This window comes from Achromobacter sp. CF-sbj1-Ac2-l (assembly GCF_052698165.1).
The window spans coordinates 3781060-3838730 of sequence record NZ_CP199855.1 but is presented as its reverse complement, the minus strand read 5'-3'; the positions used below and the strand labels follow the sequence as shown (position 1 = coordinate 3838730).

The window sequence follows — 57671 nt, the reverse complement described above, 5'->3', positions numbered from 1 at the left end:
GAAGGCTGGCGAAAGCAAGGTCTTCCCGCTCAAGTTCCCCGATGACTACCAAGGCAAGGAAGTCGCCGGCAAGACCGCCGAATTCACCATCACCGTCAAGGAAGTGGCCGAAGGCGTGCTGCCCGAACTGAATGCCGAATTCGCCAAGTCGCTCGGCCAGGCCGAAGGCGACATCGAAAAGCTCAAGGCCGACATCCGCAGCAACATCGAACGCGAAGTCAAGGTTCGCGCGCAAGGCCGCACCAAGTCCAGCGTGATGGACGCCCTGGTCGAAGCCGGCAAGTTCGACGTGCCGAAGGCGCTGGTCGACAACGACGTGCAAAGCCGCATCGCCGCCGCTCGCGAAGAGCTCAAGCAGCGTGGCGTGCCCAACGCCGAGTCCGTGCCGATCCCGGCCGAAGCGTTCTCCACCGAATCCGAGCGCCGCGTGCGCCTGGGCCTGCTGGTGTCCGAACTGGTCAAGCAAGCCCAGCTTCAGGCCAAGCCGGAACAGGTCCGCGCCCGCATCGAAGAGTTCGCGGAAAACTACGAACAACCCGCCCAGGTTGTCAGCTATTACCTGGCCGACCGCCAGCGTCGTGCTGAAATCGAGGCTATCGTGCTCGAAGACAACGTCGTCGCGCATGTTCTGGAAAAGGCCAAGGTCACCGACGAAAAGGTGCCTTTTGATCAGTTGATGGGGATGGCGTAACACTATGCAGAGATTCACCGATTTCTATGCGGCAATGAATGGCGGGTCGTCGGTGACCCCCACCGGCCTGGGCTACATTCCCATGGTGATCGAGCAGTCGGGGCGCGGCGAACGCGCCTACGACATCTATTCGCGTCTGCTCCGCGAGCGGCTCATCTTCCTGGTGGGCCCGGTCAACGACGCGACGGCCAACCTGGTCGTGGCGCAGTTGCTGTTCCTGGAATCGGAGAATCCTGACAAGGACATTTCCCTGTACATCAACTCGCCCGGCGGGTCGGTGTACGCGGGCATGGCCATCTACGACACCATGCAGTTCATCAAGCCGGACGTGTCGACCCTGTGCACGGGCCTGGCGGCCAGCATGGGCGCCTTCCTGCTGGCGGCTGGCAAGAAGGGCAAGCGCTTCACCCTGCCCAACTCGCGCATCATGATCCACCAGCCCTCGGGCGGCGCCCAGGGGCAGGCCTCCGACATCCAGATCCAGGCTCGCGAGATCCTGGACCTGCGCGAGCGTCTCAACCGCATCCTGGCCGACAACACCGGCCAGTCGATCGACCGCATCGCCCTGGACACGGAACGTGACAACTTCATGTCCGCCGAAGATGCGGTATCGTATGGACTGGTGGACAAGGTGATGACCTCCCGTTCGGAAGGCTGACTTCCCGGTTGAGTCCCATCCGCTGCCGCCATGTTTGAGTAAGCGCAGGCGCCGGGCCCTTTACCCGGTCCGGCGCTTCTTTACCTGAGATACGACTACATATGCCTGAAAAAAAGGGATCGGCAGACGCAAAAGTGCTGCATTGCTCGTTTTGCAATAAAAGCCAGCACGAAGTCCGCAAGCTGATCGCGGGTCCGTCGGTATTCATCTGCGATGAATGCATAGACTTGTGCAACGACATCATCCGCGAGGAAGCGCAGGCTACCGCGCGCGCGGCGATTCGTTCCGAACTGCCCACTCCGGCTGAAATCAAGACGTTCCTGGACCAGTACGTGATCGGGCAGACCTCGCCCAAGCGCATGCTGGCGGTGGCCGTCTACAACCACTACAAGCGCATCCGCCACGGCGAGATCAAGGGCGACGAAGTCGAGCTGTCCAAGAGCAACATCATGCTGATCGGCCCCACCGGGTCGGGCAAGACACTGCTGGCGCAGACCCTCGCGCGCATGCTGAACGTGCCGTTCGTCATGGCAGACGCCACCACGCTGACCGAAGCCGGTTACGTCGGTGAAGACGTCGAGAACATCATTCAGAAGTTGCTGCAGAACTGCAACTACGAAGTCGAGAAGGCGCAGCGCGCCATCATCTACATCGATGAAATCGACAAGATCTCCCGTAAGTCCGACAACCCGTCCATCACCCGCGACGTGTCGGGCGAGGGCGTGCAGCAGGCCCTGCTCAAGCTGATCGAAGGCACCGTGGCCTCGGTGCCGCCGCAGGGCGGGCGCAAGCACCCCAACCAGGACTTCGTCCAGGTCGACACGACCAACATCCTGTTCATCGTCGGCGGCGCCTTCGACGGCCTGGAAAAGGTCATCCGCGACCGCACGGAAAAGTCCGGTATCGGTTTCTCCGCCTCCGTGCGCGCCAAGTCCGAGCGCGGCGTCGGCGAGCTGTTCTCCGAAGTCGAGCCCGAAGACCTGATCAAGTTCGGCCTGATCCCCGAGCTGGTCGGCCGCCTGCCCGTGGTCGCCACGCTGGACGAACTCGATGAAGCTGCCCTGGTGCAGATCCTCACCGAGCCCAAGAACGCCCTGCTCAAGCAATTCCAGAAGCTGTTCGCCATGGAAGGCGCCGAGCTGGACGTGCGTCCCGCCGCCCTCAAGGCCATCGCCCGCAAGGCGCTCAAGCGCAAGACCGGCGCCCGTGGCCTGCGTTCCATCATCGAGCAGGCCCTGCTCGACACCATGTATGACCTGCCGTCGCAAGGCAACGTCAAGCGCGTGGTGCTCGACGAAGGCGCGATCGAAGGCGAGGGCAAGCCCTTGCTGATCTACGCCGACGAAGAGGGGACGACCGAAAAGCCCGAGCGCGGGGAAGTCCGCGACGCCGCGGCCTGACGGATATTTCAAGAAAACCCGTTTCCGTAACGGGTTTTTTTGTCTCAGGGCCCCGATTGAACGCACACTCCCTGGGTGTGTGCAATAAAACTGGATACCGGCCGCCGTTTTTTTTGCGGTTTTGTTTATCCGGCCGCCGGGATCTTGAATTTTCGGCTATTGTTCCCATAACAGACGTAACTGACGGGGCTGTCCGGGTATACCCGGTCATCCTGTCCCCGATACGCCGAGTCATACCGAGGAACCTCCTATGTCTGCCAGCCAGACCCTGCCTTCCGACCCGATCGACCTTCCCCTGCTGCCGCTGCGCGACGTCGTGGTGTTCCCGCACATGGTCATCCCGCTGTTCGTCGGCCGTCCGCGCTCTATCCGCGCGCTCGAGGTTGCGATGGAAGCGGGCAAGAGCATCATGCTGGTGGCCCAAAAGTCCGCCGGCAAGGATGATCCCACCCCTGAAGACGTCTACGAGATCGGCTGCGTCGCCGGCATCCTGCAGATGCTCAAGCTGCCCGACGGCACCGTCAAGGTGCTGGTCGAAGGCACCCAGCGCGCCCGCATCAACAGCATCGAAGACGCCGACTCGCACTTCACCTGCCAGGTCACCCCGATCGAGCCGGACGCCGTCCAGGGCTCCGAGACCGAGGCCCTGCGCCGTGCGATCGTCGCCCAGTTCGAGCAATACGTAAAACTCAACAAGAAGATCCCCCCGGAGATCCTGACCTCGCTCGCCGGCATCGATGACGCCGGCCGCCTGGCCGACACGATCGCCGCGCATCTTCCGCTGAAACTCGAGCAGAAGCAAAAGATGCTCGAGATCGTCGGCACCTCCGAGCGCCTCGAAGGCCTGCTCACGCAGTTGGAAACCGAAATCGACATCCTTCAGGTCGAAAAGCGGATCCGCGGCCGCGTGAAGAAGCAGATGGAAAAGAGCCAGCGCGACTACTACCTGAATGAGCAGGTCAAGGCCATTCAGAAGGAGTTGGGCGAGGGCGAAGAGGGCGCCGACATCGAGGAGCTCGAAAAGAAGATCATCGCCGCGCACATGCCCAAGGAGGCGCGCAAGAAGGCCGATGCCGAGCTCAAGAAGCTCAAGCTCATGTCGCCCATGTCGGCCGAAGCCACCGTGGTGCGCAACTACATCGATACGCTCATCAACCTCCCCTGGAGGAAAAAGAGCAAGATCAACAACTCCATCGCCAACGCCGAAACGGTGCTCGACAACGACCACTACGGCCTGGAGAAGGTGAAGGAACGCATCCTCGAATATCTCGCCGTGCAGCAGCGCGTGGACAAGGTCAAGGCGCCGATCCTGTGCCTGGTCGGTCCTCCCGGGGTCGGCAAGACCTCGCTGGGCCAGTCCATCGCCAAGGCCACGAACCGCAAGTTCGTGCGCATGGCCCTGGGCGGCGTGCGCGACGAGGCCGAGATCCGTGGCCACCGCCGTACGTACATCGGCTCGATGCCCGGCAAGATCGTCCAGAACATGTCGAAGGTCGGCGTGCGCAATCCCCTGTTCCTGCTCGATGAAATCGACAAGCTGGGCATGGATTTCCGCGGCGATCCCTCGTCGGCGCTGCTCGAAGTGCTGGACCCGGAACAGAACCACACGTTCCAGGACCACTACATCGAAGTGGACTTCGACCTGTCGGACGTCATGTTCGTGGCCACCAGCAACACGCTGAACATTCCGCCGGCCCTGCTGGACCGGATGGAAGTGATCCGCCTGTCGGGCTACACCGAGGAAGAAAAGATCCACATCGCCCGCGACCATCTGCTGCCCAAGCTGATGAAGAACAACGGCGTCAAGGATACCGAGCTGACCGTCGATGACAGCGCGCTGCGCGACATCGTGCGCTACTACACCCGCGAAGCCGGCGTGCGCGCGCTCGAGCGCGAAGTGGGCAAGATCTGCCGCAAGGTGATCAAGCAGTTGCTCACCCAGAGCGACCGCGCCAAGGCCGAAGGCAAGACCTTCGAACTCAAGCCGGTCAACGTCACGGGCGAGAACCTCAGCGACTACCTCGGCGTGCGCCGCTACACCTTCGGCATGGCCGAAAAGGAAAACCAGATCGGTCAGGTGACCGGCCTGGCCTGGACGGAAGTCGGTGGCGACCTGCTCACGATCGAAGTGGCGGACATGCCTGGCAAGGGCGTGATCCAACGCACCGGTTCGCTGGGCGACGTGATGAAGGAATCGGTCGAGGCGGCCCGCACGGTGGTGCGCTCGCGGGCGCGTCGCCTGGGCTTTGCCGACAGCGTGTTCGAGAAGCACGACATGCACGTGCACGTGCCGGAAGGCGCGACGCCCAAGGACGGTCCGTCCGCCGGTATCGCGATCACCACGGCCATGGTGTCGGCCCTGTCGCGCATCCCGGTGCGCGCCGACGTCGCCATGACCGGCGAGATCACGCTGCGTGGCGAAGTCCTGCCGATCGGCGGCCTGAAGGAAAAGCTGCTGGCCGCCCATCGCGGTGGTATCAAGACGGTCTTGATCCCGGAAGAAAACGTCAAGGATTTGGCGGAGATCCCGGACAACGTCAAGAACCATCTCGAGATCGTGCCGGTCCGCTGGATCGACAAGGTGCTGGAACTGGCCCTGGAACGCCTGCCGGAGCCGCTGGCTGAAGACGAAGCGGTCAAGGAGCCGCTGGTCGCCAAGCCGGCCGAGCCGGGTTCGACGGATCCGGTGCTCAAGCACTGATGCCTGGCCCGAGGCGCCCCGCGAGGGGTGCTCGCAAAAAGAAACCCCGCGCAAGCGGGGTTTCTTTTTTGGCGCGTCCGTGGCGCCGGATCGGAAGCAGTGGGTCAGTGCAGCGTGTGCGGGCGGATCAACCCGACCGCGATGCCTTCCAGCGCGAATTCCTGGTCGGCCTCGACCACGATGACGCTGAAGTCCGGATTCTCGGGCAGCAGTTCGATGCGGCCGTTCTGGCGTTGCAGGCGCTTGACGGTGACGTCGTCGCCGAGCCGCGCGACCACGATCTGGCCATTGCGAGCCTCGGAAGCCTTCTTGACGGCCAGCAGGTCGCCTTCGAGGATGCCGGCGTCGCGCATGCTCATGCCGCGCACCTTGAGCAGGTAATCGGGCGTCTGCGCGAACAGGCTGGTATCGACGCCGATCTCGCGCTCGACATGTTCCGCGGCCAGGATCGGGCTGCCTGCCGCCACGCGCCCCACCAGCGGCAGCAGTAGCTGCGCCAGGCCGGGCAGGGGCAAGGGCGCCTGCGACGGTGTCGGCGAGTTGTCCTTCAGGCGGATGCCGCGGGAGGCGCCGGCGGTGAGCTCGATGGCGCCCTTGCGGGCCAGGGCCTTCAGATGGTCTTCGGCCGCATTGGGCGAGCGGAAACCCAGGGCCTGGGCGATCTCGGCGCGGGTGGGCGGAAAGCCGGTACGCGCGACGGTCTGCCGGATGAGGTCCAGGATTTGCTGTTGACGATCAGTGAGTTTGCTGGCCATGGCGGTGATCCGTTTGTGAGTCGGACTGTACATATATACAGCGGCATTCTGGGGGACATAACGCAAAAATGCAAGCGTTGATCCAACGCGGTTTTGTGACAGGCAATAAAAACGGGACCCGCAGGTCCCGTTTGGAGGTGCCGCTGTCGGCGCGTCTTACAGTACCGCGGCGATGCCCTTGGCCACCTGGTCGATGTTGCCGCTGTTGAGCGCGGCAACGCAGATGCGGCCGCTGGAGACGGCGTAGACGCCGTGCTCTTCGCGCAGGCGGTCGACCTGGGCCGAGGTCAGGCCCGAGTACGAGAACATGCCGCGCTGCTGCAGCACGAAGCTGAAGTCCTGCTTGCCGCCGTGTTCCTTGATCTTCTCGACCAACTGCTTGCGCATCAGGCGGATGCGGTCGCGCATGGCGCCGAGTTCCTCTTCCCACATGGCGAACAGCTCGGGCGAGTTCAGCACGGTGGAGACGATCGTGCCGCCGTGGGTGGGCGGATTGGAGTAATTGGTGCGGATGACGCGCTTGAGCTGGCTCAGCACGCGGGTGGCTTCGTCCTTGCTGCCGGCCACGACCGTCAGGGCGCCGACGCGCTCGCCGTACAGCGAGAACGACTTCGAGAACGACGAGCTGATGAACATGGTCAGGTCGAGGTCGGCGAACAGGCGCACGACCGCGGCGTCTTCACGCAGGCCTTCGCCGAAGCCCTGGTAGGCGATGTCCAGGAACGGCACCAGCTTGTTTTCCTTGACGACCGCGGCGATCTGCTTCCATTGGTCGAAGGTCGGGTCGACGCCGGTGGGGTTGTGGCAGCAGGCGTGCAGCACGACCACGGTGTTGGCCGGCGCGGCCTTCAGGGCGGCCAGCATGCCGTCGAAGTTCAGGCCGCGGGTGGCGGCATCGTAGTAGGCGTAGGTGCCGACTTCGAAACCGGCGCGTTCGAACAGCGCGCGGTGGTTTTCCCAGCTCGGATCGCTGATCAGGACCTTGGAGGTCGGCAGCAACTGGCGCAGGAAGTCGGCGCCGATCTTGAGCGCGCCGGTGCCGCCCAGGGCCTGGGTGGTCAGGACGCGGCCGGCAGCGGCCAGCGGGGAATCCTTGCCGATCAGCAGGGCTTGCGCGCCCTGGTTGTAGCCGGCGATGCCTTCGATCGGCAGGTAGCCGCGGGCGGCGGCGGCCTCGATGCGGGCGATTTCCGCCTTGCGCACGGCGCCCAGCAGGGGAATGCGACCCTGGTCGTCGTAGTACACGCCCACGCCCAGATTGACTTTACCGGGGCGGGTGTCCGCGTTGTATTGTTCGTTCAGACCAAGAATGGGGTCGCGCGGCGCGAGTTCGACGGAATCGAAAAGGGTGCTCATGGGACTCTGCTGAGGGTGAGTGGACGCAGTCGGAAGTGCTGTGGATAATGGGGGGTTTACCCTGGGAACAGTCTAGCATGCCTAAGAGCGCAATAGACCCGAGCGCGGCGGGTGCCGCAGCCGTTGGCTCCGTCACTGACGGGGCGGCCGATGTGGCCCCTGGCGCTGTCGCGGCGGCCCCTGGCCCGGGGTACGTCGATTACCCCGGCAGCCCGTTCCACCTCTACCAACCCTATCCGCCCGCCGGCGACCAGCCGGGCGCCATCGAAGGATTGGTCCAGGGCGTGCAGGACGGCCTGATGTACCAGACCCTGCTGGGCGTGACCGGCTCGGGCAAGACCTACACCATGGCCAACGTCATCGCCCAGTTGGGGCGGCCGGCGCTGGTGCTGGCGCCCAACAAGACGCTGGCCGCGCAGTTGTACGCGGAAATGCGCGAGTTCTTTCCCAAGAACGCGGTGGAGTACTTCGTCTCGTACTACGACTACTACCAGCCCGAGGCCTATGTGCCGACGCGCGACCTGTTCATCGAAAAGGACTCGTCGATCAACGAGCACATCGAGCAGATGCGCCTGTCGGCCACCAAGAGCCTGCTGGAACGGCGCGACACCATCATCGTTGGCACCGTGTCGTGCATCTACGGTATCGGCAACCCCGGCGACTACCACGCGATGGTGCTGATCCTGCGCGCCGGCGACCAGATCTCGAGGCGCGAGATCCTGGCGCGGCTGGTGGCCATGCAGTACACCCGCAACGACGCCGAATTCACGCGCGGCGTGTTCCGCGTGCGCGGCGAGACCATCGACATCTTCCCGGCGGAAAGCGCCGAGCTGGCGCTGCGCCTGACACTGTTCGACGACGAAATCGAAAGCCTCGAGCTGTTCGATCCGCTGACCGGCCGCATCCGCCAGAAGCTGCCGCGCTTCACCGTCTACCCCGGCTCGCACTACGTCACGCCGCGGGATACGGTGCTGCGCGCCATCGAGACTATCAAGGAGGAGTTGCGCGAACGCACCAAGCGCTTCGTCGACGACGGCCACCTGGTCGAGGCCCAGCGGCTTGAGCAACGCACCCGCTTCGACCTGGAAATGCTGCAGGAACTGGGTTTCTGCAAGGGCATCGAGAACTACTCGCGCCACTTGTCCGGCGCCGCGCCGGGGGAGCCGCCGCCCACGCTGATCGACTATCTGCCCGCCGATGCGCTGATGTTCATCGACGAGAGCCACGTCACCATCGGCCAGCTCAGCGCCATGTACCGGGGTGACCGCTCGCGCAAGGAAACCCTGGTGCAGTATGGCTTCCGGCTGCCGTCGGCGCTGGACAACCGGCCGCTCAAGCTCGAGGAATTCGAGGCGCGCATGCGCCAGTGCGTGTTCGTGTCGGCCACGCCCGCGGCGTACGAAAAGGAGCACGCCGACAACGTGGTCGAGCAGGTGGTGCGTCCCACCGGCCTGGTCGATCCGATCGTCGAGGTGTTGCCGGCGCGCACCCAGGTCGATGACCTGCTGGGACAGATCAAGGCGCGCACCAGCCAGGGAGAGCGGGTGCTGGTCACCACGCTGACCAAGCGCATGGCCGAGGACCTGACCGACTTCCTGACCGAGCACGGGGTGCGGGTGCGTTACCTGCACTCGGACATCGATACGGTCGAGCGCGTGGAAATCATCCGCGACCTGCGCCTGGGCACGTTCGACGTGCTGGTGGGCATCAACCTGCTGCGAGAGGGGCTGGACATTCCGGAAGTGTCGCTGGTTGCCATCCTGGATGCGGACAAGGAAGGCTTCCTGCGTTCCGAGCGCAGCCTGATCCAGACGATCGGACGCGCCGCGCGCAACCTGAACGGCCATGCCATCCTGTACGCCGACCGCATCACCGATTCGATGCAGCGCGCCATGGAGGAAACCAGCCGTCGCCGCGCCAAGCAGTTGCAGTTCAATGCCGATCACGGCATCACCGCGCGCGGCGTGCAGAAGGCCGTGCGCGAGCTGATCGACGGCATCGTCGCCCCGGTGCAGCACGACGCGCTGGAAGCCGCGGTTCCGGCTGAGCTGCTCAAGGACGAAAAGGCCCTGGCCCGCGAGATCAAGCGCCTGGAAAAGCTGATGATGGACCATGCGCGCAATCTGGAGTTCGAGCAGGCCGCGGCCGCCCGGGATGCGCTGACGGCGCTCAAGCAGCGCGTGCTGCTGGATGGCGCGGTATGAGGTAAATCGGTATCTAAATGTGTCTCTGCGCTGACAGTGTGCTGAATATTGGGAAAAGTCATCATGTTGTCAGCGGGCGTCCGAAATTTGCGCAAGGGATCCGTCCCAGGCCCTCCGGAAAGCCTCAAATATAGTTGTTAACTATATGATTTATAATGATTATTTAAGGCGGTGGCCCAGCGTGTAACGGATGGCGAAAACGCAAAAAAAGCTTGCCTTATCTCGGGTTTTCCCGCACACTTACTCCCATGATGACCAAGGTACTTTTCGTTTGCATGGGCAATATCTGTCGCTCGCCGAGCGCAGAGGGCGTGTTTCGCCATTTGGTGAACGACGCGGGTTTGGGCGATGTGGTTCGCATCGACTCCGCGGGCACGCACGCGTTTCACATCGGCGAGGCGCCTGATGCCCGGGCGCAGGCCGCAGCGCGCAAGCGCGGCTACGAGATCACGCACTGCGAGGCCCGCCAGGTCACCGCGGAAGACTTCCGCGACTTCGACCTCATCCTCGCCATGGATTGGGACAACCTGTCCGCCATGCAGCAGCAGTGCCCCAAGGCGTACCAGCACAAGCTGATGCTGTTGATGCGTTTCGCCAACGAGTTCGAAGAGGCGACCGTGCCCGATCCGTACTACGGCGGCGCCGACGGTTTTGGCAAGGTGCTTGACTACCTCGAAGACGCCTGTCAGGGCGTGCTTGAACTGGTCCGTAAGCGCGCTACCCAATACCAGGCGGCTTGAGCCTCCTGTGCGCCGGGGCGTCCTGTGGGGCGCCTGGCGATTGGTAGTGAAAAAACCGCGCGACAGCGCGGTTTTTTCTAGCCGGGAGCCATACCAAATTACTCGGGAATTTGCTATACTTGAGCCAATTACTCGGGTATTGACCGTCGGATTCGCCGGCGGCCATTGCCGAATCACAGGGAATTCACCATGCGGCTAACTACCAAAGGGCGTTTCGCCGTGACTGCCATGATCGATCTGGCTATGCGGCAGCATAGCGGCCCGGTCACTCTTGCGGCCATCAGCCAGCGTCAGAATATTTCGCTTTCCTATCTGGAACAGCTGTTCGGGAAACTGCGCCGCCACGAACTCGTGGACAGCGTGCGGGGCCCGGGCGGCGGTTACTCGCTTGCCCGCCTGGCGCGCAACGTGACCGTGGCCGACATCATCTTCGCCGTCGATGAGCCGCTGGACGCCACTAGCTGCGGCGGCAAGCGGGACTGTACGAGCGGCAACGACGGCAAGCCTGGCAAGTGCATGACGCATGAGCTCTGGGCCACGCTGAATCGCAAGATGGTCGATTACCTGGATTCGGTGTCGCTGCAGGATCTGGTCGATCAGCAGCGTGTGCGCCAATTGCAGGAAGCCAACAATCAAGCGCAGGCCTGCGCGGTGCGCGTGAATCGGGTGGGAGGCGCCAATAACGCCGCCAACGCCCCGACCACCACCGTCGCGGCCAATGCCACCGTATAAGCAGTAGGAGTTGTAGAGATGACCACCCGCCCGATCTATCTGGATTACTCGGCCACGACCCCCGTCGACCCGCGCGTCGTCGAAAAAATGATCCCGTGGCTGTACGAGAGCTTCGGCAATCCCGCGTCGCGCAGTCACTCGTTCGGCTGGGAAGCCGAGGAGGCCGTCGAACGCGCCCGCGAGGAAGTCGCCAAGCTGGTGAACGCGGATCCGCGTGAAATCGTCTGGACCTCCGGCGCCACCGAGTCGGATAACCTTGCCATCAAGGGCGCCGCCAACTTCTATGCCGAGCGCGGCAAGCACATCATCACCATCAAGACCGAGCACAAGGCCGTGCTCGACACCTGTCGTGAACTGGAGCGCCAGGGCTTCGAGGTGACCTACCTGGACGTCAAGGACAACGGCCTGATCGACCTGGATGTCTTCAAGGCGGCGCTGCGTCCCGACACCGTGCTGGTGTCGGTGATGATGGTGAACAACGAAATCGGCGTCATCCAGGACATCGAAACCCTGGGCGAGATCTGCCGCGAGAAGGGCATCATCTTCCACGTCGACGCCGCGCAGGCCACCGGCAAGGTCGAGATCGACCTGCAGAAGCTGAAGGTCGACCTGATGTCGTTCTCGGCGCACAAGACTTACGGCCCCAAGGGCATCGGCGCGCTGTACGTGCGCCGCAAGCCGCGCGTGCGCATCGAGGCGCAGATGCACGGTGGCGGCCACGAACGCGGTTTCCGTTCGGGCACGCTGGCCACGCACCAGATCGTCGGCATGGGCGAGGCCTTCCGCCTGGCCCGCGAGGAAATGGGCACCGAGAACGAGCGCATCCGCATGCTGCGTGATCGCCTCTGGGCCGGCCTGTCGCAGATCGAAGAGGTCTACCTCAACGGCGACATGGACCAGCGCGTGCCGCACAACCTGAACGTCAGCTTCAACTATGTCGAAGGCGAGTCCCTGATCATGGCGATCAAGGAACTGGCCGTCTCGAGCGGCTCGGCCTGCACCTCGGCCAGCCTGGAACCTTCCTACGTGCTGCGCGCCCTGGGCCGCAACGACGAGCTGGCGCACAGCTCGATCCGCTTCACGCTGGGCCGTTTCACCACCGAGCAGGAAGTGGACTACACCATCGAACTGCTCAAGAGCCGCGTCGGCAAGCTGCGCGATATGTCGCCGCTGTGGGAAATGGCCAAGGAAGGCATCGATCTGAATACCGTGCAATGGGCCGCGCACTGAGCGCCCGCGCCAAAGAATACGTGGAGAACTAACATGTCTTACAGCACCAAAGTCCTGGATCACTACGAAAACCCGCGCAACGTCGGTTCGTTCGACAAGTCGGACGACTCGGTGGGTACCGGCATGGTCGGCGCCCCTGCCTGTGGCGACGTCATGAAGCTGCAGATCAAGGTGAACGAAGCCGGCGTCATCGAGGACGCGCGCTTCAAGACCTACGGCTGTGGCTCGGCCATCGCCTCCAGCTCGCTCGTGACCGAATGGGTCAAGGGCAAGACGCTGGACGAAGCGATGAACATCCGCAACACGCAGATCGCCGAAGAACTGGCCCTGCCGCCCGTGAAGGTGCACTGCTCGATCCTGGCCGAAGACGCGATCAAGGCCGCCGTGCAGAACTACAAGGAAAAGCATTCGGTGCCCGCCGAAGCTGTTGCGAGCTGAACATGTCCGTTACCCTGACCCAACAGGCTGCCACCCACATCGGCCGCTACTTGCAAAAGCGCGGCAAGGGGATCGGCTTGCGCCTCGGCGTTAGGACGACGGGTTGTTCCGGCATGGCCTACAAGCTGGAGTATGTGGACGACGCGGCGCCCGAAGACCAGGTGTTCGAAAGCTTCGGCGTGAAGGTGTTCGTCGATCCCAAGAGCCTGGCCTACCTGGACGGCACCGAGCTGGACTACGCCCGCGAAGGCCTGAACGAAGGTTTCAAGTTCCGCAACCCCAACGAGAAGGCGACCTGCGGCTGCGGCGAGTCGTTCACGGTGTAAGTCTTGGCTGGAGACGATCACTTCAGCCTGTTCGGCTTGCCGGCACGCTTCGACCTGGACGCCCAGGCGCTGGAATCGGCGTGGCGCACCGTCGCCGCGCAGGTGCATCCCGACCGCTTTGCCACCGCCAGCCCCGCGGAACGCCGCGTGGCCATGCAGTGGGCGGCGCGCGCCAATGAGGCCTACCGCCAGTTGCGCGATCCGCTGTTGCGGGCGCGCTATCTGTGCGAGCAGGCCGGCGTGGATCTGCAGACCGAGAGCAACACGTCGATGGACACGGCTTTCCTGATGCAGCAGATGACCTGGCGCGAAATGATGGACGACGCGCGCAATGACGCCGGCGTGCTGGCCGAGCTGCGGACCGAGCTGGAGGATGCCCGGCAGCAGATGCGCGCCGCGTTGACGCGCCTGCTGGACGAACAGCGCGACTACGCCGCGGCGGGTCTCAAGGTGCGGGAATGGATGTTCGTGGAGAAGCTGGCGCAGGAGCTGGCCCAGGCCCATCCCGATTCCTAGTCCCCAGGATGGCCCGGCCGCGGGGCGCCCGGACTTCGCCGCCTACTGAGTAGAAAAAACAATCATGGCCTTATTGCAGATTTCCGAGCCCGGCGAATCGCCCGCGCCGCACCAGCGCAAGCTGGCGGTGGGGATCGACCTGGGCACCACCAATTCCCTGGTTGCCGCCGTGCGCAGCAGCGTCGCCGAGGTCCTGCCTGATGCGCAGGGGCACGTGCTGCTGCCGTCGGCGGTGCGCTATTTCCCCGGCGGCAAGGTCACCACGGGGCGCGAACCGCTGGCGCAGCAAGCCGAAGACCCGTTGAACACGGTGGTGTCGGTCAAGCGTTTCATGGGCCGTTCGCTGGAAGAGGCGCGCGCCACGCGCGCGCCGTACGAATTCGTGGACGCGCCCGGCATGGTGCGCATCCGCACCGCGCAGGGCGACCTGAGCCCGGTGGAAGTGTCGGCGCAGATCCTGGCGGTGCTGCGCCAGCGCGCCGAGGATGTGCTGGGCGACGACCTGGTGGGCGCCGTCATCACGGTGCCGGCGTATTTCGACGACGCCCAGCGACAGGCGACCCGCGACGCGGCGCGCCTGGCCGGCCTGAACGTGCTGCGCCTCTTGAACGAGCCGACCGCCGCGGCGATCGCCTACGGCCTGGATAACGCCGCCGAAGGCGTGTATGCCGTCTATGACCTGGGCGGCGGCACGTTCGATATTTCCATCCTGAGGTTGACGCAGGGCGTGTTCGAAGTGATCTCGACCGGTGGCGATACCGCGCTGGGCGGCGATGATTTCGATTCGCTCATCGTTGACCACGTGGTGGCGGCCGCGGGTGCCAAGGATCTGACGCACGCCGACCGGCGCGGCCTGCTGATGGCGGCGCGCGCCGCGCGCGAGGCGCTGTCGGATGCGCAGGACGCCAATCTGAATCTGACGCTGGCCAATGGCCAGGTCATCGATCACACGCTGACCCGCGAGCAGTTCGAGGCGCTGGCGCAGCCGCTGGTGCAGCGCACGCTGGAGAGCGCGCGCCGGGCGCTGCGCGACGCCGCGCTGAAACCCGCCGACGTGCGCGGTGTGGTGATGGTGGGTGGCGCCACGCGCATGCCGGTGGTGCGCGCCGCCGTGGGCGAGATGTTCGGCACCGAGCCGCTGACCGATCTGGACCCGGACCAGGTGGTGGCGCTGGGCGCCGCGCTGCAGGCCAATCTGCTGGCCGGCAACCGCGCCCCGGGCGAGGACTGGCTGCTGCTGGACGTGACGCCGCTGTCGCTGGGCCTCGAAACCATGGGCGGCCTGGTTGAGCGCGTGATCCCGCGCAACAGCACCATTCCGGTGGCGCGCGCGCAGGAATTCACGACGTTCAAGGATGGCCAGACGGCCATGAGCATCCACGTGCTGCAGGGCGAGCGCGACCTGGTGTCGGATTGCCGGTCGCTCGCGCGTTTCGAACTGCGCGGCATTCCGCCGATGGTGGCGGGCGCCGCGCGCATCCGCGTGACGTTCCAGGTGGATGCCGACGGGCTGTTGAGCGTGACCGCGCGCGAGCAGAGCACGGGCGTGGAAGCGGCGGTGTCGGTCAAGCCGTCGTACGGCCTGAGCGACGATGAGGTCGCGCGCATGCTGGCCGACAGCGTGGCGCAGGCCGACAACGATGCCCGCGCCCGCATGCTGCGCGAGCAGCAGGTGGAAGCGCGTCAGTTGGTCGAGTCGGTGCAGGCCGCGCTGGCGGTCGACGGCGACCTGCTGAATGCCGAGGAACGCCAACGGGTTGATGAATGCCTGCAGGCAGCCAGTCGCGCCCAGGAGGCGCAGGACGTGGACGCGGTGAAGGCCGCGGTCGAGGCCTTGTCGGCGGCGACCGATGAATTCGCCGCGCGCCGCATGGACCGCAGCATCCGCGCCGCGCTGGCTGGCCGCAAACTTGACGAAATCGCCTGATAAGACGCTATGCCGAAACTGACCGTATTGCCTCATCCCGACTACTGCCCCGAGGGCGCCGTGATCGAGGACGCGCCCAAGGGCGTGTCGATCTGCCGCATCCTGCTGGACAATCACATCGACATCGAGCATGCCTGCGAACTGTCGTGCGCGTGTACGACCTGTCACGTGGTGCTCAAGCAGGGTTATTCGTCGCTGGAAGACGCGACCGATGACGAAGAGGACCTGCTGGACAAGGCCTGGGGCCTGACGCCGACCTCGCGCCTGTCTTGCCAGGCGCGGGTCGAGGATGCCGATCTGACGATCGAGATTCCCAAGTACACCATCAACCACGCGAAAGAGGGCCATTGATGAAGTGGACCGATACCTACCAGATTGCCGAGGCGCTGGCGGACGCCCATCCGGACGTCGACCCCAAGACGCTGCGTTTCACGCAGTTGCGCGAATGGGTGCTGGCCTTGCCCGGTTTCAATGACGACCCGGAACGCAGCGGCGAGAAGATCCTGGAGGCCATCCAGATGGCCTGGATCGACGAGGCCGACTGATCCTCCAGCGAAACGCTCCTTCGGGAGCGTTTTTGCATTGGGGGCGCGGGCGGCGGGGTATCATCAAGACTCTTTCGTTGTCCTTGCCATCCGAGTCTACCGATGCCCGCTGCCCAATTGCGCTTTGGCCTGGCCGCCAACCGACTGCACCATGAATCGCCCGACGCCGCCTTGTTCACCTGGCTGCGGGCCTGTTCGTCCACCATCCGCGAACTGGGCGTGCAGTTGCATACCGTGGGGCGCACCCACGATGCCATCGTGCGCGAGGGCATGCTGCAAGGCTATTCCGGCCTGATCCGCTATCCGTATGGCCGCGAAGGCGGGTTGATGAAGCTGGTGGCGCGCGTCACCGAAGGGCGCGATGGGCAGGAGCCGTTCGATGGCGCGATTTACCTGATCGATCCGGTGGACCCGTCGTCGATCTTTCCGGAGGCGCTGGCGCTCAAGCGCCAGTGCATCACGCATGGCCGGCCGTTCATTTCAACGCTGGCCGGCGCCATCGAGTGGATGGAAGTCGAGCGCGTGCACGCGGGCCTGGCGCCGGACATGGCGGCGTCGCGGCTGTTCAATTACACCGGCCAGACGCTGGCGTTGATCGCGCACGATGCGCTCAAGGACGAGATGGTGGCGTTCGCGGCCGAGCACTTCGACGTGCTGTCGCAGTTTGCGCGACGCGTGGCGACCGGCACCACCGGTGGCCGCCTGAACGAACTGGCGTGGTCGCGCGGCTGGCCCAAGGACACGCCGTGGGTGCACCGCTACCTGAGCGGTCCGCTGGGCGGCGATGCGCAGATCGCGGAACTGGTGCTGGAGCACCAGTGCCAGCGGGTCATCTTCTTCGAGGATCCCCATGTGGCGCGCCAGCACGAGGCGGACATCCAGTTGCTGGAACGCGCGGTGCGCGTGGTGACGGAGTCGGCCACGTGCGCGACCTCGCCGTCGGTGGCGCGGCGCTGGGCCAAGGCGGTGGAATTGCGCGCCGGGCGCGCTTGAGCCGCCAGCGTGCCGTCGGGGCGCCCTTTGGGGCGCCTTTTTTATTGTCGTTTTCCCTGATGGGGCGGAGCGCTTGGGGGGCGCTGCCCGTGGGCGGTCTGTTGTAAACAGGGGAAGTCTTTCTTTTCGTAGGGAAAAGGAACCATTTCAATAACGAGAAACATTAACATCTGGCTCTTCAAAATTCATCAAGGGGAGCCACGTCGATGTTTGATCCTGCCATGTCCCGCCGCGCCAGCCTGGCGGCGGCGTTGAGCCTGCTGCCGGCCGCGCTGGTCGCGCAGTCCGCGCCCGTCGAACCGACCACGTTGCCGTCGGTCAAGGTGGAAGGCAGCGCCGAGACGGCGACCAGCCCGGTGCTGGGCTACGCGGCCACGCGTTCGGCCACGGCCACCAAGACGGATACGCCGCTGAACGAGACGGCGCAGTCGATCACCGTGGTGCCGCGCGACCAGATCGTGGACCAGGGCGCCACCAGCCTGCAGGAGGCGCTCGGCTATGCGGCGGGGGTACGTTCCGATGCGTATGGGCTGGATTCGCGCAGTGACAGCGTGCGGGTGCGCGGGACCGACGTCGACGTCTATCTGGACGGCATGCGTCAGGCGTTCGATTATTACACCAGCACGACCCGCCCCGATCCGTATATGCTGGAACGCATCGAGGTGCTGCGCGGGCCGGCGGCCATGACGTATGGCCAGGGCAGCACGGGCGGCCTGATCAACATGGTCAGCAAGCGCCCGTTGGCCGAGGCGCAGCGCGAGGTCGGCGTGCAGGTGGGCAACCATGGGCGCAAGCAGGCGCAGATCGACCTGACGGGGCCCGTCACCGAGGATGGCCAATGGCTGTACCGCCTGGTGGCGTTGCAGCGCGATGCCGATACCCAGGTGCACCATGTGCCGGACGACCGCACGCTGGTGGCGCCGTCGCTGACCTGGCGACCGAGCGCGGCGACGTCGTTGACGCTGCAGGCGCTGTACCAGAAGGACAAGTCGGGTTCGACCGCGCAGTTCATGCCGTGGTCGGGCATGCGCACGCCGAATCCGAACGGCATGATTCCGACCTATCGCTTCATCGGCGAACCGGACCACGACCGCTACGATTCCGAGCGCCGCAGCTTCGGCTGGCTGTTCGAGCACCAGTTCAACGACAAGTGGTCGTTCAGCCAGGGATTCCGCCACGCCAACAACAAGGTGACGTACTTCACGCACTACGCGGATGCATTTTCGGTGCCCGGCGGCTGGGCGGATGATCCGATCAACCAGCGCATCATCGGCCGCTATGCCGATGACACCATCACCAAGGTGCGCATGGACACGCTGGACCAGCATCTGACGGGCGAGGTGAGCACCGGCGCGGTGACGCACAAGCTGCTGCTGGGGCTGGACTGGTCGCGCTATCGCCGCGACCGCGAGAGCGGCAGCGGCAAGGACACGATCGATGCCTATGATCCGGTGTACGGCAATGGCTATATCCCCGAGCTGACCGGCGAGCCAAGGTTCAACCAGCGCCAGACGGGCATCTACCTGCAGGACCAGATGAAGATCGGTCAGCACTGGATCGTGACGGCGGGCCTGCGGCATGACCGCGCGCGCAGCCAGCTTGAGGGTGGCGAGGCGGACAAGGCTCAGGCCACCACCAAGCGCTTCGGCCTGATGTATGCCGCCAGCAATGGCTGGTCGCCGTACATCAGCTACAGCGAGTCATTCACGCCGGTGGCCGGGACTACGCGCAACACGCCCGACGGCGCGGTGCCCGAGCTGTACAAGCCGCTGCGCGGCAAGCAGTGGGAGGCGGGCGTCAAGTACCAGTCCGCTGACGGCGGCCACCTGGCCACGGCGTCGGTGTACGACCTGCGCGAGAAAAACCGCCTGGTGCCGGATCCGACGGCGGCGTTGAACAACGTCCAGACCGGCAAGACGCGCACGCGCGGCCTGGAGCTGGAATGGCGCGGCCAGGTGACGTCGTCGTTCGACGTGATCGCGCACTACAACTACATCGACCTGGATCCGAAGCTGGAGGGCATTCCGCGCCACCAGGCCGCGGCGTGGGGGCGTTACCGTTTCGCGCTCGACAACCTGGACGGACGCTTCACGGTGGGCGCGGGCACGCGCTGGATGGCGTCGTTCCGCGATGGCGACGGGCCCAAGCTGGCGCCGGTGTGGCTGGTGGACGCCATGATGGCGTACGAGACCAGTCACTGGCGCTACGCCTTGAACGTCAACAACCTGACCGACAAGACCTATCTGGCGACGTGCCTGTCGCGCGGCGATTGCTGGTACGGCGCGCGCCGCAGCGCGATCGCCAGCGTCACCTACAAGTTCTGACGCGGGCGCCGCGCTCGCGCTTTACCGGCCCTGGAAGCGGGGCGCGCGTTTTTCGCGGAAGGCGCGCACGCCTTCCGCGAAGTCCTCGCGCCGCGCGGTGTCCAGGAAGCAGGCGGTCTCTTCGGCCAGTTGCGCTTCCAGCGGGGCGTGCGCGGCGTTGCGCAGCAGGCGCTTGGCGCCGGCGATGCCGTGCGGCGCGTGGCTGGCGAGCTGACTGGCATAGGCCTGCGCCTGTTGCGCGAGCAGGCCGGTGTCGGCGACGCGGTTGAGCAGGCCCCAGCCCAATGCATCGGCGGCGCTGAAGGCGTCGTGGCGCAGCAGCAGGTCGAGCGCGCGGCGCGGGCCGAGCAGGCGGTTCAGGCCATGCGTCATGCCGGCATCGGGCGTGGCGCCGAGCTTCAGGTAGGCCGTCATGAAGCGCGTGTCGGCCTCGGCGATGGCCAGGTCGCAGGCCAGCGCCAGCGACAGGCCGGCGCCGGCCGCGACGCCGTGTATCTGCGCCAGCCACAGCTTGTCCATGCGCGCGACGTGCGCGACGAAATCGTTGAGGGGCGTGAACAGGTCGAGCAGCTTGCCGCGCACCGCGTTGACGTCGCCCTCGAACAGCGTGATGTCGCCGCCGGCGCAAAAGGCCTTGCCGGCGCCGCGCAGCAGCACGACGCGGATGTCGGCGCGGGTATCGAGCCATTGGGCGGCGCGCTGCAGGTCCAGCGCCATGGCGACGTCGATGGCGTTGAGCGTGGCGGGCTGGTTCAGCGTGAGCGTGGCGATGCCGTCGCCGGCTTCCAGCAGCAGGGTGGGAAAGACCGGAAGGGGTGGGTTCATGGCTTGTCTCCGTTATCGGGTAAATACCAACTTTCGATCCAAAAACCACGATGCTATGTTCGGAACCAAGCGCTTGCTCGGTCGCCGTCCGCCACGCAAGCGTAACGCATAGAACGATTTTCCGGCGCTGTACAGCGTAGGTAAAGACAGGTTCGCCGCATCGCCTGCCTCGGGGCTACGCTGATTCACCGCCAATAGAAAAACAGCTTCGCGACCAAAGCGAGGAGACAAAGGTGGATCAATCCGATAGCCCTCCCTTGCTGGAGGTGGATGGGGTCACGTTGGCGTTCGGCGGGGTCAAGGCGCTCACGGGCGTGGGCTTTCGCGTCGCGCCGGGATCCATCACCACGGTCATCGGCCCCAATGGCGCGGGCAAGACCTCGCTGTTCAACACCATCTCGGGTTTCTACCGGCCGGCCGCGGGCACCATCCGCTTCCTGGACCGCGACATCACGCGCGTCGCGGCGCCCGAGCGCGCCCGGCTGGGGCTGGCGCGCAGCTTCCAGAACATCGCGCTGTTCCGCGGCATGACGGTGCTGGACAACATCAAACTGGGGCGCCACGCCCACCTGCGCACCAATGTGCTCGATGCGCTGTTTTACCTGGGCCGGGCGCGGCGCGAGGAGATGGCGCTGCGCGCCGATATCGAAGAACGCATCATCGACTTCCTGGAGATCGACCACATCCGCCATGCGCCGGTGGCGGCGCTGTCGTACGGGCTGCGCAAGCGAGTGGAGCTGGCGCGGGCGCTGGCGATGCAGCCCAGGGTGCTGATGCTGGACGAGCCGGTGGCCGGCATGAACCGCGAGGAGACCGACGACATGGCGCGCTTCATCCTCGATGCGCGCGCCGAGTGGGGCGTGACGGTGCTGATGGTGGAGCACGACATGGGCATGGTGATGGACCTGTCGGACCACGTGGTGGTGCTGAACTTCGGCCAGGTGATCGCCGATGGCACGCCGGCGGCGGTGCAGGCCGACCCAGAGGTCATCAAGGCCTATCTGGGCGCGGGTGACGTCGGCGACCTGCGCCGGCGGCTGCGCGAGGCGGCCTGATGGACGGCCTGTTCTTCCTGGAGGTGACGCTGGCGGGGCTGGGCAGCGGCGGCCTGTACGCGCTGGCGGCGCTGGCGTTCGTGATCGTCTACAAGGCGACGCGCGTGGTGAACATCGCCATCGGCGAATTCCTGATGATGGGCGCCTACGTGTTCTATGCGTTTGCCGCCGGCATGGCCTGGCCGGTGTGGGCGGCGATCGCCGGGGCGGTGGCGCTGTCGGCCGTGCTGGGCGCGCTGGTGGAGCGGGTGACGATCCGGCCGATGCTGGGCGAGTCGCCGATCTCGGTGTTCATGATTACGGTGGGATTGGCGTCGATCCTGGTGGGCGTGGTGGAACTGATCTGGACCGCGGACCAGCGCCGCCTGCCGGAGTTCATGCCGCGCGCGCCGGTGATGGTGGGCGAGGCGTTTGTCGCGCCCAAGGTGTTCTACGGCTTCTGGGTGGCGCTGGCGCTGGTGCTGCTGGTGCTGGCGGTGTTCCGCTACTGGCGCGGCGGGGTGGCCTTGCGCGCCACCGCCTCGGACCAGGGGGCGGCGTATGCGATGGGCATCAACGTGCCGCGGGTGTTTTCGCTGTCGTGGGCGGCGGCGGGCGCGATCGCGGCGGTGTCGGGGGTGATCGTGGGGGCGATCGGCGGCATCTCGTCGTCGATGGGCGTGTTCGGTCTGTCGGTGCTGGTGGTGGTGATCGTGGGCGGGCTGGACAGCGTGGCGGGGGCGCTGGTGGGGGGCATTTTCATCGGGCTGCTGGAGGCCTGGGCCGGCGCCTACCTGGGCGGCGAATACAAACTGCTGGCGACCTTCGTGGTGCTGGTGGCGGTGCTGATGATGCGGCCCTACGGGCTGTTCGGCACGCGCGAAATCGAGAGGCTGTAGCCATGCGCATCGCGACCGCGAAAGAGACCTACCGGGCCGACGAGGCGCTGTTCGACACAACAACCCAGCGGCTGTGGCTGGCGTTGCTGGCGGCGTCGCTGGCCCTGTTCCCGTTCGTGGCCGATGCCTACTGGCTGTACTTGGCGTGCCTGGTGGCGATCAACGTGGCCAGCGCCACGGGGTTGAACATCCTGACGGGCTACACCGGGCTGGTGAGCCTGGGGCAGGCGGCGTTCATGGGGCTGGGCGCGTACACCGTTGCGGTGATGGAACTGCGGCTGGGCACGCCGGTGCTGCTGAATCTGCTTGGCGCCGGCGTGGTGGCGATGCTGGGCGGGCTGCTGGTGGGGATTCCGTCGCTGCGGGTCAAGGGGCTGTACCTGGCGATCTCGACCATCGCGGCGTCTTTCATCGCGCACTTCGTGTTCGCGAATTGGGCCTTCACGGGCGGCACGGGCGGGCTGCAGGTGCCGCCGGCGCGGCTGCTGGGGATCGATCTGGACACGTCGTTCAAGATCTACTGGCTGATCGTGCCGTTGACGGCGCTGATGGTGCTGGGCGCGGCCAACCTGTTCCGCACGCGCATCGGCCGCGCGTTCATCGCGATCCGTGACCGCGACATTTCCGCCGAGGTGCTGGGCATCCACCTGCTGCGCTACAAGCTGCTGTCGTTCGGGCTGTCGTCGTTCTATGCGGGCGTGGCGGGCGGCCTGTGGGCGTATTTCTTCCGCGTGGTCACGCCGGAGAGCTTTCCGCTGATCATGTCGATCTTCTTCCTGGCCGCGATCATCGTGGGTGGCATGGGGTCGATCCTGGGATCGATCCTGGGCGCCGTGTTCATGACCATGGTGCCCGAACTGCTCAAGCTGGTGGTGGGCTGGCTGCCGGTGGGGGGCGATGCCCTGCGGCTGATCTCGCCGGTGCGCACCATTGTGTTCGGCCTGCTGATCGTGGGCTTTCTGATCTTCGAGCCGCACGGGCTCGCGGAAATCTGGCGCCGCGTGCGCCGCTACTTCCATCTGTGGCCATTCCGCACCTAGACGGGGGCCGCGTATTCCCAAGAGAACCAGGAGACGAAACCATGAAGCGCATCCGGATAGGCAGCGGTTTATCGAAGTTGCTGGCGCCCTTGGGCGTGGCATTGGCGCTGGCCGCGGCGCCGGCGGCCCAGGCCGAGGAGGACCTGGTGCTGGGCGGCTCGATCCCGCTGAGCGGGGTGTTCGCGTTCGCCGGGCAGGGCATCCATGCCGGCATCACCGACTACGTCAAGATCGTCAACGACCAGGGCGGCATCAAGGGCCGCAAGCTGCGCTACGTGCCGGAGGACACCGCCTACAAGGTGGATGCTTCGGTGGCGGCCTTCAAGAAGATCACCAGCCAGAACAAGGTCAATTTCTACTATGGCGATTCGACCGGGTTCTCCAAGACCATCAATGCCGAGCTGAACCGTTCGGGCAACATCCTGATGACGGGCGCGTCGTTCGCCACCGAGCTGAATGACCCGGCCCAGTATCCGGCGCAGTTCATGCTGGGGCCGGACTACACGGAGATGTTCGGCATCCTGCTGCGCTACATCGCCAAGGAGAAGCCGGGCGCCAAGGTGGCGTTCGTGTATTCGGACACGGAGTTCGGCCGCGACCCGATCGCCAGCTCGCGCGCGGTGGCGCAGAAGCTGGGGCTGACGGTGGCCACCGAGATCATGACGCCGCCGGGCAGCGTCGACGTGTCGACCGAGGTCATCAAGCTGCGCCGCGCCGATCCGGACTTCACCATTTTCCATGGCTACGTGCTGGCGCCGATTCCCGAGTTCGTCGGGCAGGGCAAGCGCATGGGACTGAAGACGCGCTACATGGGCACGTTCTGGACCATGGACAACTCCACCGTGATGCAGATGGGCGAGGACGCCGAGGGCTTCATGGGCGTGATGCCGTACCGCTATTACTACGACGAGACGGCCGACGCGCCGATGCTCAAGAAGATCCGCGAGATGCGGCCGCAATACCAGAGCACCGGCTACATGCAGGGCTTCCTGGCGGCGATGCTGTTCACCGAGGTGGCCAAGCGCACGCTGGAGGCGGGCAAGGATCTGACCAGCGCCAACATGAAGGCGGCGCTGGAGGGCATCAAGGACTTCGACACCGGCGGGCTGATCGGCGTGCCGATCAGCATCAAGGGCAATTCGATTCCGGTGGGCCGGATCTACCGCGCCGATACCAAGCAGAAGCAGATGGTGCCGGCTTCCGACTGGATCGTGCTGCAGTGAGGCGCCCGTGAATCCCGGACACGCCGCGTCGCCATCCACGGTGCTGGACATCAACAACATCGAGGTGGTCTACAACAAAGCGGTGCAGGTGCTGCGCGGCCTGTCGCTGTCGGTGCCGGCCGGCGCCATCGTGGCCCTGCTGGGCAGCAACGGCGCCGGCAAGTCGACCACGCTGAAGGCGGTGTCGCGCCTGCTCGACCTGGAGGACGGCGAACTCGCGCGCGGGCGCATCCTGTTCGACGGCGGCGACACCGCCGGCGCGCGGCCGCAGAACCTGGTGCGCGCCGGACTGGCGCATGTGATGGAAGGGCGCCGCGTGTTCGAGGACCTGTCGGTCGAGGAGAACCTGGTGGCGGCGACCTACGCGCTGAGCGGCAGGCCGGGCGCCAAGGCCGACTTCGATCTGGTGTATGGCTATTTCCCGCGCCTGTACGAGCGTCGCCGCGGACTGGCGGGCTATCTGTCGGGCGGCGAGCAGCAGATGCTGGCGATCGGGCGGGCGCTGATCGCGCAGCCCAAGCTGATGCTGCTGGACGAGCCGTCGCTGGGCTTGTCGCCGATGCTGGTGGAAACCATTTTTTCCATCATCGCCCGCATCAATCGCGAACAGGGGGTGTCGATGTTGCTGGTCGAGCAGAACGCGTCCGTGGCGCTGGCGGTGGCGCACTACGGCTACATCATGGAGACGGGCAAGGTGGTGATCGACGGCACGGCCGAGAAGCTCGCGGCCGATCCCGACGTGCGCGAGTTCTACCTGGGCGTGGGCGGCGCGGGCGAGGCGCGCGGCTTTCGCGACATCAAGCACTACAAGCGCCGCAAGCGCTGGCTGTCATGAACGGGCCGATCGACCCTGGCTCGGCCGGAGAGGCCTGGCCGGCGCTGACCTTGCCGCAGATGCTGCGCGAACAGGCGCGGCGCCAGCCGGATGGCATCGCGGTGCGACAGAAGGACTTTGGCATCTGGCAGCCGGTGTCGTGGTCGCAGTATTGGCGCCGCGCCTGCCGCGTGGGGCTGGGGCTGCGGGCCGCCGGACTGTCGCGCGGCGGCCGGGTCGCGATCGTGGCGGACAATCGCCTGGAATGGCTGTTGGCGCAACTGGGCGCGGGCGCGGTCGGCGGCGTGGCGGTGGGTGTTTATGCGACCAGCCCGGCCGAGGAAATGGGCTATGTGCTGGAGCATGCCGACGTCGAACTGGTGGTGTGCGAGGACCAGGAGCAGACCGACAAGGTGCTGCAGGTGGCGCACCGGCTGCCGCTGTTGCGGCGCATCGTGGTGATGGAGACCAAGGGGCTGCGTTCCTACGCGCCGGCCGAACGCGCGCGCATCATCGCATTCGCCGAGCTGGAGGCCGACGGCCAGCGGCTGGAGGCGGAAGGGTTGCAGGCGTTGAATGAGTTGCTGGACACGCAGGGGCTGGATGACCTGGGCCTGATGATCTACACCTCGGGTTCGACCGGCAAGCCCAAGGGCGCGATGCTCAGTTACCGCAACATGCGCGGCGTGGCCCCCGGCATTGCCGAGCGGCTGGGCATGGATGCGCGCAGCGTGCATCTGTCGTACCTGCCGCTGTGCCACGTGGCCGAGCAGATGCTGTCGACCTTCGTGCCGATCTACCTGGGCGCGCAGGTCAATTTCGGTGAATCGATTCGCACCGTGCAGGAGGATCTGCGCGAAGTGGCGCCGACCGTATTCCTGGGCGTGCCGCGCATCTGGGAGAAGCTGCACGCGTCGATCTCGATCAAGATGCAGGAGGCCGGGCGCCTGCAACGCTGGCTGTATCGGCGGGCCATGGCGGCCTGCGCGCCGTTCGCGGAAAAGTCGGCGCGCCAGCGCAATGCGGGCGAACGGCTGACCTACGCCTTGTGGTACTGGCTGGTGTTGCGGGCCCTGCAGAACTTCATCGGCCTGCGGCGCGTGCGGGTGGCGATGACGGGGGCGGCGCCGATCGCGCCCGAGGTGGTGCGCTACTTCCGCAATCTCGGCGTGCCGCTGGTGGAGGTGTATGGCCTGACCGAGTCGACCGGCATGATCTTCGGCCAGCATCCGGACCGCGTGAAGGGGGGCACGGTGGGCGAGCCGATCCTGGGCGTCGAATGGCGCCTGGGCGAGGCGGGTGAATTGCAGGTGCGCGGCGAGATGGTGTTCGCGGGCTACTACAAGAACGACGCCGCCACCGCCGACACGGTGCGCGACGGCTGGCTGCACACGGGCGACGTGGCCGCGGTGCGGGACGGCCAACTGCGCATCGTCGATCGCCTGAAGGACATCATGATCACGGCGGGCGGCAAGAATCTGACGCCATCCGAGATCGAGAATGCGGTCAAGAGCAGTCCGTACGTGAAGGAATGCGTGATCGTCGCCGACGGCCGGCGCTACGTGGCGGCGCTGATCCAGCTTGAGTTCGAGACGGTCGGCAAGTGGGCGGAATCGCAGCGCATCGCCTTCACCCATTTCCGCTCGCTGGCCGAATGCGGGCAGGTGCGCGAGCTGGTGGCGGGCGAGGTGGCGCGCGCCAATGCGGGGTTGGCGCCCGTGGCGCAGATCAAGCGCTTCCATCTGCTGACCAAGGAACTGGACCATGACGATGGCGAGGTGACGGCGACCATGAAGGTGCGGCGCGCCAGCATCTATCGCAGCTATGCGGATGAGATCGAACGGCTGTACGCCGAGGAGACGCCGGCATGAACGAAGCGGTGATCGTGGAAGCGGTGCGCACGCCGTTTGGGCGGCGCGGCGGCTGGTGGGCCGATACCCGGCCCGATGACTTGCTGGCCATTGCCATCCAGGGCGTGCTGGCCCGCGCCGGCCTGCCGGCGGAGCAGGTGGACGACGTGTTGGCGGGCTGCGTCAGCCAGGCGGGCGAGCAGGGCGCCAACATCGGCCGCCTGGCCGCGCTGCTGGCGGGCCTGCCGGACACGGTGCCGGGCGTGGCGTTGAACCGCATGTGCGGATCGAGCCAGCAGGCGGTGCATTTCGGGGCGCAGGCGATTGTCGCGGGCGATATGCGCTACGTGGTGGCCGGTGGCGTCGAGAGCATGAGCCGCGTGCCGATGTTCCTGGACGTGACGCTGGGACAGCGCGAGTTCCGCGGCTTTGAGTCGCTCAACCCCGGACTATTGCGGCGCTATCCGCTGATTCACCAGATCGAGAGCGCCGAGCGCATCGCCGAGCAATGGCAGTTGAGCCGCGAAGAACTGGACGCCTGGTCGATGCAAAGCCATGCCCGCGCCTGGCAGGCGGCCAGCGCGGGGCGCCATGCCGAACTGTTGCCGGCCCCGGCTGGCGCGCCGACGCGCGACGAAGGCATCCGCGAGCACGCCGACCCCGCCAAGATGGCGGCGTTGGCGCCGGCCATGCGCGCGCCCGGCCTGGGCAAGGTGACGGCGGCGCAGGCCAGCCAACTGGCCGATGGCGCCGCGGCGGTGCTGCTGGCCGATCGCGCCGTGGCGCTGGCCGACGGGCTGCGGCCGCAGGCGCGGTTCCGCGCGCGGGTGGCGATCGGCTCGGATCCTGTGTTGCAACTGACCGGTGTCATCCCCGCGACCGAACGCGCCCTGGCGCACGCCGGCCTGCAACTGGCGGATATCGACTGGATCGAGATCAACGAGGCTTTCGCCAGCGTCGTGCTGGCCTGGCTGAAAACGCTGGGCGCCGATCCGTCGAAGGTCAATCCGTGGGGCGGCGCCATCGCCCACGGCCATCCGCTGGGCGCGACCGGCGCGGCGTTGATGGCCAAGATGCTGGCGGGGCTGCGCGCCACCGATGGCCGCTTCGGCCTTCAGGTCATGTGCATCGGACACGGCATGGCGACAGCGACGATCATCGAACGCCTATGAATCGGATCGGCAGGCAAGGGTCGGGCGCGATGCTGGCCGGGCATGAGGACGGCGCGGAATCGCTGCGTCGCGCCGAAGTGATCCTGACCGCGGCCCGCCTGTTTCGCAAGCACGGCTACGAGCGCACCACGGTGCGCGAGCTCGCGCGCGCCGTGGGACTGCAGTCCGGCAGCCTGTTCCACCATTTCCGCAGCAAGGAGGAAATCCTGGTGGCGGTGATGAACAACGGCATTCAGGAAGTGCTGGATGCCGGCCGCCAGGCCCTGGCGTTGTACCCGGCGCCAGCCGACCGGCTGGCGGCGCTGTTCCGCGTGCACATGTGGAGCATGTTGCACGGCGCCGGCGGCGACGCGATGAATGCGCTGGTCTACGAGTGGCGCAGCCTGTCGGCGCCCAGCCAGGCCAGCGTCAAGGTGCTGAGCGACCGTTACGAGGCGATGTGGCAGGACGCAGTGGCGGCGGCGGTGGCCGCCGGCCTGCTGCGCGGCGATGCGCGCGTGATCAAGCGTTGCGTGCTGGGCGCGATGAATCTGACGGTGCAGTGGTACAAGCCCGAGGGCCGGCTGCGCCCCGCCGCGTTCATCGATGAGATGCTGCGGGCCAGCCTGCCGACGTTGCCGGAGGGGGCGGGGCGCTGGCCGGTGGGCTGAAGCGCCTGGCGGGTCAGGCGCTGCCCGGCCAGTAGTGGCTGTCCGGCAGCGCGCGCGCGCCGAATATCGCCTGGCCGACGCGCACCAGGGTGGCGCCTTCCTCGATGGCGATCTCGAAGTCGCCGGACATGCCCATCGACAATTCGTCCAGGCGGATGCCGGCGGGCGCCTCCTGGCGCAGACGGTCGCGCAGGCCGCGCAGCAGCACGAAGCACTGGCGCACGCGCTCGGCCTCGCTGGAGAACAGCGCCAGCGTCATGAAGCCGCGCACGCGCAGCGCGGAGTAGGCCGGCAGCGCCTGGAGGAAGGCCGCCACGTCGTCGGGCGCCAGTCCATACTTGCTGGGCTCGCCGGAGGTGTTGACCTGCACGAATACGTCCAGCGCGCGGCCCTCGGCCTGCAGGCGCCGGTCCAGCGCCTCGGCCAGCCGCAGGCTGTCGAGCGCCTGGAATTCGGTCGCGAACTGCGCGACCAGCTTGGCCTTGTTGGTCTGCAGGTGGCCAATGACCGACCAGCGCAGATCGGCCAGGTCGGTGGTGTTCTGCCATTTGCGGTGCGCTTCCTGCACCTTGTTCTCGCCCAGCAGGCGGCAGCCGGCGGCGTAGGCCAGCCGGATGCGGGATTCGTCCATGGTCTTGCTGACCGGCAGCAATTGCACGCTGGCCGGATCGCGCCCGACGCGATCGCAGGCGGCCGCCATGCGGGCGCGGATCGTCGCCAGGTTGTGCTGGAAATCCTCGACGCTGAGGGCCTGCGGATAGCGGCCATGCTGGTCGTGCCGGGTCTGGGTGTCGCCGTCGGCTGGCGTGGCCGCGGCGCTGTCGGGGCAAGTCGTCATCATTTCACCAGTTGCTTGTGCGCGGGGTCGGAACGCGTCGATGCAGTGTAACGGGCCGCGCGCCGCGGCAGGCGCCCATTGAGCAGGGCGTGCGCCAGCAGGCCGATCACAAGGCCCCAGAAGGCGCCGCCGATGCCGAACAGCTTGATGTTGGCGGCGGCTGCCAGGAAGGTGATGAGCGAGGCCTCGCGCGATTTGGCGTCGGCCAGCGCGCTGGCCAGGCTGCCGCCGATGGTGCCCAGCAGGGCCAGGCCCGCCAGTGTCGTGATGAAGGTCGCGGGCAGCGCCATGAACACGGCGGCCAGCGTCACGCCGAAGATGCCGACCAGGATGTAGAAGACGCCCGCGGCGATGCCGGCGATCCAGCGCTTGGACGGGTCGTCGTGCGCTTCGCGGCCGGTGCAGATGGCGGCGGTGATGGCGGCCAGGTTGAAGGCGTGCGAGCCGAACGGCGCCATCAGCAGGGAGCCCAGGCCGGTGAGGGTGACGATGGGATTGGCGCTGGTCTTGAAGCCGTCGTTGCGCAGCACCAGCATGCCGGGCATGTACTGGCCCGTCAGCGTGATGAGGAACAGCGGCAGCGCCACACTCAACAGTCCATTGAGCGAAAACTCGGGCGCCGTGAAGACGGGGGCGGCGAACTCCAGCCGCAGCCCCGACAGGTCGACCCGGTCCTGCGCCAGCAGCAGCGCCAGGCCGGACACCAGGATACCGACCACGGCGTAGCGCGCGGTGTAGCGCTTGAGCGCGACGTAGGCCAGGATCAGCCAGCCCACCAGCAGCGGGTCCAGGCTCATGCCGCCGAAGGCGCCGATGCCGAAGGGCAGCAGGATGCCGGCCAGCAGGCCGGCGGCGACGCCCGGAGGAATCAGGCGGATGGCCTTGTCGAAACAGCCGGACAGCCCGAGCAGGACGAAGGCGGCGGCCGAGACCAGGTAGGCGCCGATGGCCTCGGCATACGGCGTGGTCGCCAGGGCCGTGACCAGGAAGGCGGCGGCGGGCGTGGACCAGGCGGTGATGACCGGTTCGCGGCTGAGCCAGCTCAGCACGATGCCGGTGATGCCCACGCCGATCGACACCGACCAGACCCAGGAGGCCGTGAGCGCCGGACTGAGGCCGGCGACCTTGGCGGCCTGGAACACCAGGATGAAGGTGCCGCCGTAGTTGACGATGACCGAGATCAGGCCGGCGACGATGGGGTGGACGAGGTCGCGCGGGAACAGGGAAGAGGCGCTAGGCGATGACATGGGGGCGGTGGGAAGCGGGAAAGGTTGAATGGCAGACCACTTTGTAGCGCGGCATTGGACTGTCAAGGCAGTACACTTTGGTAATGCGTGCCAGACCACTTTTTCGCTGCGACGACTTCTGCCTCGCCTGGAATGGCAGGCTGCCAGTAACCCTTTCATCGCCCGCGGGCAGACCCCATGAGCAAGACCTTCGCGCTTGAGACGCTGAAAATCCGTATGGGCGACGCCGACCTGGCGCCGCTCGACCTGCACTTGCGCATCCAGCGCGCCTTGCGCGCGCTGGTGCTGGACGGCGACCTGGATCCCGGCGTGAAGCTGCCCGCCACCCGCGCGCTGGCGCAGTTGCTGGGGGTGGCCCGCGACACGGTCGAGAATGCCTACGTGCAGTTGCAGCGCGACGGTTTCATCGCGCGGCGCAAGGGCTCGGGCAGCTATGTGTCCGAGACCATCGGCACCGAACTGCGCGGTTCGGCGCGGCGCCGCGCCCCGCAGCGCGAACGCCGGGCGACGGCGCAACCGTCCGCGCCGGCGGCCGGCCTGAGCCGGCGCGGCCGCGCGATCTTCGACAGCGGCGGCGTGACCGACCAGCAGACGATCCAGGCGTTCGCCACCGGGCTGCCCGAGACCCGCACCTTCCCGACGGACGTGTGGGAGCGCTTGCAGCGGCAGGTGATGAAGGACCATCGCGGCCATGTGCTGCTGCACGGCGATCCCCAGGGCGCCGAGCCCTTGCGCCGCGCGATCGCGACTTATCTGAACCTGGAGCGCGGCGCCCGGATCCGTGCCGAGCAGATCGTGGTGCTCAGCAGCACGCGGCAGGCGCTGTTCCTGTGCGCGCAGTTGCTGGCGGATGCCGGCAAGCCGATCCTGCTGGAGAACCCGGGCTACTTCGGCGCCCGCAAGGCGTTCGAGTTCGCCGAGGCCAGGGTGGTGCCGATCGACGTCGATGCGCACGGGATCCGCACCGACCTGCTGCGGGCCGACCGCAGCGGCGCCAGTTGCGTCTATGTGACGCCGTCGCACCAGTATCCGACCGGGGCGACGCTGTCGCTGGAGCGGCGGTTCGACCTGATCCGCTGGGCGGCCGAAAACGGCAAGTGGATCATCGAGGATGATTACGACAGCGAATTCCACTACGACGGCCTGCCGACCGCGTGCGTACAAGGCCTGGATCGGCACGGCCGCACGATCTACCTGGGCACCTTCAGCAAGACGCTCTATCCGGGGTTGCGGATGGGCTACATGGCGCTGCCGGACGAGCTGGTCGGCGCCTTCAGCCGCGCGCGCAGCATCGTCGACGGCCATACACCGCAGGTCCTGCAACTGACGCTGGCGCGCTTCATGGCCGATGGCCATTACAACGCCCACGTGCGCGCCATGCGCAAGCTGTACGCGGCGCGGCGCGAGGCCATGCTGGACGCGGTCGGAAAGCATCTGGCGGGCGTGGCGCGCGCGCTGCGTCCCGAAGGCGGACTGCAGGTGCCGTGCCTGCTGGAGCCGGGATGGTCCGAGGCCGACACCATCCGCCGCGCCGCGCAGGCGGGGCTGGTGCTGCCAGGCCTGGCGCGGTTGTATGCGGATACGCCCGCGCTGCAAGGTTGGCTGCTGGGCTATGCCTCGCTCAGCGCGCATGAGATCGACCTGGCCATGCGGCGCCTGGCGGTCGCGATAAGGAAGAAGGGGTAGGGTGGGCATGGCGCCGCGGAGGGCGGTCGCTTGTGGACGGCCCGAGGCGCGGGATCAGCCCTTGCGCTTGAGGAAGGCGCCGACCCCGCAGGCCACGGCGATCGCCAGCAGGGCGCCGGCGATGGTCAGGAGGAAATCGGCTTCGCCACGGTAGCCGCCGCCGGTCACGCCGCCGGCAACGCTGCCCATCCAGATCACCGCGGTGACCAGCGTGCCGGTCAGGGCCAGCGCCGTGGCCAGGCACAGCGCGATGAACAGCGGCGTGCGCCGCGCGGGCGCGGGGCCCGTGGCGTAGCCGCCGCGGCCGCGGCCGCGGCGGGGTTGCATCACCATGAAGAACAGCGCCGCAACCACCGCCGCCAGCATCAGGATCTTGACGATCATGATGCCGCCCGCGTCTTAGTCTTCACGGCGCAGGTGCGGGAAGAGGATGACGTCGCGGATGCTGGGGCTGTCGGTCAGCAGCATGACCAGGCGGTCGATGCCGATGCCGCAGCCGCCCGTCGGGGGCATGCCATATTCCAGCGCGCGGATGTAGTCGGCGTCGTAGTACATCGCTTCCTCGTCGCCGGCGTCCTTGGCCTCGACCTGCGAGCGGAAACGCTCGGCCTGGTCTTCGGGGTCGTTCAGCTCGGAGAAGCCGTTGGCGATCTCGCGGCCGGTCATGAACAGCTCGAAGCGCTCGGTGATGCCCTCGCGGGTGTCGGAGGCGCGCGCCAGCGGCGACACTTCGACCGGGTAGTCGATGATGTAGGTCGGGTTCCACAGCTTGGCTTCAGCCGTTTCCTCGAACAGCGCGAGCTGCAGCGCGCCCAGGCCGGCGCGCGCCAGCACCGGGCCGTCGGCGTCGGCGCCCAGCTTCTTGAGTTCGGCGCGCACGAAGGCCGGGTCGTCCAGTTGCGCCTGGGTGTAGCCCGGGGCGTACTTGAGGATGGCTTCGCAGATGGTCAGGCGGTCGAACGGCTTGGACAGATCCAGCTCGCGTTCCTGGTAGGTCAGCACGGCGCTGCCGGTGGCCGAGATGGCGGCCTGGCGGATCAGTTCCTCGGTGAAGTCCATCAGCCAGCGGTAGTCCGCGAAGGCCGCGTAGAACTCCATCATCGTGAATTCCGGATTGTGGCGCGGGCTCACGCCTTCATTGCGGAAGTTGCGGTTGACCTCGAACACGCGTTCGAAGCCGCCGACGATGAGGCGCTTGAGGTAGAGCTCGGGCGCGATGCGCAGGAACATTTCCATGTCCAGCGCGTTGTGGTGCGTGACGAAGGGCTTGGCCGCCGCGCCGCCCGGGATCGGGTGCAGCATGGGCGTTTCGACTTCGAGGAAGCCGGCGTTCAGCATGAACTGGCGGATGCTGCCCACGGCCTTGCTGCGCGCCTCGAAGGTGCGGCGCGTGGCGTCGGTCATGATGAGGTCGACGTAGCGCTGGCGGTAGCGCAGCTCCTGGTCGGCCACGCCGTGGAACTTGTCCGGCAGCGGGCGCAGCGACTTGGACAACAGGCGCGCCGTGGCGGCGTGCACCGACAGTTCGCCCTTGTTGGTCTTGAAGACCGACCCTTCGACCGCGATGATGTCGCCGATGTCCCATTGCTTGAACGCGGCGTAGCTGTCTTCGCCGAGCGTGCCGCGGTCCAGGTAGATCTGGATGCGGCCGGTGCTGTCCTGCAGCGTGGCGAAGCTGGCCTTGCCCATGACGCGCTTGAGCATCATGCGGCCGGCGACCTTGACGGTGACGGGCGCGGCGGCCAGGGCTTCCTGCGTCTGGTCGTCGTACTTGTCGTGCAGGGCCGCGGCGCGGGCGTCGGGGACGAAATCGTTGGGATACGCGACCCCGGTTTCGCGCAGTTTGGCCAGCTTGGCGCGCCGTTCGGCGATCAAGCGGTTTTCATCCTGGGCGGTTGCCGGAGCGGTCGTGTGGTCGGTCATGGTCGGGGGATCAGTCGTAATTGCGGATGTCGTCGATTTCGGTGGCGCCGAAATCGTCGCGATCCAGGTAGGCGAGGATGCGGGAAGCCACGTTGGCGGGCGAGGACAGCTTGCCGGTGGCGTGGAAGTCCTGGAACTTGGCCAGCGCCGGGAAGCTCTTGGGATCGCTGGAACGGATGGCGGCCTGCATGTCGGTGTCGACGATGCCGGGGGCCAGCGAGACGACGCGCGCGCCGTTCTCGCCCTGTTCCTGCTTGACCACGCGCGAGTACATGTCGAGCGCGGCCTTGGTGGCGCAGTACACGCCCCAGCCGGCGTTGGGGTTGCGGCCGGCGCCGGAGGAGATGTTGAGCACGCGGCGGTCGGCCTTGAGGTCTTCGACCGCGGCCAGGAAGCGCGCGGTCAGCAGCATCACGGCCGTGACGTTCAGATTGAAGGCGGCGGCAATCGCCGGACCGTCGATCAGCGCGTCGGTGCCGGACACGGGGTGCACGGTGCCGGCGTTGTTGATCAGCAGGTAACGACGGGCGTCGCGCGGCAGCGCGTCGCAGATGCGGCGCGCGGCCGCTTCGGCCGCGGCCAGGTCCGAGAGGTCCACGGACACCTGTTCAAGCTGCGCGTCCTGCGAGCGGGCGTAGGCGGCCAGCTCGGGGTCTTCGCGGCGCGCCAGGGTGATCAGGCGGGTGCCCGGTTTGGCCAGGCCGCGCGCCATGGCGGCGCCGATGCCGCGCGACGCGCCGGTGAGAATTGCGATGGTGTCGGACATGCGTGAACCCTCGGGGGACGGTGGACGGAAGTATCGCGGAACTTACACGCCTTGCTTGAGGCTGGCCTGGATGAAGGGATCCAGGTCGCCGTCCAGCACTTTCTGCGTGTTGGAGATTTCGACGTTGGTGCGCAGGTCCTTGATGCGGCTCTGGTCCAGCACGTACGAGCGGATCTGGTGGCCCCAGCCCACGTCGGTCTTGGAGTCTTCCAGCTTCTGCTGTTCGGCCATGCGGTTGCGCATTTCCAGTTCGTACAGCTTGGACTTGAGCATCTGCATCGCTTCGGCGCGGTTGCGGTGCTGCGAGCGGTCGTTCTGGCACTGCACCACGATGCCGGTCGGGATGTGCGTCAGGCGCACGGCCGAGTCGGTCTTGTTGATGTGCTGGCCGCCCGCGCCCGAGGCGCGGTAGGTGTCCACGCGCAGGTCGGCCGGGTTCACTTCGACTTCGAAGGAATCGTCGACCTCGGGGTAGACGAACACGCTGGCGAACGAGGTGTGGCGACCGCCCGACGAGTCGAACGGGCTCTTGCGCACCAGACGGTGCACGCCGGTTTCCGTGCGCAGGTAGCCGAAGGCGTACTCGCCTTCGAGCTTGATGGTGGCGGACTTGATGCCGGCCACTTCGCCCTCGGATTCTTCCAGCACTTCGGCCTTGAAGCCCTTGCGCTCGGCGTACTTGAGGTATTGGCGCAGCAGCATCGAGGCCCAGTCCTGCGCTTCCGTGCCGCCCGCGCCCGCCTGGATGTCCAGGAAGCAGTTCAGGGGATCGGCCGGGTTCGAGAACATGCGGCGGAACTCCAGGCTTTCCAGCTTTTCCTGGAAGCCATTGGCGTCCTGCTCGATGGATTCGAGGGTGGCGTCGTCGTTGTCGGCGGCGGCCAGTTCGAACAGTTCGTTGGCGTCGGCCAGGCCCGTGCCGAGCGCGGTGAGGGTCTCGACCACGTCCTCGAGGGATTTCTTTTCACGGCCCAGGTCCTGGGCGTGCTTGGGGTCGTTCCAGACGGCCGGGTCTTCGAGCTCGGCGTTTACGACCTGCAGGCGTTCGGTTTTGGCATCGTAGTCAAAGATACCTCCGTAGAGCCTGTTCGCGCTCCGCGTAGTCGGCGAGGCGGGCTGCGAGCTGGTTCTGACGTTCGGCTTCCATGATGATTCCTGATGACTTTTGTGCGAAACCGGGCATTTTACCGTGTAAGCCGCCATCCCGTCGGGTCCGCTCGCATGCAGGGGGACGGATCGGGCGAAAAAAGGTTTCGCCGAGGTTCCGCCCGATTCTGTCGGATCGTTCTAGGGGTTTGCGCGCAGAGGGCATAGTTGTTCAGTTTTTTGTCAACTACCGGGTTCTAGGCTTGGTCTGCCGGCCCATATGTCCCCGCTGGGGACGCGGGACCGGACAAGCTGCCGGTCCATGACCGGCCTATCCCGTCAGAGGAGGAGACATTGATGGAACACACTATGGCCCCCGGGGTCTCGCCGGCGATCCCGGCGGCTGAGGAGGACCGGATCTATCGCAAAGTGGGGTGGCGGCTGGTGCCGCTGTTGGTCGTCTGCTACGTCGTGGCCTACCTGGACCGCGTCAACGTAGGCTTCGCCAAGCTGCAGATGCTGCAGGAACTCCAGTTCAGCGAGACGGTGTACGGGTTGGGCGCGGGGATATTCTTCATCGGCTATTTCCTGTTCGAGATCCCCAGCAACATCATTCTCCACAAAGTCGGCGCGCGGGTCTGGATCGCGCGCATCATGATCACCTGGGGCATCATCTCGGCCTGCATGATGTTCGTGACCAGCGTGCACATGTTCTATTTCCTGCGCTTCCTGCTGGGCGCGGCCGAGGCGGGTTTCTTTCCGGGCATCATCCTCTATCTGACCTACTGGTATCCGGCCGCCCGGCGCGGGCGCATCACCACCTTCTTCATGACCGCGGTGCCGATGTCCGGCCTGATCGGCGGCCCGATCTCGGGCTGGATCATGAATACGTTCCACGGCGACCATGGCCTGTCGGGCTGGCAATGGCTGTTCCTGCTGGAGGGCATCCCGTCAGTGATCATCGGCGTGCTGGTGCTGATCTACCTGGATGACCGCATCAACAAGGCCAAGTGGCTGACCGCGAACGAGAAGGCGGTGCTGATCCGCAACATCGCGGCCGAGGAGCAGCACAAGGAAGACCCGCCGATCCGCGCCGCGCTGGCGCATCCGCGGGTTTGGGCCATGGCGCTGATCTACTTCTCCTTCGTGATGGGCCTGTACGGCGTAGGGTTCTGGATGCCGACGCTGATCAAGAGCACCGGCGTGCAGAGTCCGCTGGCGATCGGGCTGTTGACGGCCGTGCCGAACCTGTTCGCGGTGATCGGCATGATCCTGATCGCGCGCAACTCCGACCGCAATCGCGAGCGCCGCTGGCACGTGGCGATTCCGGCGCTGTTCGGCGCGCTGGGGCTGCTGTTCTCGGCGATCTGGAGCGGCAACACGGTGCTGGCCATCCTGGCGCTGACGGTGGCCAACATCGGCATCTGCACGGTGCTGCCGCTGTTCTGGAGCCTGCCGACCGCGCTGCTGGGCGGCACGGCCGCCGCCGCCGGGATCGCGCTGATCAACTCGGTGGGCAACCTGGCGGGCTTCGTCAGCCCCTACCTGGTGGGCTGGCTCAAGGACATGACCGGCACCACCAACACAGGCTTGTACATGCTGTCCGCGTGCCTGGTGGTCGGCGCGCTGGTGGCGCTGGCGCAGCCGGCCAGGCTGGTCAACAAATAACGTAGCCGCGCGCGCGGGCCCTGCCGGATGGGGCCGCGAGCGAAACGGGCGCCTCCTCGTGGATGCGCCCGTTTTCTTTTGTGGCGCCGAGCGTCATTTGGTCTTGCTTCGAGGCGGCAGCGAAACTTTCCGCCAGTTTTGTGCCGAAAATGCTGAGGAGTATTGCGTCAATGATTCATTCTCGTTGACGCGTTTTCCCCTGGCAGTTTTGCGGCTCGGCCTCGGTCATTCTGACCGTAGCGGCCGCGGAGTTCAAAACCATCATGACCCTTGCTTCCTCGCGCGCCGCTTTCCGCCTGCAGCCCCGGCCAACCCGCAGCCACGCCAAGTCCAGGCGTTTCATTCCCCGCAAAACCACCACCGCCCTCTACGTCGCTCTGGCGCTCTCGGGGCAGGCGGCCGGCGTGCATGCGGCAGAAGTGGCAGGGGAGACGCCCACGAAAACGGCTGGCACGCAGAGCATCCTGCTGACCAAGGACAACACGCCGTTCTTGGCGGCGCAGCCCGCCGGGCTGGATGGCCACAACGGCAGTGCCAAGGAGCAGCCCTATGCGTCCGCGACCGATGGCGAAACGGCGTATGTCTTCACCACGCAAGACGGTTCGCTGCGCGACAACAACGTGGTGCGGGTAAACAGCGCCCTGGTCGGTGGCGCGGCGGGGACCCCGGCCGTCAAGGTTGGCGAAAATGGCGCCCGCGGCGCGGACGCCATTCATGGCAGCAATCTTCGGATTGTCATCGGCGGTGGTTCAGTCAAGGGGGGCGCAGGCGCCCATGGCATGAATGGCCGCGGCGCTGTCGAAGGCGGAGATCCGCCGGTAAAGGGCGGCAATGGCGGCGATGGCGGTGCGGCCATTGTGGGCAGCGACCTGGACATTGTGTTCACCGATTCCACGCCCGCAGGATCAATCAGCGCTGGAACGCCCGGTTTTGGGCGGCAGGGCATTGGCACGGCAGGAGGCGAGGCCCAGGAAAGCGGGGTCCACGGCCGCTATGGGGAGGCTCTCCACTTCACCGGCGGCAACAACCTGCTCACGCTCGAGCGAGGATCCACCATCAACGGCAGCGTGGTGCTGGATGCGCCTGTCGGCTCGTCCAGCAGTTCGCTGCATATCTTGAATAATGCGGCAGAGTGGATTGATTTGAACGGAACGCACCAAACAGGTTTCGCCGACATCAAGCAAGGGCCACAGCGCAGTAAGCTGGCGGCCACCTTGTTTCCCGCCGATGATTCGGCTGCCGTGATAAATCGCATGCGCATGCCGCAACTCGCCATTGGCGAAGGCGCTACGCTGATGGTGTCGGGAACGGGCTTGACGCGGATCGGCGACCTGGTCTTCAAGGATGGCAGCACCTTCTCCGTCATTGCCCGCAGCGCGCTCAAAGGCGACGGCACGAAATCCAGCAATCCGGAAAGTCTGCGGCTCATCCTCAATAACAGCAAGGCCACCATCAGTAGAACCGGCACGACGTTCAACCTGGCCGGCATCACCGACGGCAGCGCGACCGATCAGTTGCTGTTTGTTACCCAGAATCAAGTCGAATCGGAAGTCTTCGTCGAGGGCGATTTCGCCAAGACCGCCGTCGGCGGCATTGTCGTCACCGACACCTCGCCGGTCGATTACCTGACGTTCGCATCCGGCATTGCAATGGGCGGGGAGCGGACCCAAGAGGAGGTCGACAAGCAGGATACATTCGGCGGGATGCTCCCGCTCCTGCCTGTGATACCGGCCCACCCCATCGGCTACCAGGCCACCTACAAGCTCAGTTGGCTCGAAGACCCCGCCAAGGCACACGGTACCTTCACGATTGCCGAAGGCGGCGACTTTACCCTGGGCGCGGCGCTGAGCGACATCAAGGACCTTCCGGCGTCCAACAAGTGGGATGGCAAGAGCCTGACCAAAGCCGGCCCGGGCGTGTTGCAGTTGACGGCGGCGAACCTTTACACCGGCGCCACCACGATCTACGGGGGCGTGCTGAAGACCGGGATCGCGGACGCGTTTGCAAAAAGCAGCGAGCTGACGATTGGCCCAAGTGCCACGTTGAACCTTGGCGGATTCTCCCAGGCCGGGAGCGAAGACAGGGCCATCATCAACAACGGCGTCATCCTGTTCAACAGCATGAATGCCGGCAAGACGGGCACAAATTCGGCGAGCCTGACCGGTAACCTGCTCAATGCCGGCACGCTCGATCTCGACAACGGCGACGATACCGTTGGCAAGACGTTGCGGATCATTGGCAATTGGACTGGCAGTACCGACAGCCTCATCAAATTGGCCGCCGCTCTTGGCAACGGCGACGACAGCGTTGCCGACAAAGTCGAAATCACCGGCGCCGCCACCGGCTCCACCAAAGTCCAGGTGCGCAATATCAATGGCGCGGGGACGACAGGCACGACAAACGGCATCACCCTGATCACCGCTGGCGAAGATAGCGCAAGCGGCGCCTTCACCCTGAGCTCCGGAACCATCACCGCCAACGGCCTGGTCTATTCGCTCCTGAACAAGGCCGATTCGGCCAATCAGAAAGTCTGGTATCTGAGCAGCGCCAAGGATAATGATGGCGATGTGCCGGCCCCTCCTGCTCCCGAGCAGCAGACCCCCCCTTCTGCAGGTGAGCACCAGGACACTGACAACGTCATCCGTCCCACGATCGAGGCCGGCACCACGCTGCCCTTCGATTTCTCAAGGGCGCTGACCGCCGAAGAGAAGGCGCAATATGTCGTCAACGCAGACGGGGACATGATCTTCGCCGAGGGCGTCACGCTGGACATGACGATGCCCGGCATCACCGAGGCAGAGAAAAGCGGCGTCGGGATCGCAAGCGTCACCGGGGCCATCAAGGGCGATTTGCCCAACGTCATCCTCAACGGCGCGGCGCAACCCGATTATTTGACAGCCAACGTGTCCAGATCTCCGGACGGCAAGACCCTGCAAGCCGGCTACAAACTCAGTTGGAACGAAACGGCCGATAAGGCGCACGGCACCTTCACCGTTGGCGGCGGCAGCTTCGAGCTCGGCGCGGCGCTGGCCGACACGGGGGCGAACACCAACGGCGCCACGCCGTGGGACGGCAAGACGCTGACCAAGAACGGCCCGGGCACGCTGGTGCTGGCAGCCAGCAACCGCTACACCGGCGACACCATCATCAACCATGGCGAACTCAAAGCCGGCGCCGAAAATGCTTTCTCCACCAGCGCCAATCTGACGATTGCCGCGGATGCCAAGCTCAACATGGGCGGCTTTGCCCAATCCGTGGGCGGCAACACGCACGGCGCCATCACCAATCGCGGCATCATCGCGTTCAATGACAGAGGCGAGGGCAGCAAAGGCGCCAGCCCGATGAGCCTGGCCGGCAACGTCAGCAATGCCGGCAGGCTCGAGCTCGACACCGGCGACAGCACCGTTGGCAAAACCTTCCAGGTCCAAGGCGACTGGTTCGGCGATGTCGGCAGTTTGATTTCTTTGACCGCGGCACTGGCGGGCGATGACAGCAATACCGACAAAGTCGACATCACTGGCGCCGCCACCGGCACCACCAGAGTCAAGATCCGTAATGTCGGCGGCGCGGGGGGCGAAACCACTGCCGATGGCGGCATTACCCTCATCACCACGGGTAGCAGCGTGGCCAACGCTTTCGTGCTGGACAGCCCGGTCACCGCGGGCGGCTACGTCTATAAGCTCAGGCAAGGCAAAAAAGACGCCACCGGCAAGGTCAACGAGGGCATTTGGGTGTTGAGCAGCTTGGCGGACACGTTCATTTCGACGATTCCGTCAACGAAACCGCTCGTCATCACGACAGGGCAGGCGCCCGGCGTCGACAACCTGAAGGACTACATCAATGAAGATGGAAACCTGAATATCGCCGCCGGCGATCCCATCAAGTTGACCGACGCCCATCCGCCCGCCACCAGCGAAGCGTTGGACACGCCTCGGGTGATCCTGACCTTGCCAAATACCGGGCCCGCTGGCAACGATACCAACGGCATCCATCTCAACGGCACGCCCAGCGTCACCGTCTTCGATACGAGCGCGACCGAGATCGATTACCTGACGCCTCGCCTCCAGGTCGCGACGGGCGACGCCAAGAAGCTGGAACTCAGCTACAAGCTCCGTTGGAATGAGGACGACAAGAATAAATCGAGCGGCAACTTCACCATTGCCGAAAACGGCGCGTTCAAACTGGCGACGGCGCTGGCCGATGTGTCGGGGGTCGATGCGGCCACCAATGATTTCAAGTGGGACGGCAAGACCCTGACCAAAAAGGGCGCGGGCACGCTGGAACTGGCGGCCGCCAGCACCTACACCGGCGCCACCACCGTCGAGGCGGGTACGCTCAAGACCGCGATCGTCAACGCGATCGCCAATACCAGCAATGTGACGATCCGTCCTGGCGCCACGCTCAATTTGGGGGCGACGAACCAGAACTTCGCCGGGATCGAGAACCAGGGGACCCTGGTATTCAACGACGTTCAAGCCAACGGGACGCCGGTATCCACGCCGGTCACCCTCAAACTCGGCGCCGCCGGCACGAGGGGCAAGTTCCTCAACAGCGGCACGCTCAATCTCAAGAACTGCGACTCTTGCGCCGTGCAGACCTTTACCATCGACGGCGATTGGGAAGGCAGGGAGGGCAGCGCGGTGATTCTGGGCGCGGTGCTGGGGGGCGACGGCAGTCCCGCCGACCAGCTCATCATTCAAGGCGTGGCCAGCGGCAAGACCGCGGTGACCGTTGAAAATGAAGGCGGCGCGGGCGGCCAGACCGTGGAAGGCATCACCCTCATCACCGTGGCCGGGGGCGCGAGCGGCACCGATACCTTCGTGCTTGCCAACGACGTCACCGCGGGCGGGTATGTCTATTCGCTCAAAAGCAAGGAAAACGGCGACAAGAAAGCCAACGGTATCTGGTATCTGACCAGCGCCAAGCGACCGTCGGCGGGCTCCGACGACATCAGGAATCACAACGTCAGCCCCTTGTTCGGCGCCTATGCCAGCAACCTGCTTGCGGCGAACACGCTGTTCAACACCAGCTTGAGCGATCGCGAAAGCGGCGAATCCGTCGACCCCGTCACCGGCGCGCGCGGCCGCGTCTGGGCCAGGGTCGCAGGGGGAACCACGCACGGCATGATGTTCGACGGTGCAAACCGCTTCAGTGCCGACCGCAGCCTGCTGCAATTGGGGGGCTCGATCATCGCTGGCAGTATCAACGGCCAGGATGCGTGGCGCGTCGGCCTCATGGCGGGCCATGGTCAGCAACGCAGCAAGACCCGCAACGCCGCCACCGGCAACGCCCGGGGTCAGGTGGACGGCTATAGCGCTGGCGTGTATGGCACCTGGTATCAGGACGGCCAAAGCCACCGCGGCGGCTACGTCGATGGCTGGCTGCTCTACAACTACTTCGACAATAGTGCTGAAGGCAGCGGCCTCAAGGAAAAATACAAGGCCGACGGCATGACCGCCTCGATCGAAGCCGGTTATGCCATCGACGTGGCATCCTTCAGCAATGGTGGCGGCCGCGAGCACCGCCTGAGCGTGCGGCCGCAAGCGCAGATCATGTACGGCGGCGTCAAGGCCAGGACTTTCGTGCAGCAGGACGCGGGCCCGACCACGGTCAAGGGGGAGGGCGATGGCAATATCCAGACGCGCCTCGGCGCGCGCCTGGCCATGGTCAGCAGCTCGGCCACCGCTGGCGCCAGCCTTGCCGGCCAGGTCGAAACCGCGCTTGAATTGAACTGGTTGCACAACACCAACAAGTACGGGGTCACGATGGGCGCCAATCGCAACTGGATGCTTGGTGCGGAAAACGTCGGCGAAGCCAGGATCGGCGTCTCGGGCAACCTCAGCGACAACCTTGCGCTGTCAGCCAACGTCACCCATCAACAGGGCGACCACGGCTACCGGGACACCCAGGGCGGCCTGAGCCTGAAGTACCGGTTCTGAGCCGGGAAGGGTGCGCCCAGCCAGCCTGGTCGCACCCTCATGGCTGCAAAGGGGGCACAGCCAGTCCGCGCGGCGGGCGCCGGGCGGGCAACATCACCCGGCGTGTTCGATCACCAACTGCACCGACACCATTCCGTTCCACACGTTCTGCTCCAGCCGGTAGGCCGCCTGGATGTGCTCGGGCAAGGACTGGTCGTGGCCGAACCAGATGGCATCGAAGCGCTGGTGACCGCGTTCGAGCGACAGTTTCAGGTGCTTCTCGCCGACCAGGCGCTGGTTGCGCACCACGAATTCGTCCAGGAACAGCGGCGCGGCAAAACCCGCGCCCCAGACCTGTTGTTGCAGCAGGCCGGCGACCTCGGCGTTGGCGTAACCGGATTCGAGCGAACCGTCGGTCTCGATGACCGGCTCGAAGCTGTCGCGTCCGGTCAGTTCGCGCACGGCGGCATCGAAGGCGGGGGCGAAGGCCGGGAAGTCCTGGCGGCCCAGCGTCAGGCCGGCCGCCATGGCGTGGCCGCCGAACTTGCGGATCAGGTTGGGGTGGCGCTTGGACACCAGGTCCAGCACGTCGCGCAGGTGCACGTCGGGAATCGAACGGCCCGAGCCGCGGATCTCGTCGTCGCCGGCCGGCGCGAAGGCCAGGGTGGGCCGCCAGAATTTCTCTTTCAGGCGCGAGGCCACCAGGCCGACCACGCCCTGGTGCCAGCCCGGGTCGAACACGCAGACCGTGGCGCCGGGCGCGGCGTCGGGCGCTTCCATGGCCGCCATGGCCTGTTCGCGCATCTCGGCCTCGATGGTGCGGCGCTCGCGGTTGATGTTGTCCAGCTCGCGAGCCATCTCCAGCGCCTGGGCCTCGTCGTCGGTGGTCAGGCAGGCGATGCCCAGGCTCATGTCGGCCAGACGGCCGGCGGCGTTGATGCGCGGGCCCAGCGCGAAGCCCAGGTCGAAGCCATTGGCGGCGCGCGGCTCGCGCCCGGCCACGGCGAACAGGGCGCGCAGGCCGGGCTGCAGGCGGCCGCTGCGCATGCGCTGCAGTCCCTGGGTCACCAGCAGGCGGTTGTTGGCATCGAGCTTGACCACGTCGGCCACCGTGCCCAGCGCCACCAGGTCGGACAGCGCGTCCAGGCGCGGCCCGCCATCGGGGGCGTAGACGCCGCGGCGGCGCAGCTCGGCGCGCAGCGCCAGCATCATGTAGAAGATGACGCCGACGCCGGCCAGGTTCTTGGACGGGAAGCCGCAGCCCGGCTGGTTCGGGTTGACGATGGCCAGGGCGTCCGGCAGCGTGTCGCCGGGCAGGTGGTGGTCGGTGATGACCACGCCGATGCCGGCGGCGTTGGCCGCGGCCACGCCGTCGACGCTGGCGATGCCGTTGTCCACGGTGATGATGATGTCGGGCTTGCCGGTGCGATGGCGGCAGGCCAGCTCGACCACGGCGGGCGACAGGCCGTAGCCGGTCTCGAAGCGGTTCGGCACCAGGAAGTCGACATCGGCGCCCATGGCCGACAGGGCGCGCAGGCCGACGGCGCAGGCGGTGGCGCCGTCGCAGTCGTAGTCGGCCACGATCAGCAGCTTCTTGCCGGCCTGGATGGCGTCGGCCAGCACGCCGGCGGCGTGCGCCGAGTGCGTCAGGCCGGCCGGCGGCAGCAGCGCGGGCCAGGCCAGCTTGGTCTGGTCGGGATGGGTGACGCCGCGCGCGGCCCACAGGCGCGCCAGCAGCGGGTGGATGCCCGAGGCTTCCAGGGCGTGGCAGGCGGCGAGGTCGGCGCAGCGGACGGTTAAGCGGGGTGAGACCACCAGGCGCTCCAGTTTTTCTTGGGCGCGGGCAGCAAGCCGAGCAGGCCCCCGCGCGGTTTCAGGGTGAGGGTGGCGCTGCGATCGTCGCCCAGCAACAGCAGTTCTGCGGGCTGGTCCGGCAGGCCCTTGGGGCCGGCCAGCGCTTGCAGGCGCTGCTCGAGCGCGGCCAGGGCGTCGAGCCAGGCGGCCCAGTCGCCGGCGCGTTGCGCGGCATCCAGTTCAGTCATGACCTGTTCCGGGCCGGCCGGGCGCATGGCCCATGGCGTGCCGCCGCCATACAGCCACAGGGCGTTGACGGGCGGCAGGCCGCGCGCGGCGCGCGATTCGTTGGCGGGATGCTCGTGCCAGGACATCTGGATCTCGTTGAGCAGCCGGCGCCAGGGCCGGGATTCGGCATCCTGGCGCCACCAGTCGTTCAGGCGCTGGCCCGCCACCGCCAGCGGGCTGGCGGTCTGGGGCCGCAGGCCGTCCGGCAGGCGCAGGCGCCAGCGGGCGGCCGTCAACGGTTCGACGGCAAAGCCGGTGTCTTCGAACAGCGGACGGGCGGTCTCCAGCAGCGCGGCGGTCTCGGCGTCGCGCAGGTCCATCTGGGTCGGGTCGAGCAGGGTGGCCTGGTCGGTGCCCAGGGCCAGGTGGACCAGTTCGGCCAGCCAGATGGGGCCGTCGCCGGCCTGGCCGTCGGCCAGCAGCGGGCCCAGTCCGGCGCCCGGCAGCAGGCCGGGTTCCGTGGCGTAGCCGGCGCGGCGCAGTTGCCAGGCTTCGAACGCGGTACAGCCCTGGGTACGGATGTCGTGGGCCTGGACTCGGGCGCTGCCGGCCTGCAGCCAGTGGTGCAGGGTGGGGGCGCGCTCGGGCAGCAGCTTGGCCAGTTCTGCGGCGACGGGAAGGGCGGGCAAGGCGCCCGGGATGACGATCAGCATGGCCAGGATTGTAGTCGCTGGCCGGACCCGGACCCAGGCCGGGAACTAAGCCCGGCCCCGACTGCCATAGCTTGTCACGGCTTGTCTTCCATTCCCGCATTCCGGGGACGGTTTTGCGGCCGGTTAATGCCATAATGCGCTCGTGCTGAAAATACCCTACGAACTCTGGATCGGCGCCCGCTATGCCGGGTTGGCCCGCATCCGCCAGCGACGCGGCCGCCGCGATCGCTTCATCTCTTTCATCGCCGCCAGTTCCATGGCAGGCATCGCGCTGGGCGTCGCCGCCCTGATCGTGGTGCTGTCGGTCATGAACGGCTTTCAGAAAGAGGTCCGTGACCGCATGCTGTCGGTGCTGCCGCACATCGAGCTCTACATCCCGGGCGCCGCGCCCGAGCGGGTGCTGGAGCAGTGGCAGCAGTTCGCCGACGCCGCCAAGCGCAACCCCGAGGTCAAGGCCGGCGCGCCATTCGTGGCGGCGCAGGGCATGCTGGTGCGCGGCCAGGCGCTGCGCGGGGTGCAGGTGCGCGGCATCGACCCGGCCACCGAAGGCAACGTCTCGGACCTGCCGCGGCAGATGGTGGCGGGCAAGCTGGCCGACCTGAAGCCGGGCGGCTTCGGCGTGGTGCTGGGCAACGAGCTGGCCGACGGCATGGGCGTGAAGGTGGGCGACACCTTGCTGATGCTGGCGCCGCAGGGCTCGATCAGCCCGGCCGGCTTCGCGCCGCGCATGCGCCAGTTCACCGTGGTCGGCGTGTTCTCGTCGGGCCACTACGAATACGATTCCTCGCTGGCCTTCGTCGACAACGACGACGCGGCCAAGGTCTTCCGCGATAGCGGCACCGCCGGCGTGCGCCTGCGCATCGCCGACATGCAGAAGGCGCCCGAGGTGGCGGCCGAGCTGCGCAACGTGCTGCCGCCGTACGTCATGGCGAGCGACTGGTCGCGCAACAACCGCACCTGGTTCGCCGCCGTGCAGACCGAAAAGCGCATGATGTTCCTGATCCTGGCGCTGATCGTGGCGGTGGCCGCGTTCAACCTGCTGTCGTCGCTGGTGATGGCGGTCAAGGACAAGCAATCGGACATCGCCATCCTGCGCACGCTGGGCGCGGGGCCGGGCGAAGTGGCGCGCATCTTCCTGGTGCAGGGCGCGCTGATTGGCGTCATCGGCACGCTGCTGGGCGTGGCGGGAGGCATCGTGATCGCCTACAACGTCGACGTGATCGTGCCGTTCATCGAACGCCTGCTGGGCGTGCATTTCCTGCCGCGCGAGATCTATTTCATCAGCGCCTTGCCGTCCGACCCGCAGGTGGGCGACATCGTGACCATCGGCGTGACCTCCCTGGTGCTGTCGCTGCTGGCGACCTTGTATCCCAGTTGGCGCGCCTCGCGCCTGCAACCCGCACAGGTGCTGCGCCATGACTGATACCGTGACTCCCGCGCTGCAGGCGGACAACCTCGTCAAGATCTATGACGAGGGGCCGGCCCGCATCGAGGTGTTGAGCAACGTGAGCCTGAGCGTAGCGCGCGGCGAAATGGTCGCCATCGTCGGCGCGTCCGGCTCCGGCAAGAGCACGCTGCTGCACATCCTGGGCCTGCTGGACGTGCCCACCAGCGGCTCCGTCTCGGTCGACGGCCATTTGGCCGTCGGGTTGTCCGAAGCGAAGAAGAGCCAGGTGCGCAACCGCAGCCTGGGCTTCGTCTACCAGTTCCACCACCTGCTGCCGGAATTTTCGGCGCTGGACAACGTGGCCATGCCGCTGATCGTGCGCCGCGAGAACCGCGACAAGGCCCGCGAGGCGGCGCGCGAGGTCCTGGGCCTGGTCGGCCTGGCGGCGCGCGAAGGGCACTTTCCGGGGCAACTGTCGGGCGGCGAACGCCAGCGCGTGGCGCTGGCGCGCGCGCTGGTGACGCGGCCGGTGTGCGTGCTGGCCGATGAGCCCACCGGCAACCTGGACCGCCATACCGCGCACAACATGTTCGAACTGCTGACGCGGGTCAATCGCGAGTCGGGCACGGCATTTGCGATCGTGACCCACGACCCCGAGCTGGCGGCGCGCGCCGACCGTCAGTTGCTGATGGAAAACGGCCGGCTGGTCTCGGGCTGACGCCCGCGGCCGGTCCGTGGGCCGGGCGGCGCGATGATTGTGCAGGAAACCCGGGCAAGGAGGCCGCGCCCATGCTGATCGACACCCATTGCCACCTGGACGCCGCCGAGTTCGATACCGATCGTAGCGAGGTCATCGGACACGCGCTTGAAGCCGGCGTCCAGGCCATCGTCATTCCCGCCATCGAACGGGCCAATTTTGCCGTCGTGCGGGAGCTTGCCGGGCAGGTGGCCGGCGGCGCCTACGCGCTGGGCATCCATCCTCTTTATGTGCAGCGCGCCGACGATGCCGATCTGGACGCCCTGCGCGACGCCATCCGGCAGTCGCTGGGCGATCCCCGTTTCGTCGCCATCGGCGAGATCGGACTGGATTTCTTCGTGCCGGAAATCGCCTCGGGCGAGCCGCGCGCGCGGCAGGAGCGTTTCTACGCCGCCCAACTGGCCATGGCGGCGGAATTCAAGCTGCCGGTGCTACTGCACGTGCGCAAATCGCAAGACATCCTGCTGAAGTACCTGCGGCGCCACGAGCGTATCGGCGGCATCGCGCATGCCTTCAATGGCAGCGCGCAGCAGGCCCAGGCCTTCGTCGAACAGGGCTTCGCGCTGGGGCTCGGCGGGGCCATGACCTACGAACGGGCATTGCAGATCCGCCGCCACGCCACCGACGTCGACCTGCGCCATCTGGTGCTGGAGACCGACGCGCCGGATATCCCCCCGGCCTGGCTGCATCCGCCGCGGCGGCGCAACCGGCCCGGCGAGCTGGCCCGCATCGCCCAGGTGCTGGCCGGACTGCGCGGTATCACGCCGGCGCAGGTGGCGCAGGCGACCACGGCCAATGCGCTGCGGGTGTTGCCGCGGCTGTCGGCCGCGATCCTGGCCGACGACTGATCCCTGACTATTGGTGCCCGGCGACTGATTCCTGACGACTGGCGACGCGGCCGCGTGGGTCAGGCGGCCATGCGCGGCAGCTCGATGCGCACGCTCAGCCCGTGCGGGGCGGCGTTGCGCGCCGAGATGCGGCCCTTGTGGGCCGTCACGGCGGCGCGCGCGATGCTCAAACCCAGGCCGGCGCCGCCGGGGGGGCGCGTCCGCGGCGGGGGCGCCCTGGTAGAACGGTTCGAACAGATAAGCCAGTTCCTTTTCCGGCACGCCTGGGCCGTCGTCCTCGATTTCCAGGCATGCTTCGCCGGCGTCGGCCAGCAGGCGCACCTGGATCGCGCCGCCCGCCGGCGCGAAACGCAGGGCGTTGCGCAGGACGTTTTCGATGGCGCTGGCCAGGCTGTCGCGGTCGGCCGCGATGCGCAGCGGCGGCGGACGGTGCCAGCCGATGGCGATCTGGCGTTCGCCGGCCTCGAAGCGCGCATCCTGCACCACGTCGTCGACCACGTCCGCCAGGTCCAGCGTATCGGTGGGCAGGGGCAGGGCGCCCATGCGCGCCAGCCGCAGCGTGCTGCCCACCAGCGTGTCCAGGCGCTCGCATTCGCGTTCCATGCGATCCAGTTGCAGGTCCTGGCGCTCGTCCTTGCGGCGCGCCAGTTCCACGCCCAGGCGCAGGCGCGCCAGCGGCGAGCGCAGTTCGTGGGCGATGTTGCGCAGCAGTTGCTCGCGCGTATCGACCAGCGCCTGCAGGCGGCCGGCCATGGCGTCGAAGTCGCGCGCCAGCAGGCCCAGTTCGTCCTGGCGCCGCGACAGCGCGCCGGGGGTGCGGGTATCGAGCCGGCCGGCGGCCAGGGCGCGCGCGGCGCCGCGCATTTGGTCCAGCGGCGCGGCCACGTGGCGCGTCAGCGCCCAGCAGAAAGGGGCGGTGATGGCCAGCGCGAACAGCAGCAGGCCCAGCGCCACCGGCGTCAGTCCCAGCACTTCCCAGTGCGAGGAGTCGAACGGCAGGAACAGCATCAGCAGTTCACGGTTGTCCGGCAATGTCAGCAATTGCGGATCCCACCACGACACGCGCAGCGCGGCCGGATCGGCTGGGACTTCGATGGAGGCGGCGATCAGGCCTGGATCGGGCGCGGCGCGGAAGGCCGCCAGCCAGTCGTCCAGGCGGGTCGGCAACCGGCGGCCGAGGATGTCGCGATCGTGCGTGTCGACGATATAAATCTTGAGCGCCGAATAGCGCGCGTCCATGGCCTCGACCCAGCGCCGCAGGCCGTCGGCGCCTTCGCCGCGCGCGATCTGGGCCGCGTCGCGCGTCAGGTTGCCGGGGTTCAGGCCGTCGAGCGAATCGACGCGGTACCAGGCCACCACGGCGGTCAGCATCATGCCGCAGACCGTGATGACGGCCATCGCGCCCCAGAAGGTCAGGAAGGCGCGCCAGAACAGGGAGCGGACGGGCAGCCCGCGCATCAGGCCGCGCCGGCCAGCACGTAGCCCAGACCGCGCAGGTTGCGGATGGCGGGGGCGTCGCCGGCCTGGTCCAGTTGCAGTTTCCGGCGCAGGCTGCTGATGTGGGTGTCGATGCTGCGGTCGTAGCGATCGGCGGCGCGGCCCAGCGCGTACAGGCTGATCTGTTCGCGTGGCACCACTTGGCCCGGGGTGCGCATCAGGACTTCGAGGACGCGTTGCTCGGCGCCGGTCAGCAGCACTTCCTGCTCGCCCAGGCGGGCGCGGCCGCTGGCGGCGTCCAGCGATAGCGCGCCGACGTTCAGCTCGGGCGGGGAGGGGTCGGGCTTTTCCTCGAAGCGGCGCAGCACGGCGCCGATGCGGGCCTTGAGTTCGCGCGGACCGAAGGGTTTGGCCAGGTAGTCGTCGGCGCCCAGTTCGAGTCCCAGCACCCTGTCGGTTTCACCGCCGTGGGCGGTGAACATGATGACGGGGCGGCGCGAGTGGCGGCGCAGATGGCGCAGCAGATCGAGGCCGCTGCCGTCCGGCAGCATCAGGTCGAGCAGCACCAGATCGAAGCAATCTTGCATTGCAAGTGGCAGACCTTGGGCGCTGTTGTGCGCCAGGGTCAGTTCGATGTGGCCGGGCTCTAGGTACTCGCGCAGCATCAATGCCAGGTCGACGTCGTCGTCGATCAACAGGATGCGGCGCGTTGCCATGGGGGAGGGTATGGGCATGCGCTTGGGTTCTGTTGCCACGGCAGCATAGCGGGTCGCCGGCGGCAGAAGTGTCAAGAAGTGCGAAGAAAGTAAAAGTTGCGGAAAGCGTGTTGCAGCTCACGCTTGGCCTCAATTCTAATATGAGAATAGTTTTCATTAAAAATTGAAGCGGAGCGGGGCTGCGCGCGGGGCGCGGCCCTTCCGGGACGGGAGAGTCTGAAATCATGAGCTGCAACGATCTGGCCGCGCGCCGCGCATTCGGCCCGCGTACCGGCCTGGCTGTCGCCTTGTGCGCCAGCGGCCTTGCCGCCGGTCATCCGGTGTTGGCGCAATCGGCCCCGCCGGCCGACGCCAGGACGCTGGATACCGTGGTGGTGACGGCCAGCGGCTACGAGCAGCAGATCCAGGACGCGCCGGCCTCGATCAGCGTGATCACGCGCCAGGATCTCGAAAAGAAGTTCTACCGTGATGTCACCGACGCGCTGGTCGAAGTGCCGGGCGTGGTGGTCACCGGCGGCGGCGACCGCCAGGACATCAGCCTGCGCGGCATGGGCCCCAAGTACACGCTCATCCTGATCGATGGCAAGCGCCAGAACTCGCGTGAAACCCGCACCAACTCCGATTCCGGCGGCGTCGAAGGCGGCTGGACGCCGCCGATCTCGGCCATCGAGCGCATCGAGGTGGTGCGCGGGCCGATGTCGTCGCTGTATGGTTCCGACGCCATGGGCGGGGTGATCAACATCATCACCCGCAAGGTGCCCAACGAGTGGGGCGGCGAAATCCGCATGGACACCACCATCCAGGAAAGCAGCAAGTCCGGCGACATCTACCAGGGCAACTTCTACCTGGCGGGCCCGATCAAGAATGACCTGCTGGGCCTGCAGATCTACGGCCAGGCGACCCAGCGCGACGAAGACAGGATCGTCGACGGCTACCGCAAGCGCAACGCCACCAACATCACGGCCAAGCTGGCGCTGACGCCCAACCGCGACCACGACATCGTGCTGGAAGCCACTTCCAGCCGCCAGAAGTACGAGAACACGCTGGGCAAGACCGTCGCGCCGCTGGCTCCCGGCGTGGCGTGCCCGCGCAACGGCTGCCCGGCCTCGTCGGAAACCGATTACCGCAGCAACAAATGGGCGCTGTCGCACACCGGCCGCTGGGGTTGGGGCGTGTCCGACAGCTACGTGCAGCAGGAAGAGTTCGACAACCGCTCGCGCCAGATGAAGATCAAGAACCTGGACCTGCAGACCAGTTGGACGCTGCCGCTGGGTTCGCACATGCTGACTCTGGGCGGCACCTACCTGACGCAGCGCCTGACCGACCAGACCGGCAACCAGCTCGCCGGCGGTCCCAGCAAGGTGGAGCGCTACCAGTGGGCGCTGTTCGCCGAGGACGAATGGCGCCTGGTCGAAAGCTTCGCGCTGACCGGCGGCCTGCGCATGGACCAGGACGAGAACTTCGGCAGCCATTTCAGTCCGCGCCTGTACGGCGTGTGGCACATGGCCGAGCGCTGGACCCTGAAGGGCGGCGTGTCCACCGGTTTCCGCGCGCCCGACCTGCGCCAGACCGTGGCCGGCTGGGGGCAGGTCAGCCGCGGCGGCAACATGTACGGCAACCCCGACCTGACGCCCGAGAAGTCGGTGACCCAGGAACTTGGCCTGCTGTATGACGACGGCGAGGGCTTCAATGCCGGCCTGACCCTGTTCAACAACAACTTCAAGGACAAGATCACCCGCGTTGCGTGCCCGCTGTCGCAGTGCACCGACGGTCCCAACCAGTTCGGCTCCAATCCCACCACCTACATGAACGTGGACAAGGCGGTGTCGCGCGGCGTCGAGGCCAACCTGAAGCTGCCGCTGGGCCGCGACTGGTCGCTGACCAGCAGCTACACCTTCACCAAGTCGGAACAGAAGTCCGGCCAGTACCAGGGCCAGCCGCTGAACCAACTGCCCAAGCACCTGTTCACCACCACGGTCAACTGGCAGGCCTCCGACGCGCTGCAAGCGTGGGCCCGCGTCAACTACCGCGGCAAGGAAAGCCAGCCGATCACCGGCCCGTCCTCGACCTCGCTGGTGGCGCCGTCGTACACCTTCGTCGACCTGGGCGGCTCGTATGCCGTGAACAAGAAGGTGTCGGTGTACGCCGGCATCTACAACCTGTTCGACAAGCAGGTCGGGTACGACGACTACGGCTACGTCGAAGACGGCCGCCGTTATTGGCTGGGCGTGGGCGTGAAGTTCTGAGCCCGCGAGCAACAACCGGGACGCGCCGCCGCCTGGCGGCATTCCCGCAACCTGGAGAGACAAGCATGACGATGAAGCAAACCTTGGCAGGGCGCGCCGGCCGCTGGATGGCGTGTGCCACCACGGCCCTGGCCCTGGGCGCCGCCAGCGCCCCGAGCCTGGCCCAGGACGCGGCCCGGAGCGTGCCGGTCAAGCACGCGCGCGGCGAGACCGCCGTGCCGTCCAACCCGGCCAAGACCGTGGTGCTGGACCTGGCGGTGCTCGACACCCTGCACGCGTTGGGCGTGGACGTGGCCGGCGTGCCCAGCGCCGCCAAGCTGCCGCCGCAGCTCGCCCAGTACGCCGACAAGCGCTACCTCAAGGTTGGCAGCATGTTCGAGCCCAACTACGAGGTGATCCACGCGGCCCAGCCGCAGGTGATCTTCGTGGCCGGCCGTTCGGCGCCCAAGTACGACGAATTGGCCAAACTGGCGCCCACGGTCGACCTGACGGTTGACGCCAAGGACCTGGTCGGCAGCGTCACGCGCAACACCGAAACGCTGGCCGCCATCTATGGCAAACAGACCCAGGCCGGGGAAAAGCTGGACGCGCTGCGCGCCTCGATCACGGCGCTGCATGGCCAGGCGGGCAAGGCGGGCACCGCGCTGATCGTGCTGACCACCGGCGGCAAGATGAGCGCCTATGGTCCCGGCTCGCGCTTCGGCGTGATCCACGACGCGTTCGGCTTCGCGCCCGCCGCCAAGGACCTGAACGTGTCGAACCACGGCCAGGCGATCTCGTTCGAGTTCATTGCCCAGACCGATCCCGACTGGCTGTTCGTGATCGACCGCGACGCCGCCATCGGCCGCGAAGGCACCTCGGCCCAGCGGATGCTGGACAACGACCTGATCCGCCCGACCAAGGCCTGGAAGCAGCAGCGCGTGGTCTACCTGAACGGCTACAACTGGTACCTGCTGGGCAGTGCCGGCCTGACCGCCATGCAGCAGAACGTGGACGATATCACCCGCGCGCTGTCGGGCGCCAAGCCGGACGCCAAGTAAGCGCATGGTCCATCGGATGGCGTCGGAGTCGGCCGGGTGAAGCAGGGCGGGATGATGACCGGCTGGGCCGGGCTGGCGGCCTTGTTGCTGCTGTTGCTGTCGTTGTGCGTGGCCAGCGTCAGCCTGGGCGCGGGGTCGTTTTCGTTCGCCGCGCTGGCCGGCGGGCCGGACGCCGAGCGCGCCTGGCGCCTGCTGCTGGTCAGCCGCGTGCCGCGCACGCTGGCCCTGCTGCTGGCCGGCATGGCGCTGGCGGTGGCCGGGCTGATCATGCAGATGCTGGTGCGCAACCGCTACGTCGAGCCGACCACGGCCGGCACCGTCGAGTCGGCCACGCTTGGCATCCTGGCGGTGACGCTGCTGGCGCCGGACACGCCGGTGATCGGCAAGATGCTGACGGCCACCGGCTTCGCGCTGGCGGGCACGTTGCTGTTCCTGGCGCTGCTGCGGCGCGTGCCGCTGCGCACGCCGTTCATCGTGCCGCTGATCGGCCTGATCCTGGGCGGCGTGATCCATGCGGTCACCACCTTCGTCGCCTATCGCTACGACCTGCTGCAATCACTGCACGCCTGGACCACCGGCGATTTTTCCGGGGTGCTGCGCGGCCGCTACGAACTGCTGTGGATCGGCTTCGGCCTGGCGGCCGCGGCCTATCTGGCGGCGGACCGCTACACCGTGGCCGGCATGGGCCGCGAGTTCGCCGCCAATCTCGGCCTGAACCACGCGCGCCTGACGCTGGTGGGCCTGCTGATCGTGTCGGCGATTTCCGCCGTGGTGGTGGTGACCGCCGGCGGCATTCCGTTTCTGGGCCTGATCGTGCCGAACGCGGTCAGCCTGATGCTGGGCGACAACATGCGCCGCGCGATTCCGTGGGTGGCGATGCTGGGGGGCGTGTTCGTGCTGGCCTGTGACATCATCGGCCGGCTGGTGATCCATCCCTACGAGGTGCCGCTGGGCACGGTGGTGGGCGTGGTGGGCAGCGTCCTGTTCCTGTGCCTGTTGCGCAGCCGGGGAGCGCGCCGTGGCTGAATCCGTGTCGCGCCTGTTGCCTTCGCCGCAGGCCTGGCGCCTGGCGCTGCTGGCCACGGCCGCGTTGCTGTGCGTTGTCGGTTTCATGACGCTGGGCGCCAACGGCCAATGGGCTTTCGTGCTGCCGTTCCGGGGCGGCAAGCTGGCGGCGATGCTGCTGGTGGCCTACGCGGTGGCGGTGTCGTCGGTGCTGTTCCAGACCGTGACGCACAACCGCATCCTGACGCCGGCCATCATGGGCTTTGACGCGCTCTACCTGCTGATCCAGTCGGTGGTGGTGTTCGGCTTCGGCCAGGCGGCGGGCGCGGTCAACCATCCGGTGGCGGCCTTCGTGCTGGAAGTGTGCGCGATGACGGCCTTCGCCTGCCTGCTGTTCCGCTGGCTGTTCACGGACGCCGTGCGCAGCCTGCATTTGATGATGCTGGTGGGCATCATCTTCGGGCTGCTGTTTCGCAGCCTGTCCAGCTTCGTGGTGCGCCTGATCGACCCGAACGAATTCCTGGTGCTGCAGGACCGGATGTTCGCCAACTTCAATTCAGTGCGCACCGAACTGCTGCCGATCGCGCTGGCGGCTGTGGCCGCGGCGACGCTGCTGGTCTGGCGCATGCGGTGCCGCTACGACGTGCTGGCGCTGGGCCGCGAGATCGCGCTGAACCTGGGCGTGGACTACCGCCGCACCTTGTTGCTGACGCTGGCCGCCATCGCGGTGCTGGTGTCGGTGTCCACCGCGCTGGTGGGGCCGGTGACGTTCTTCGGGCTGCTGGTGAGCAACCTGGCCTATCAGGCGATGGGGTCGGACCGGCACCGACACACCGTGCCGGCCGCGGTGCTGCTCAGCGTGATCTTCCTGGTCGGGGGGCAGACGCTGCTGGAGCGCGTGCTGCAACTGAGCACCACGGTCAGCGTGGTCATCGAATTCGTGGGCGGAGTGATGTTCCTGGCCCTGATCTTGCGCAGGGGACGCCAATGATCGATATCCAGCAAGTCAGCAAGCAATACGGCGACAGCGTGGTCGTGGACCAGGTGTCGCTGGCCTTGCCGGCCGGCGGCGTGACCGCCATCATCGGCCCCAACGGCGCCGGCAAATCGACGCTGCTGTCGATGATCAGCCGCCTGTTGCCGATGTCCGCCGGCCGCATCCAGGTGGACGGCCTGGACGTGACGCGCAGCGACAGCCGCGAACTGGCGCGGCGCCTGGCCATCCTGCGGCAGGACAACCACCTGCCGCTGCGCCTGACGGTGCGCGACCTGGTGGCGTTCGGGCGCTATCCGCATTCGGGCGGCCGCCTGACACTGGACGACAA

General features: G+C 66.7%; 47 protein-coding genes and 1 pseudogene (2 of these 48 only partly in view). 35 read left to right on the top strand and 13 right to left on the bottom strand.

The features are described from left to right. The 4 genes from tig to lon all read left to right on the top strand — a co-directional run. On the top strand, positions 1-691 hold the 3' portion of the coding sequence (gene tig / locus ACUDCK_RS17345) for a trigger factor (RefSeq protein ID WP_054502145.1). Its footprint begins 620 nt before the window's first position; 691 of the gene's 1311 nt are visible here — the last part of the coding sequence; the start codon falls outside the window, past its left edge; the stop codon is at positions 689-691. Between the two features lie 4 nt (positions 692-695). Continuing rightward, positions 696-1349, top strand: a complete 654-nt coding sequence (gene clpP, locus ACUDCK_RS17340) for an ATP-dependent Clp endopeptidase proteolytic subunit ClpP (protein ID WP_054502146.1) — start codon at positions 696-698, stop codon at positions 1347-1349. 101 nt (positions 1350-1450) lie between these two features. Then, positions 1451-2749 (top strand): ATP-dependent Clp protease ATP-binding subunit ClpX, encoded by a 1299-nt coding sequence (clpX, locus tag ACUDCK_RS17335; protein WP_054502147.1) that lies wholly within the window; start codon positions 1451-1453, stop codon positions 2747-2749. A gap of 250 nt (positions 2750-2999) precedes the next feature. Further along, on the top strand, positions 3000-5450 hold the full coding sequence (gene lon / locus ACUDCK_RS17330) for an endopeptidase La (RefSeq protein WP_049073184.1): 2451 nt from the start codon (positions 3000-3002) through the stop codon (positions 5448-5450). A 104-nt stretch (positions 5451-5554) separates the two neighbouring features. Here the strand turns inward: lon and lexA are convergent, their stop codons facing one another. Together lexA and ACUDCK_RS17320 are read right to left on the bottom strand one after the other, a co-directional pair. Then, entirely contained in the window at positions 5555-6205 is a 651-nt protein-coding gene (gene lexA, locus ACUDCK_RS17325; protein WP_064525933.1) for a transcriptional repressor LexA, read from the bottom strand. Positions 6206-6361: 156 nt separating this feature from the next. Further along, entirely contained in the window at positions 6362-7561 is a 1200-nt protein-coding gene (locus ACUDCK_RS17320) for an amino acid aminotransferase (protein WP_049073186.1), read from the bottom strand. Positions 7562-7638: 77 nt separating this feature from the next. Here ACUDCK_RS17320 and uvrB point away from each other — a divergent pair, with 77 nt between their 5' ends. From uvrB to ACUDCK_RS17260, 12 genes are all read left to right on the top strand, one after another. Then, a complete protein-coding gene (gene uvrB, locus ACUDCK_RS17315; RefSeq protein ID WP_231132971.1) occupies positions 7639-9765 on the top strand; it encodes an excinuclease ABC subunit UvrB in 2127 nt (708 codons plus the stop codon). Positions 9766-10013: 248 nt separating this feature from the next. Next, positions 10014-10505 (top strand): low molecular weight protein-tyrosine-phosphatase, encoded by a 492-nt coding sequence (locus tag ACUDCK_RS17310; protein WP_006386176.1) that lies wholly within the window; start codon positions 10014-10016, stop codon positions 10503-10505. A 189-nt stretch (positions 10506-10694) separates the two neighbouring features. Then, the gene (iscR, locus tag ACUDCK_RS17305; RefSeq protein ID WP_026384517.1) at positions 10695-11237 is read left to right on the top strand and encodes a Fe-S cluster assembly transcriptional regulator IscR; all 543 of its coding nucleotides are present in this window, start codon (positions 10695-10697) and stop codon (positions 11235-11237) included. Between the two features lie 18 nt (positions 11238-11255). Continuing rightward, entirely contained in the window at positions 11256-12467 is a 1212-nt protein-coding gene (locus ACUDCK_RS17300; protein ID WP_049073188.1) for an IscS subfamily cysteine desulfurase, read from the top strand. Between the two features lie 33 nt (positions 12468-12500). Next, the gene (iscU, locus tag ACUDCK_RS17295; RefSeq protein ID WP_006386173.1) at positions 12501-12905 is read left to right on the top strand and encodes a Fe-S cluster assembly scaffold IscU; all 405 of its coding nucleotides are present in this window, start codon (positions 12501-12503) and stop codon (positions 12903-12905) included. Positions 12906-12907: 2 nt separating this feature from the next. Beyond that, positions 12908-13231, top strand: a complete 324-nt coding sequence (gene iscA, locus ACUDCK_RS17290; protein WP_006386172.1) for an iron-sulfur cluster assembly protein IscA — start codon at positions 12908-12910, stop codon at positions 13229-13231. Positions 13232-13234: 3 nt separating this feature from the next. Next, positions 13235-13747 carry a Fe-S protein assembly co-chaperone HscB gene (gene hscB / locus ACUDCK_RS17285; protein ID WP_049073189.1) on the top strand — a complete coding sequence of 171 codons (513 nt, stop codon included), beginning with the start codon at positions 13235-13237 and terminating at the stop codon, positions 13745-13747. 64 nt (positions 13748-13811) lie between these two features. Beyond that, positions 13812-15674, top strand: a complete 1863-nt coding sequence (hscA, locus tag ACUDCK_RS17280; RefSeq protein ID WP_175166747.1) for a Fe-S protein assembly chaperone HscA — start codon at positions 13812-13814, stop codon at positions 15672-15674. Between the two features lie 9 nt (positions 15675-15683). Next, a complete protein-coding gene (fdx, locus tag ACUDCK_RS17275; protein WP_175166748.1) occupies positions 15684-16025 on the top strand; it encodes an ISC system 2Fe-2S type ferredoxin in 342 nt (113 codons plus the stop codon). Further along, positions 16025-16219, top strand: coding sequence for a Fe-S cluster assembly protein IscX (iscX, locus tag ACUDCK_RS17270; protein WP_020928322.1), 195 nt, complete (start codon positions 16025-16027; stop codon positions 16217-16219). The genes fdx and iscX overlap by 1 nt, the downstream gene beginning before the upstream one ends. 102 nt (positions 16220-16321) lie before the next feature. Next, entirely contained in the window at positions 16322-17212 is an 891-nt protein-coding gene (locus ACUDCK_RS17265; RefSeq protein WP_064525929.1) for a methylglyoxal synthase, read from the top strand. 221 nt (positions 17213-17433) lie between these two features. After that, positions 17434-19536 (top strand): TonB-dependent siderophore receptor, encoded by a 2103-nt coding sequence (locus tag ACUDCK_RS17260; RefSeq protein ID WP_054502152.1) that lies wholly within the window; start codon positions 17434-17436, stop codon positions 19534-19536. Positions 19537-19557: 21 nt separating this feature from the next. On the opposite strand, the gene ACUDCK_RS17255 is transcribed toward ACUDCK_RS17260, so the two are convergent. Continuing rightward, on the bottom strand, positions 19558-20361 hold the full coding sequence (locus tag ACUDCK_RS17255; RefSeq protein WP_175166749.1) for an enoyl-CoA hydratase/isomerase family protein: 804 nt from the start codon (positions 20359-20361) through the stop codon (positions 19558-19560). A 257-nt stretch (positions 20362-20618) separates the two neighbouring features. Here ACUDCK_RS17255 and ACUDCK_RS17250 point away from each other — a divergent pair, with 257 nt between their 5' ends. The 8 genes from ACUDCK_RS17250 to ACUDCK_RS17215 are packed head-to-tail and all read left to right on the top strand — an operon-like array spanning position 20619 to position 29043. Next, entirely contained in the window at positions 20619-21416 is a 798-nt protein-coding gene (locus ACUDCK_RS17250; protein ID WP_420867702.1) for an ABC transporter ATP-binding protein, read from the top strand. Beyond that, the gene (locus ACUDCK_RS17245) at positions 21416-22294 is read left to right on the top strand and encodes a branched-chain amino acid ABC transporter permease (protein WP_006386157.1); all 879 of its coding nucleotides are present in this window, start codon (positions 21416-21418) and stop codon (positions 22292-22294) included. The genes ACUDCK_RS17250 and ACUDCK_RS17245 overlap by 1 nt, the downstream gene beginning before the upstream one ends. Before the next feature lie 2 nt (positions 22295-22296). Further along, the gene (locus tag ACUDCK_RS17240) at positions 22297-23334 is read left to right on the top strand and encodes a branched-chain amino acid ABC transporter permease (RefSeq protein ID WP_054487154.1); all 1038 of its coding nucleotides are present in this window, start codon (positions 22297-22299) and stop codon (positions 23332-23334) included. A 41-nt stretch (positions 23335-23375) separates the two neighbouring features. After that, positions 23376-24557 carry an ABC transporter substrate-binding protein gene (locus ACUDCK_RS17235; RefSeq protein ID WP_175166751.1) on the top strand — a complete coding sequence of 394 codons (1182 nt, stop codon included), beginning with the start codon at positions 23376-23378 and terminating at the stop codon, positions 24555-24557. Between the two features lie 40 nt (positions 24558-24597). Then, a complete protein-coding gene (locus tag ACUDCK_RS17230) occupies positions 24598-25392 on the top strand; it encodes an ABC transporter ATP-binding protein (protein ID WP_054415813.1) in 795 nt (264 codons plus the stop codon). Then, positions 25389-27242, top strand: a complete 1854-nt coding sequence (locus ACUDCK_RS17225; protein WP_175166752.1) for an AMP-dependent synthetase/ligase — start codon at positions 25389-25391, stop codon at positions 27240-27242. The genes ACUDCK_RS17230 and ACUDCK_RS17225 overlap by 4 nt, the downstream gene beginning before the upstream one ends. Beyond that, positions 27239-28393 (top strand): thiolase family protein, encoded by a 1155-nt coding sequence (locus tag ACUDCK_RS17220; RefSeq protein WP_064525920.1) that lies wholly within the window; start codon positions 27239-27241, stop codon positions 28391-28393. Before ACUDCK_RS17225 ends, ACUDCK_RS17220 begins: the two co-directional genes overlap by 4 nt. Continuing rightward, entirely contained in the window at positions 28390-29043 is a 654-nt protein-coding gene (locus ACUDCK_RS17215; protein WP_175166753.1) for a TetR/AcrR family transcriptional regulator, read from the top strand. Before ACUDCK_RS17220 ends, ACUDCK_RS17215 begins: the two co-directional genes overlap by 4 nt. A gap of 13 nt (positions 29044-29056) precedes the next feature. Here ACUDCK_RS17215 and ACUDCK_RS17210 read toward each other — a convergent pair whose 3' ends face one another. Further along, on the bottom strand, positions 29057-29884 hold the full coding sequence (locus ACUDCK_RS17210) for a YggS family pyridoxal phosphate-dependent enzyme (RefSeq protein ID WP_175166754.1): 828 nt from the start codon (positions 29882-29884) through the stop codon (positions 29057-29059). Continuing rightward, on the bottom strand, positions 29881-31128 hold the full coding sequence (locus ACUDCK_RS17205; RefSeq protein ID WP_054502160.1) for a benzoate/H(+) symporter BenE family transporter: 1248 nt from the start codon (positions 31126-31128) through the stop codon (positions 29881-29883). The genes ACUDCK_RS17210 and ACUDCK_RS17205 overlap by 4 nt, the downstream gene beginning before the upstream one ends. A gap of 177 nt (positions 31129-31305) precedes the next feature. On the opposite strand from ACUDCK_RS17205, the gene pdxR reads away from it, so the two are divergent. Further along, complete coding sequence (gene pdxR, locus ACUDCK_RS17200; protein ID WP_064525918.1) at positions 31306-32814, top strand: MocR-like pyridoxine biosynthesis transcription factor PdxR; 1509 nt, start codon at positions 31306-31308, stop codon at positions 32812-32814. Positions 32815-32868: 54 nt separating this feature from the next. Here the strand turns inward: pdxR and ACUDCK_RS17195 are convergent, their stop codons facing one another. From ACUDCK_RS17195 to prfB, 4 genes are all read right to left on the bottom strand, one after another. Then, the gene (locus tag ACUDCK_RS17195) at positions 32869-33198 is read right to left on the bottom strand and encodes a preprotein translocase subunit TatB (RefSeq protein ID WP_175166755.1); all 330 of its coding nucleotides are present in this window, start codon (positions 33196-33198) and stop codon (positions 32869-32871) included. A 15-nt stretch (positions 33199-33213) separates the two neighbouring features. Beyond that, complete coding sequence (gene lysS / locus ACUDCK_RS17190) at positions 33214-34737, bottom strand: lysine--tRNA ligase (protein WP_054445149.1); 1524 nt, start codon at positions 34735-34737, stop codon at positions 33214-33216. 10 nt (positions 34738-34747) lie between these two features. Continuing rightward, entirely contained in the window at positions 34748-35503 is a 756-nt protein-coding gene (locus ACUDCK_RS17185; RefSeq protein ID WP_064525916.1) for an SDR family oxidoreductase, read from the bottom strand. A gap of 42 nt (positions 35504-35545) precedes the next feature. Continuing rightward, positions 35546-36650 (bottom strand): peptide chain release factor 2 gene (gene prfB / locus ACUDCK_RS17180; protein WP_116792170.1). Its coding sequence is split into 2 segments (ribosomal slippage): positions 35546-36568 and positions 36570-36650, totalling 1104 coding nucleotides; the frame shifts between segments, so codons are not numbered across the junction. A 296-nt stretch (positions 36651-36946) separates the two neighbouring features. On the opposite strand from prfB, the gene ACUDCK_RS17175 reads away from it, so the two are divergent. Together ACUDCK_RS17175 and ACUDCK_RS17170 are read left to right on the top strand one after the other, a co-directional pair. Continuing rightward, on the top strand, positions 36947-38257 hold the full coding sequence (locus ACUDCK_RS17175) for an MFS transporter (RefSeq protein ID WP_064525912.1): 1311 nt from the start codon (positions 36947-36949) through the stop codon (positions 38255-38257). 263 nt (positions 38258-38520) lie between these two features. After that, positions 38521-44196: an autotransporter outer membrane beta-barrel domain-containing protein gene (locus tag ACUDCK_RS17170; protein ID WP_175166756.1), complete on the top strand. Its 5676-nt coding sequence runs from the start codon at positions 38521-38523 to the stop codon at positions 44194-44196. Positions 44197-44289: 93 nt separating this feature from the next. Here the strand turns inward: ACUDCK_RS17170 and recJ are convergent, their stop codons facing one another. Together recJ and ACUDCK_RS17160 are read right to left on the bottom strand one after the other, a co-directional pair. Beyond that, positions 44290-45990: a single-stranded-DNA-specific exonuclease RecJ gene (recJ, locus tag ACUDCK_RS17165; protein ID WP_175166757.1), complete on the bottom strand. Its 1701-nt coding sequence runs from the start codon at positions 45988-45990 to the stop codon at positions 44290-44292. Further along, the gene (locus tag ACUDCK_RS17160) at positions 45972-46910 is read right to left on the bottom strand and encodes a hypothetical protein (RefSeq protein WP_054502167.1); all 939 of its coding nucleotides are present in this window, start codon (positions 46908-46910) and stop codon (positions 45972-45974) included. Before ACUDCK_RS17160 ends, recJ begins: the two co-directional genes overlap by 19 nt. 190 nt (positions 46911-47100) lie before the next feature. Between ACUDCK_RS17160 and ACUDCK_RS17155 the strand changes: the two genes are divergently transcribed. The 3 genes from ACUDCK_RS17155 (at position 47101) to ACUDCK_RS17145 (ending at position 49902) form a co-directional block, all read left to right on the top strand. Next, the gene (locus ACUDCK_RS17155; protein ID WP_231132972.1) at positions 47101-48333 is read left to right on the top strand and encodes a lipoprotein-releasing ABC transporter permease subunit; all 1233 of its coding nucleotides are present in this window, start codon (positions 47101-47103) and stop codon (positions 48331-48333) included. Continuing rightward, a complete protein-coding gene (locus ACUDCK_RS17150; RefSeq protein ID WP_054502169.1) occupies positions 48326-49015 on the top strand; it encodes an ABC transporter ATP-binding protein in 690 nt (229 codons plus the stop codon). The genes ACUDCK_RS17155 and ACUDCK_RS17150 overlap by 8 nt, the downstream gene beginning before the upstream one ends. Positions 49016-49086: 71 nt before the next feature. Beyond that, positions 49087-49902 carry a TatD family hydrolase gene (locus tag ACUDCK_RS17145; protein ID WP_175166758.1) on the top strand — a complete coding sequence of 272 codons (816 nt, stop codon included), beginning with the start codon at positions 49087-49089 and terminating at the stop codon, positions 49900-49902. A 276-nt stretch (positions 49903-50178) separates the two neighbouring features. Here ACUDCK_RS17145 and ACUDCK_RS17140 read toward each other — a convergent pair. Continuing rightward, positions 50179-50766 (bottom strand): annotated as a pseudogene (locus ACUDCK_RS17140) (sensor histidine kinase); the annotation flags it as partial. A gap of 593 nt (positions 50767-51359) precedes the next feature. After that, positions 51360-52055: a response regulator transcription factor gene (locus tag ACUDCK_RS17135; RefSeq protein WP_082401902.1), complete on the bottom strand. Its 696-nt coding sequence runs from the start codon at positions 52053-52055 to the stop codon at positions 51360-51362. 224 nt (positions 52056-52279) lie between these two features. On the opposite strand from ACUDCK_RS17135, the gene ACUDCK_RS17130 reads away from it, so the two are divergent. The 5 genes from ACUDCK_RS17130 to ACUDCK_RS17110 form a co-directional block, all read left to right on the top strand. Then, complete coding sequence (locus ACUDCK_RS17130) at positions 52280-54301, top strand: ligand-gated channel protein (RefSeq protein ID WP_175166759.1); 2022 nt, start codon at positions 52280-52282, stop codon at positions 54299-54301. A 65-nt stretch (positions 54302-54366) separates the two neighbouring features. Beyond that, complete coding sequence (locus tag ACUDCK_RS17125) at positions 54367-55341, top strand: siderophore ABC transporter substrate-binding protein (RefSeq protein ID WP_175166760.1); 975 nt, start codon at positions 54367-54369, stop codon at positions 55339-55341. 54 nt (positions 55342-55395) lie between these two features. Further along, the gene (locus ACUDCK_RS17120; RefSeq protein WP_116792200.1) at positions 55396-56367 is read left to right on the top strand and encodes an ABC transporter permease; all 972 of its coding nucleotides are present in this window, start codon (positions 55396-55398) and stop codon (positions 56365-56367) included. After that, positions 56360-57337, top strand: a complete 978-nt coding sequence (locus ACUDCK_RS17115) for an iron chelate uptake ABC transporter family permease subunit (protein WP_244976823.1) — start codon at positions 56360-56362, stop codon at positions 57335-57337. The genes ACUDCK_RS17120 and ACUDCK_RS17115 overlap by 8 nt, the downstream gene beginning before the upstream one ends. After that, positions 57334-57671 carry the 5' end (the start) of an iron ABC transporter ATP-binding protein gene (locus ACUDCK_RS17110; RefSeq protein ID WP_116792177.1) on the top strand. It continues 421 nt past the right edge of the window, so only the first 338 of its 759 coding nucleotides appear in the window; its start codon is at positions 57334-57336; its stop codon lies off the right edge, out of view. Before ACUDCK_RS17115 ends, ACUDCK_RS17110 begins: the two co-directional genes overlap by 4 nt.

Excerpts from the sequence above, each read along its gene's own strand:
- ACUDCK_RS17205 (WP_054502160.1), bottom strand. The coding sequence starts at position 31,128 with ATGTCATCGCCTAGCGCCTCTTCCCTGTTCCCGCGCGACCTCGTCCAC.
- clpX (WP_054502147.1), top strand. The coding sequence starts at position 1,451 with ATGCCTGAAAAAAAGGGATCGGCAGACGCAAAAGTGCTGCATTGCTCG.
- iscA (WP_006386172.1), top strand. The coding sequence starts at position 12,908 with ATGTCCGTTACCCTGACCCAACAGGCTGCCACCCACATCGGCCGCTAC.
- ACUDCK_RS17210 (WP_175166754.1), bottom strand. The coding sequence starts at position 29,884 with ATGATGACGACTTGCCCCGACAGCGCCGCGGCCACGCCAGCCGACGGC.
- ACUDCK_RS17145 (WP_175166758.1), top strand. The coding sequence starts at position 49,087 with ATGCTGATCGACACCCATTGCCACCTGGACGCCGCCGAGTTCGATACC.
- ACUDCK_RS17260 (WP_054502152.1), top strand. The coding sequence starts at position 17,434 with ATGTCCCGCCGCGCCAGCCTGGCGGCGGCGTTGAGCCTGCTGCCGGCC.
- clpP (WP_054502146.1), top strand. The coding sequence starts at position 696 with ATGCAGAGATTCACCGATTTCTATGCGGCAATGAATGGCGGGTCGTCG.
- ACUDCK_RS17320 (WP_049073186.1), bottom strand. The coding sequence starts at position 7,561 with ATGAGCACCCTTTTCGATTCCGTCGAACTCGCGCCGCGCGACCCCATT.
- ACUDCK_RS17240 (WP_054487154.1), top strand. The coding sequence starts at position 22,297 with ATGCGCATCGCGACCGCGAAAGAGACCTACCGGGCCGACGAGGCGCTG.
- ACUDCK_RS17185 (WP_064525916.1), bottom strand. The coding sequence starts at position 35,503 with ATGTCCGACACCATCGCAATTCTCACCGGCGCGTCGCGCGGCATCGGC.
- ACUDCK_RS17220 (WP_064525920.1), top strand. The coding sequence starts at position 27,239 with ATGAACGAAGCGGTGATCGTGGAAGCGGTGCGCACGCCGTTTGGGCGG.
- ACUDCK_RS17130 (WP_175166759.1), top strand. The coding sequence starts at position 52,280 with ATGAGCTGCAACGATCTGGCCGCGCGCCGCGCATTCGGCCCGCGTACC.
- ACUDCK_RS17310 (WP_006386176.1), top strand. The coding sequence starts at position 10,014 with ATGATGACCAAGGTACTTTTCGTTTGCATGGGCAATATCTGTCGCTCG.
- lysS (WP_054445149.1), bottom strand. The coding sequence starts at position 34,737 with ATGACCGACCACACGACCGCTCCGGCAACCGCCCAGGATGAAAACCGC.
- iscU (WP_006386173.1), top strand. The coding sequence starts at position 12,501 with ATGTCTTACAGCACCAAAGTCCTGGATCACTACGAAAACCCGCGCAAC.
- ACUDCK_RS17170 (WP_175166756.1), top strand. The coding sequence starts at position 38,521 with ATGACCCTTGCTTCCTCGCGCGCCGCTTTCCGCCTGCAGCCCCGGCCA.
- hscA (WP_175166747.1), top strand. The coding sequence starts at position 13,812 with ATGGCCTTATTGCAGATTTCCGAGCCCGGCGAATCGCCCGCGCCGCAC.
- ACUDCK_RS17125 (WP_175166760.1), top strand. The coding sequence starts at position 54,367 with ATGACGATGAAGCAAACCTTGGCAGGGCGCGCCGGCCGCTGGATGGCG.
- lexA (WP_064525933.1), bottom strand. The coding sequence starts at position 6,205 with ATGGCCAGCAAACTCACTGATCGTCAACAGCAAATCCTGGACCTCATC.
- ACUDCK_RS17265 (WP_064525929.1), top strand. The coding sequence starts at position 16,322 with ATGCCCGCTGCCCAATTGCGCTTTGGCCTGGCCGCCAACCGACTGCAC.
- ACUDCK_RS17225 (WP_175166752.1), top strand. The coding sequence starts at position 25,389 with ATGAACGGGCCGATCGACCCTGGCTCGGCCGGAGAGGCCTGGCCGGCG.
- ACUDCK_RS17120 (WP_116792200.1), top strand. The coding sequence starts at position 55,396 with ATGACCGGCTGGGCCGGGCTGGCGGCCTTGTTGCTGCTGTTGCTGTCG.
- ACUDCK_RS17235 (WP_175166751.1), top strand. The coding sequence starts at position 23,376 with ATGAAGCGCATCCGGATAGGCAGCGGTTTATCGAAGTTGCTGGCGCCC.
- ACUDCK_RS17300 (WP_049073188.1), top strand. The coding sequence starts at position 11,256 with ATGACCACCCGCCCGATCTATCTGGATTACTCGGCCACGACCCCCGTC.
- fdx (WP_175166748.1), top strand. The coding sequence starts at position 15,684 with ATGCCGAAACTGACCGTATTGCCTCATCCCGACTACTGCCCCGAGGGC.
- uvrB (WP_231132971.1), top strand. The coding sequence starts at position 7,639 with ATGCCTAAGAGCGCAATAGACCCGAGCGCGGCGGGTGCCGCAGCCGTT.
- ACUDCK_RS17150 (WP_054502169.1), top strand. The coding sequence starts at position 48,326 with ATGACTGATACCGTGACTCCCGCGCTGCAGGCGGACAACCTCGTCAAG.
- ACUDCK_RS17195 (WP_175166755.1), bottom strand. The coding sequence starts at position 33,198 with ATGATCGTCAAGATCCTGATGCTGGCGGCGGTGGTTGCGGCGCTGTTC.
- iscR (WP_026384517.1), top strand. The coding sequence starts at position 10,695 with ATGCGGCTAACTACCAAAGGGCGTTTCGCCGTGACTGCCATGATCGAT.
- iscX (WP_020928322.1), top strand. The coding sequence starts at position 16,025 with ATGAAGTGGACCGATACCTACCAGATTGCCGAGGCGCTGGCGGACGCC.
- ACUDCK_RS17160 (WP_054502167.1), bottom strand. The coding sequence starts at position 46,910 with ATGCTGATCGTCATCCCGGGCGCCTTGCCCGCCCTTCCCGTCGCCGCA.
- lon (WP_049073184.1), top strand. The coding sequence starts at position 3,000 with ATGTCTGCCAGCCAGACCCTGCCTTCCGACCCGATCGACCTTCCCCTG.
- ACUDCK_RS17135 (WP_082401902.1), bottom strand. The coding sequence starts at position 52,055 with ATGGCAACGCGCCGCATCCTGTTGATCGACGACGACGTCGACCTGGCA.
- ACUDCK_RS17215 (WP_175166753.1), top strand. The coding sequence starts at position 28,390 with ATGAATCGGATCGGCAGGCAAGGGTCGGGCGCGATGCTGGCCGGGCAT.
- ACUDCK_RS17175 (WP_064525912.1), top strand. The coding sequence starts at position 36,947 with ATGGAACACACTATGGCCCCCGGGGTCTCGCCGGCGATCCCGGCGGCT.
- pdxR (WP_064525918.1), top strand. The coding sequence starts at position 31,306 with ATGAGCAAGACCTTCGCGCTTGAGACGCTGAAAATCCGTATGGGCGAC.
- ACUDCK_RS17255 (WP_175166749.1), bottom strand. The coding sequence starts at position 20,361 with ATGAACCCACCCCTTCCGGTCTTTCCCACCCTGCTGCTGGAAGCCGGC.
- ACUDCK_RS17245 (WP_006386157.1), top strand. The coding sequence starts at position 21,416 with ATGGACGGCCTGTTCTTCCTGGAGGTGACGCTGGCGGGGCTGGGCAGC.